General features: G+C 51.2%; 48 protein-coding genes, 1 tRNA gene and 1 other RNA gene (1 of these 50 running past the window's edge). 32 read left to right on the top strand and 18 right to left on the bottom strand.

Going from position 1 to position 57,671, the window contains the following annotated elements; genetic code table 11:
- Nucleotides 1–301: the 3' portion of a membrane protein insertion efficiency factor YidD gene (gene yidD / locus FEK47_RS04710; protein ID WP_135486843.1), read on the top strand. It extends 80 nt beyond the left edge of the window; only the last 301 of its 381 coding nucleotides appear in the window; its start codon lies beyond the left edge, outside the window; the stop codon is at nucleotides 299–301.
- A gap of 53 nt (nucleotides 302–354) precedes the next feature.
- On the opposite strand, the gene cspA is transcribed toward yidD, so the two are convergent.
- Both cspA and FEK47_RS04700 read right to left on the bottom strand, forming a co-directional pair.
- On the bottom strand, nucleotides 355–567 hold the full coding sequence (gene cspA, locus FEK47_RS04705; protein ID WP_000014594.1) for an RNA chaperone/antiterminator CspA: 213 nt from the start codon (nucleotides 565–567) through the stop codon (nucleotides 355–357).
- A gap of 281 nt (nucleotides 568–848) precedes the next feature.
- Nucleotides 849–1,139 carry an HTH-type transcriptional regulator gene (locus FEK47_RS04700; protein ID WP_130216258.1) on the bottom strand — a complete coding sequence of 97 codons (291 nt, stop codon included), beginning with the start codon at nucleotides 1,137–1,139 and terminating at the stop codon, nucleotides 849–851.
- 419 nt (nucleotides 1,140–1,558) lie between these two features.
- On the opposite strand from FEK47_RS04700, the gene FEK47_RS04695 reads away from it, so the two are divergent.
- Nucleotides 1,559–2,269, top strand: coding sequence for a DUF3053 domain-containing protein (locus tag FEK47_RS04695; RefSeq protein WP_130216260.1), 711 nt, complete (start codon nucleotides 1,559–1,561; stop codon nucleotides 2,267–2,269).
- 48 nt (nucleotides 2,270–2,317) lie between these two features.
- Here the strand turns inward: FEK47_RS04695 and ghrB are convergent, their stop codons facing one another.
- Together ghrB and FEK47_RS04685 are read right to left on the bottom strand one after the other, a co-directional pair.
- Nucleotides 2,318–3,292, bottom strand: a complete 975-nt coding sequence (gene ghrB / locus FEK47_RS04690) for a glyoxylate/hydroxypyruvate reductase GhrB (RefSeq protein WP_138183124.1) — start codon at nucleotides 3,290–3,292, stop codon at nucleotides 2,318–2,320.
- 103 nt (nucleotides 3,293–3,395) lie between these two features.
- Nucleotides 3,396–4,055, bottom strand: a complete 660-nt coding sequence (locus FEK47_RS04685) for an OmpA family lipoprotein (RefSeq protein WP_000747625.1) — start codon at nucleotides 4,053–4,055, stop codon at nucleotides 3,396–3,398.
- 152 nt (nucleotides 4,056–4,207) lie between these two features.
- Here FEK47_RS04685 and bisC point away from each other — a divergent pair, with 152 nt between their 5' ends.
- Complete coding sequence (gene bisC / locus FEK47_RS04680; RefSeq protein ID WP_138183123.1) at nucleotides 4,208–6,541, top strand: biotin sulfoxide reductase; 2,334 nt, start codon at nucleotides 4,208–4,210, stop codon at nucleotides 6,539–6,541.
- Here the strand turns inward: bisC and FEK47_RS04675 are convergent.
- Nucleotides 6,510–6,950, bottom strand: a complete 441-nt coding sequence (locus tag FEK47_RS04675; RefSeq protein WP_135486842.1) for an N-acetyltransferase — start codon at nucleotides 6,948–6,950, stop codon at nucleotides 6,510–6,512. The genes bisC and FEK47_RS04675 overlap by 32 nt on opposite strands.
- Nucleotides 6,950–7,510, bottom strand: coding sequence for a DNA-3-methyladenine glycosylase I (gene tag, locus FEK47_RS04670; RefSeq protein WP_135486841.1), 561 nt, complete (start codon nucleotides 7,508–7,510; stop codon nucleotides 6,950–6,952). Before tag ends, FEK47_RS04675 begins: the two co-directional genes overlap by 1 nt.
- A gap of 157 nt (nucleotides 7,511–7,667) precedes the next feature.
- On the opposite strand from tag, the gene FEK47_RS04665 reads away from it, so the two are divergent.
- From FEK47_RS04665 to FEK47_RS04600, 13 genes are all read left to right on the top strand, one after another.
- Nucleotides 7,668–8,366: an autotransporter outer membrane beta-barrel domain-containing protein gene (locus FEK47_RS04665; RefSeq protein ID WP_135486840.1), complete on the top strand. Its 699-nt coding sequence runs from the start codon at nucleotides 7,668–7,670 to the stop codon at nucleotides 8,364–8,366.
- A gap of 229 nt (nucleotides 8,367–8,595) precedes the next feature.
- Nucleotides 8,596–9,798, top strand: a complete 1,203-nt coding sequence (locus tag FEK47_RS04660) for an MFS transporter (protein WP_130216272.1) — start codon at nucleotides 8,596–8,598, stop codon at nucleotides 9,796–9,798.
- A 276-nt stretch (nucleotides 9,799–10,074) separates the two neighbouring features.
- Complete coding sequence (gene eptB / locus FEK47_RS04655) at nucleotides 10,075–11,766, top strand: kdo(2)-lipid A phosphoethanolamine 7''-transferase (protein ID WP_138183122.1); 1,692 nt, start codon at nucleotides 10,075–10,077, stop codon at nucleotides 11,764–11,766.
- A 91-nt stretch (nucleotides 11,767–11,857) separates the two neighbouring features.
- Nucleotides 11,858–11,934 (top strand) — tRNA-Pro (locus tag FEK47_RS04650).
- Between the two features lie 32 nt (nucleotides 11,935–11,966).
- Nucleotides 11,967–12,102, top strand: a non-coding RNA gene (locus tag FEK47_RS04645) — RtT sRNA.
- Nucleotides 12,103–12,810: 708 nt separating this feature from the next.
- Nucleotides 12,811–14,418, top strand: a complete 1,608-nt coding sequence (gene dppA / locus FEK47_RS04640; protein ID WP_016262652.1) for a dipeptide ABC transporter substrate-binding protein DppA — start codon at nucleotides 12,811–12,813, stop codon at nucleotides 14,416–14,418.
- A 307-nt stretch (nucleotides 14,419–14,725) separates the two neighbouring features.
- The gene (gene dppB, locus FEK47_RS04630; RefSeq protein WP_021550012.1) at nucleotides 14,726–15,745 is read left to right on the top strand and encodes a dipeptide ABC transporter permease DppB; all 1,020 of its coding nucleotides are present in this window, start codon (nucleotides 14,726–14,728) and stop codon (nucleotides 15,743–15,745) included.
- 9 nt (nucleotides 15,746–15,754) lie between these two features.
- Nucleotides 15,755–16,657, top strand: coding sequence for a dipeptide ABC transporter permease DppC (dppC, locus tag FEK47_RS04625; protein ID WP_130258811.1), 903 nt, complete (start codon nucleotides 15,755–15,757; stop codon nucleotides 16,655–16,657).
- 10 nt (nucleotides 16,658–16,667) lie between these two features.
- Nucleotides 16,668–17,651 (top strand): dipeptide ABC transporter ATP-binding protein, encoded by a 984-nt coding sequence (gene dppD, locus FEK47_RS04620; RefSeq protein ID WP_135405349.1) that lies wholly within the window; start codon nucleotides 16,668–16,670, stop codon nucleotides 17,649–17,651.
- The gene (gene dppF, locus FEK47_RS04615) at nucleotides 17,648–18,661 is read left to right on the top strand and encodes a dipeptide ABC transporter ATP-binding subunit DppF (protein WP_135486838.1); all 1,014 of its coding nucleotides are present in this window, start codon (nucleotides 17,648–17,650) and stop codon (nucleotides 18,659–18,661) included. Before dppD ends, dppF begins: the two co-directional genes overlap by 4 nt.
- Before the next feature lie 223 nt (nucleotides 18,662–18,884).
- A complete protein-coding gene (locus FEK47_RS04610; RefSeq protein ID WP_130260126.1) occupies nucleotides 18,885–19,208 on the top strand; it encodes a helix-turn-helix transcriptional regulator in 324 nt (107 codons plus the stop codon).
- Entirely contained in the window at nucleotides 19,193–19,504 is a 312-nt protein-coding gene (locus FEK47_RS04605) for a HipA N-terminal domain-containing protein (protein ID WP_130210092.1), read from the top strand. The genes FEK47_RS04610 and FEK47_RS04605 overlap by 16 nt, the downstream gene beginning before the upstream one ends.
- On the top strand, nucleotides 19,504–20,511 hold the full coding sequence (locus tag FEK47_RS04600) for a HipA domain-containing protein (RefSeq protein ID WP_135486837.1): 1,008 nt from the start codon (nucleotides 19,504–19,506) through the stop codon (nucleotides 20,509–20,511). Before FEK47_RS04605 ends, FEK47_RS04600 begins: the two co-directional genes overlap by 1 nt.
- 15 nt (nucleotides 20,512–20,526) lie before the next feature.
- Here FEK47_RS04600 and FEK47_RS04595 read toward each other — a convergent pair whose 3' ends face one another.
- Together FEK47_RS04595 and FEK47_RS04590 are read right to left on the bottom strand one after the other, a co-directional pair.
- Nucleotides 20,527–21,798 (bottom strand): amino acid permease, encoded by a 1,272-nt coding sequence (locus tag FEK47_RS04595; RefSeq protein ID WP_135486836.1) that lies wholly within the window; start codon nucleotides 21,796–21,798, stop codon nucleotides 20,527–20,529.
- Nucleotides 21,799–22,028: 230 nt separating this feature from the next.
- The gene (locus FEK47_RS04590) at nucleotides 22,029–22,199 is read right to left on the bottom strand and encodes a hypothetical protein (protein ID WP_167854650.1); all 171 of its coding nucleotides are present in this window, start codon (nucleotides 22,197–22,199) and stop codon (nucleotides 22,029–22,031) included.
- Nucleotides 22,200–22,273: 74 nt separating this feature from the next.
- Here FEK47_RS04590 and FEK47_RS04585 point away from each other — a divergent pair, with 74 nt between their 5' ends.
- From FEK47_RS04585 to FEK47_RS04565, 3 genes are all read left to right on the top strand, one after another.
- Nucleotides 22,274–22,381, top strand: coding sequence for a type I toxin-antitoxin system toxin Ldr family protein (locus tag FEK47_RS04585; protein ID WP_074399497.1), 108 nt, complete (start codon nucleotides 22,274–22,276; stop codon nucleotides 22,379–22,381).
- Between the two features lie 374 nt (nucleotides 22,382–22,755).
- Nucleotides 22,756–22,863 (top strand): type I toxin-antitoxin system toxin Ldr family protein, encoded by a 108-nt coding sequence (locus FEK47_RS04575; RefSeq protein WP_002431793.1) that lies wholly within the window; start codon nucleotides 22,756–22,758, stop codon nucleotides 22,861–22,863.
- A 374-nt stretch (nucleotides 22,864–23,237) separates the two neighbouring features.
- Nucleotides 23,238–23,345, top strand: a complete 108-nt coding sequence (locus tag FEK47_RS04565) for a type I toxin-antitoxin system toxin Ldr family protein (RefSeq protein ID WP_074399497.1) — start codon at nucleotides 23,238–23,240, stop codon at nucleotides 23,343–23,345.
- Between the two features lie 86 nt (nucleotides 23,346–23,431).
- On the opposite strand, the gene bcsG is transcribed toward FEK47_RS04565, so the two are convergent.
- Genes bcsG through bcsE form a run of 3 tightly spaced genes read right to left on the bottom strand, consistent with a single transcriptional unit; the run spans nucleotide 23,432 to nucleotide 26,867 of the window.
- Nucleotides 23,432–25,111, bottom strand: a complete 1,680-nt coding sequence (bcsG, locus tag FEK47_RS04560) for a cellulose biosynthesis protein BcsG (RefSeq protein ID WP_135405362.1) — start codon at nucleotides 25,109–25,111, stop codon at nucleotides 23,432–23,434.
- Nucleotides 25,108–25,299 (bottom strand): cellulose biosynthesis protein BcsF, encoded by a 192-nt coding sequence (gene bcsF / locus FEK47_RS04555; protein WP_130216286.1) that lies wholly within the window; start codon nucleotides 25,297–25,299, stop codon nucleotides 25,108–25,110. The genes bcsG and bcsF overlap by 4 nt, the downstream gene beginning before the upstream one ends.
- Nucleotides 25,296–26,867 (bottom strand): cellulose biosynthesis c-di-GMP-binding protein BcsE, encoded by a 1,572-nt coding sequence (gene bcsE / locus FEK47_RS04550; protein WP_135385357.1) that lies wholly within the window; start codon nucleotides 26,865–26,867, stop codon nucleotides 25,296–25,298. Before bcsE ends, bcsF begins: the two co-directional genes overlap by 4 nt.
- 273 nt (nucleotides 26,868–27,140) lie before the next feature.
- On the opposite strand from bcsE, the gene bcsR reads away from it, so the two are divergent.
- From bcsR to FEK47_RS04505, 9 genes are all read left to right on the top strand, one after another.
- Nucleotides 27,141–27,329, top strand: a complete 189-nt coding sequence (gene bcsR, locus FEK47_RS04545; protein WP_064527810.1) for a cellulose biosynthesis protein BcsR — start codon at nucleotides 27,141–27,143, stop codon at nucleotides 27,327–27,329.
- Nucleotides 27,330–27,340: 11 nt separating this feature from the next.
- On the top strand, nucleotides 27,341–28,093 hold the full coding sequence (gene bcsQ / locus FEK47_RS04540) for a cellulose biosynthesis protein BcsQ (protein ID WP_138183121.1): 753 nt from the start codon (nucleotides 27,341–27,343) through the stop codon (nucleotides 28,091–28,093).
- A complete protein-coding gene (gene bcsA, locus FEK47_RS04535; RefSeq protein WP_130210108.1) occupies nucleotides 28,090–30,708 on the top strand; it encodes a UDP-forming cellulose synthase catalytic subunit in 2,619 nt (872 codons plus the stop codon). The genes bcsQ and bcsA overlap by 4 nt, the downstream gene beginning before the upstream one ends.
- Before the next feature lie 10 nt (nucleotides 30,709–30,718).
- The gene (bcsB, locus tag FEK47_RS04530; protein ID WP_135487075.1) at nucleotides 30,719–33,058 is read left to right on the top strand and encodes a cellulose biosynthesis cyclic di-GMP-binding regulatory protein BcsB; all 2,340 of its coding nucleotides are present in this window, start codon (nucleotides 30,719–30,721) and stop codon (nucleotides 33,056–33,058) included.
- A 6-nt stretch (nucleotides 33,059–33,064) separates the two neighbouring features.
- Complete coding sequence (bcsZ, locus tag FEK47_RS04525; protein ID WP_131161492.1) at nucleotides 33,065–34,171, top strand: cellulose synthase complex periplasmic endoglucanase BcsZ; 1,107 nt, start codon at nucleotides 33,065–33,067, stop codon at nucleotides 34,169–34,171.
- Complete coding sequence (gene bcsC / locus FEK47_RS04520) at nucleotides 34,153–37,626, top strand: cellulose synthase complex outer membrane protein BcsC (RefSeq protein ID WP_138183120.1); 3,474 nt, start codon at nucleotides 34,153–34,155, stop codon at nucleotides 37,624–37,626. The genes bcsZ and bcsC overlap by 19 nt, the downstream gene beginning before the upstream one ends.
- An 82-nt stretch (nucleotides 37,627–37,708) precedes the next feature.
- Nucleotides 37,709–39,697, top strand: coding sequence for a biofilm formation regulator HmsP (gene hmsP, locus FEK47_RS04515; RefSeq protein ID WP_135487076.1), 1,989 nt, complete (start codon nucleotides 37,709–37,711; stop codon nucleotides 39,695–39,697).
- Between the two features lie 182 nt (nucleotides 39,698–39,879).
- A complete protein-coding gene (gene dctA, locus FEK47_RS04510; RefSeq protein ID WP_130216296.1) occupies nucleotides 39,880–41,166 on the top strand; it encodes a C4-dicarboxylate transporter DctC in 1,287 nt (428 codons plus the stop codon).
- A gap of 219 nt (nucleotides 41,167–41,385) precedes the next feature.
- The gene (locus tag FEK47_RS04505; protein ID WP_135487077.1) at nucleotides 41,386–42,882 is read left to right on the top strand and encodes a pitrilysin family protein; all 1,497 of its coding nucleotides are present in this window, start codon (nucleotides 41,386–41,388) and stop codon (nucleotides 42,880–42,882) included.
- 124 nt (nucleotides 42,883–43,006) lie between these two features.
- On the opposite strand, the gene FEK47_RS04500 is transcribed toward FEK47_RS04505, so the two are convergent.
- The 3 genes from FEK47_RS04500 to kdgK form a co-directional block, all read right to left on the bottom strand.
- A complete protein-coding gene (locus FEK47_RS04500; RefSeq protein WP_135487078.1) occupies nucleotides 43,007–45,049 on the bottom strand; it encodes a hypothetical protein in 2,043 nt (680 codons plus the stop codon).
- A complete protein-coding gene (locus FEK47_RS04495; RefSeq protein WP_135487079.1) occupies nucleotides 45,036–46,241 on the bottom strand; it encodes a DUF3142 domain-containing protein in 1,206 nt (401 codons plus the stop codon). The genes FEK47_RS04500 and FEK47_RS04495 overlap by 14 nt, the downstream gene beginning before the upstream one ends.
- 94 nt (nucleotides 46,242–46,335) lie before the next feature.
- Entirely contained in the window at nucleotides 46,336–47,265 is a 930-nt protein-coding gene (gene kdgK, locus FEK47_RS04490; protein ID WP_135487080.1) for a 2-dehydro-3-deoxygluconokinase, read from the bottom strand.
- A 232-nt stretch (nucleotides 47,266–47,497) separates the two neighbouring features.
- Here kdgK and pdeH point away from each other — a divergent pair, with 232 nt between their 5' ends.
- Nucleotides 47,498–48,265, top strand: a complete 768-nt coding sequence (gene pdeH, locus FEK47_RS04485; protein ID WP_130210126.1) for a cyclic-guanylate-specific phosphodiesterase — start codon at nucleotides 47,498–47,500, stop codon at nucleotides 48,263–48,265.
- 68 nt (nucleotides 48,266–48,333) lie between these two features.
- On the top strand, nucleotides 48,334–50,394 hold the full coding sequence (locus tag FEK47_RS04480; protein WP_138183119.1) for an AsmA family protein: 2,061 nt from the start codon (nucleotides 48,334–48,336) through the stop codon (nucleotides 50,392–50,394).
- 181 nt (nucleotides 50,395–50,575) lie between these two features.
- Here the strand turns inward: FEK47_RS04480 and FEK47_RS04475 are convergent, their stop codons facing one another.
- The 3 genes from FEK47_RS04475 to FEK47_RS04465 all read right to left on the bottom strand — a co-directional run bounded on the left by FEK47_RS04475 (nucleotide 50,576) and on the right by FEK47_RS04465 (nucleotide 54,253).
- A complete protein-coding gene (locus tag FEK47_RS04475) occupies nucleotides 50,576–51,898 on the bottom strand; it encodes an MFS transporter (protein WP_130216306.1) in 1,323 nt (440 codons plus the stop codon).
- 393 nt (nucleotides 51,899–52,291) lie between these two features.
- Nucleotides 52,292–53,305 (bottom strand): inner membrane protein YhjD, encoded by a 1,014-nt coding sequence (gene yhjD / locus FEK47_RS04470; protein ID WP_138183118.1) that lies wholly within the window; start codon nucleotides 53,303–53,305, stop codon nucleotides 52,292–52,294.
- Nucleotides 53,306–53,353: 48 nt separating this feature from the next.
- Nucleotides 53,354–54,253, bottom strand: coding sequence for a LysR family transcriptional regulator (locus FEK47_RS04465; RefSeq protein ID WP_205713529.1), 900 nt, complete (start codon nucleotides 54,251–54,253; stop codon nucleotides 53,354–53,356).
- A gap of 515 nt (nucleotides 54,254–54,768) precedes the next feature.
- Between FEK47_RS04465 and FEK47_RS04460 the strand changes: the two genes are divergently transcribed.
- Nucleotides 54,769–55,371 (top strand): response regulator transcription factor, encoded by a 603-nt coding sequence (locus FEK47_RS04460; protein WP_064527789.1) that lies wholly within the window; start codon nucleotides 54,769–54,771, stop codon nucleotides 55,369–55,371.
- Between the two features lie 50 nt (nucleotides 55,372–55,421).
- Here FEK47_RS04460 and FEK47_RS04455 read toward each other — a convergent pair whose 3' ends face one another.
- On the bottom strand, nucleotides 55,422–57,071 hold the full coding sequence (locus tag FEK47_RS04455; protein WP_135487082.1) for an alpha,alpha-trehalase: 1,650 nt from the start codon (nucleotides 57,069–57,071) through the stop codon (nucleotides 55,422–55,424).
- A gap of 498 nt (nucleotides 57,072–57,569) precedes the next feature.
- Here FEK47_RS04455 and FEK47_RS25340 point away from each other — a divergent pair.
- The coding region (locus FEK47_RS25340; protein WP_240730969.1) for a hypothetical protein at nucleotides 57,570–57,671 on the top strand (102 nt) is incomplete at its 3' end.

Genomic DNA, 57,671 nt, shown 5'->3' with positions numbered 1-57,671 from the left:
TGTGTTGTACCAAACGCAGGGATGTTCGGGGGCAGTCAAAGAGATTATTCAACAGAAAGGTGTTATTGCAGGCTGGGGCGAGATACGTCAGCGTTTTGCAGATTGCCGACTTGCGGCACAGACAATCAGGCAGAAGCAACACCTGAACGAGGTTATACGTAAAAAGAAGAATAATGAGTGTAATGATTGTGATTGTTCCGGGTGTGATGGTGTGGTCTGTCGTGATTGCCACATCCCGATGCCGGATCTGGATTGTTCCTGGGACTGTTCTTCTCTACATATAAAACGGTTTTTCCAATAAAAAAATCCCCGCCAAATGGCAGGGATCTTAGATTCTGTGCTTTTAAGCAGAGATTACAGGCTGGTTACGTTACCAGCTGCTGGGCCTTTAGCGCCGCTTTCGATGGTGAAGGACACTTTCTGACCTTCGTCCAGAGATTTGTAACCATCGTTCTGGATAGCAGAGAAGTGTACGAACACGTCTTTAGAGCCATCGTCAGGAGTGATGAAGCCGAAGCCTTTGTCAGCGTTGAACCATTTTACGATACCAGTCATTTTACCGGACATAGTGTATTACCTTTAATAATTAAGTGTGCCTTTCGGCGATATGGCGTGCTTTACAGATTTTGAAGCGTTAAAGGAAATGTGCACTACGAGGGGTATCAACGATAACTCTTGAAGGGACTTGCCTTACTACACTGCTTTAATGGTCTGTACGTCAAACCGTTGATGTGCATTAAGCCACGCATTGGAGGTGGATGCAACAATTATTTTTCAAATTTATGATTAATCGGTCGGAAAACGGCCCTGTCATCAGGACCGTAAACATCAAAAAAGTTAATAAAACTCTATTCCATCAACTGCTTACTTAATGCTGGATTGGCCTGAATCAGACGCATTAATTTTAGTTCAGCACTGGAAGGCTTCACTCGTCTGGATTCCCATTCCTTTACCATCGCAACGGATACGCCCAAAACACGGGCGAAATCATCAATTTTTAACCCCGTTCCTTTGCGTAATTGCTCAATCTCGGTACAGGGCGTAGGTCTGTGCGTCAGGGTAATCTTCTGTGTTTCATCTTTAAAAACAATTTGTTCCAGGCTGCTCAACAGCTCAAGCATTGGATCTTTATATTCCATTGAAAACTCCTCAAATCACACTGCGGGATCGTGAATTGCATTGAAGCTCATTAAGAATAGTCGGGAAAAACTGACTCAGCGGGAAGCTGCCGGAGTGTGATTCGATTCAGCTTATCAATAACTGTGACTTATAGTTGCCTAACGATATGATTAATGCCGATATATTTCGCAGAATCCCGAATTGTAAAGATTCCGAAAATTTCACTTACCGAAGAGAAGTAAAGTCCTGGCTAAAAAACGCAATAGCAATGCCTGTTTTTAACAATGAAACAACAAATTAACCTTCCTTCATTTTCTACATCATTTTCCCAGGAAGATTATGCATAAAGGGTATCTTGCAAGCTTGTCCTGGACTATCCTTGTCACGTCAGACACGCGTGTGTCGTTGTGCGCTTTTTTTGGGTGAAAGGAGTAAGAAAATGGCGACAGGAAAGTCCTGCTCTCGCTGGTTTGCGCCTCTTGCGGCGTTATTAATGGTAGTTAGCCTGAGTGGGTGTTTTGATAAAGAAGGCGATCAGCGTAAAGCGTTTATCGACTTCCTGCAGAATACAGTGATGCGTAGCGGTGAACGTCTACCAACCCTGACTGCCGATCAGAAAAAACAATTTGGTCCTTTTGTCTCTGATTACGCGATTCTGTATGGCTATTCCCAACAGGTGAATCAGGCGATGGATTCCGGTCTGCGTCCGGTTGTAGACAGCGTTAACGCAATTCGTGTACCACAGGATTATGTCACGCAAAGTGGTCCGCTGCGTGAAATGAACGGTTCGCTGGGTGTACTGGCGCAACAGCTACAAAATGCGAAGTTGCAGGCCGATGCTGCGCACTCTGCGCTGAAACAGACTGATGACCTGAAACCGGTCTTTGATCAGGCATTCACCAAAGTGGTGACGACACCGGCTGATGCGTTACAACCGTTGATTCCGGCGGCACAAACCTTTACACAACAACTGGTAATGGTTGGGGACTATATTTCTCAGCAGGGTACTCAGGTAAGCTTTGTGGCGAATGGCATTCAGTTCCCGACTTCGCAGCAGGCGAGTGAATATAACAAACTGATTGCGCCATTACCGGCACAGCATCAGGCGTTTAATCAGGCCTGGACCGCAGCAGTAACTGCAACCCAATAAAGAGTAAAAGCCCGAGAAATTTTCGGGCTTTTCTTCACGCAGTCGCGGTTATTCCGCGACTTGCGGATTCACACAGTTCTTCTCGACATTCCCTTGTAACGCATTAATCAAATTATCCACCGCACAGGCGGCCATGCCATAACGCGTCTCATGAGTAGCAGAACCAATATGTGGGACTGCGACGACATTTGCCATTGAGAGCAGCGGTGAATCTACTGACAGTGGCTCTTGTTCGAAGACATCCAGTCCGGCGGCGTGAATTTCCCCTTTCTGCAATGCCGCAATCAGTGCATTTTCGTCAACCACCGGTCCACGTCCTGCATTAATGAAGATGGCGGAGGATTTCATTTTGGCGAATTGTTCAGCGCCAAACAGGTGATGCGTTTCTTCAGTTAGCGGCAGGATCAGGCAAACGAAATCCGATTCTTGTAACAGCGTATCCAGATCGCAATAACGGGCGTTAAAGCGTTCTTCGGCTTCTTTATGGTGGCGGCGAGCGTTATAGAGGATAGGCATGTTGAAGCCAAAGTGTGCCCGTTGTGCCAGTGCCATGCCGATCCGTCCCATCCCGACAATGCCAAGTGTTTTATGATGCACGTCGCTGCCGTACCAGTCCGGGCCAATGCTCGCGGTCCATTCGCCTGCTTTTACGCGTTCTGCTACCTCGACAACCCGACGCGCGGTACACAGCACCAATGCCATCAGCGTATCGGCCACTGTTTCCGTTAATACGGTTGGCGTATGCATTAGCAGGATTTTTCGGGTGGTAAGCGCATCGACATCGAAATTGTCGTAGCCTACAGAGATAGTTGATGTGGCACGCAGTTTCGGCATTTTTTCCAGCAACACGGCATCAACATTTTCATTTGAACCTAACAAGCCCTCGGCTTCGGCAAAAATATCCGCGTTTTGCGCGACGGTCTGTGGAGTGAGGTCTGTCACCTGGTGAACGGTGAAATGTGCTTGCAGGCGTTGCAGTAAATCATCAGGTAAGGCTTTGTAGAGGATAACGGGCGGCTTCATGCTTCTCTCCATTCACTGATAAGGCGATCACCTTAGCCTGAAAAAAGAAGCAGGAAAACCTAAGAATACCAGGTGATTGAATCACCACCTGGCATGAAAGTGATTACAGCGGGCTTAAGGTAATTTCTACGCGACGGTTTTGGGCTTTGCCTTCTGCGGTGCTGTTGCTGGCGATCGGGTTAGCCGGGCCAAGACCCTGGGTACGAATACGGCTGGCGTCAACGCCCTGGGTAATCAACGCACTGGCAACGGAATCTGCACGCTGCTGCGACAGACGCATGTTCAGGTCATGACCACCAGTGCTGTCGGTGTAGCCAATCACGTTAACCGCCGTTTTCGGGTACTCTTTCAGTACCATTGCAACACCGGTCAGAGTGTTAGCACCTGCTGGTTTCAGAGTGGCGCTGCTGCTGTCGAAGGTCACATTGTTCGGCATGTTGAGGATAATGTTGTCCCCACTGCGCGTTACGCTAACGCCTGTGCCGCGCATTTTGTCGCGCAGTTTCGCTTCCTGCACATCCATGTAATAGCCAACGCCGCCGCCCAGTGCCGCGCCTGCTGCTGCGCCAATCAGTGCGCCTTTACCACGATCTTTCTTCGAAGAAGAGAGTGCGCCAATGCCCGCGCCAACGAGAGAGCCCAGACCCGCGCCAATAGCAGATTTACCCGCTTCGCGTTCGCCGGTGTAAGGGTTAGTTGTACAGCCAGATACCGCCAGAGCGCCACTCACAACGGCGGCAATAAGATAAACACGTTTCTTCATTGTTAATCCTTAATAACCTTTTTATTCTTTGCCACGGGTTTCGTGGCGGAAGATTATGCCGTGTGAACATGAAGATTATTCCTGGGAATACTCGGAAATTTGTAAGTAATATTTAACTGCTCAATACATCTAACTTTTCAGGAGCCTTCGGTTTGGCCAACTCATCCTCACGTTATTCTGTTCTTACTGCCGCCCACTGGGGACCAATGCTGGTTGAAACCGACGGTGAAACAGTTTTCAGCTCGCGTGGTGCGTTAACCACAGGAATAAAAAACTCCTTGCAGAGTGCGGTTCGCGACCAGGTTCATAGCAATACGCGGGTGCGATTTCCGATGGTGCGTAAAGGCTTTCTTGCGTCACCAGAAAATCCGCAAGGGATTCGCGGGCAGGATGAATTTGTTCGCGTGAGTTGGGATGAGGCACTGGATCTTATTCACCAACAACACAAACGCATTCGCGGAGCTTATGGTCCGGCGTCGATTTTTGCCGGTTCCTACGGCTGGCGTTCAAATGGCGTGCTGCATAAAGCGTCAACCTTGTTACAACGCTATATGGCGCTGGCAGGCGGCTATACCGGCCATCTGGGGGATTATTCGACTGGCGCAGCACAGGCGATCATGCCGTATGTTGTGGGTGGCAGCGAAGTTTATCAGCAGCAGACCAGTTGGCCGCTGGTGCTTGAACATAGCGATGTGGTGGTGCTGTGGAGTGCTAACCCTCTAAATACACTGAAAATTGCGTGGAATGCATCCGATGAGCAGGGGCTTTCTTACTTTTCCGCACTGCGTGGCAGCGGGAAAAAGCTGATCTGCATTGATCCTATGCGATCGGAAACCGTTGATTTCTTCGGCGATAAAATGGAATGGGTAGCACCGCATATGGGAACAGATGTGGCGCTGATGCTGGGGATCGCCCATACGCTGGTGGAAAACTGCTGGCACGACGAAGAGTTTCTGGCACGTTGTACTATCGGCTATGACGCCTTCGCTTCTTATTTACAGGGCGAGAGTGATGGCATAGCGAAAACTGCCGAATGGGCGGCGGAGATTTGTGGTGTTCCGGCAGATAAAATCCGCGAACTGGCGGCTATTTTCCATCAAAATACCACCATGCTGATGGCTGGATGGGGAATGCAGCGTCAGCAGTTTGGCGAGCAAAAGCACTGGATGCTCGTCACGCTGGCGGCAATGTTGGGGCAAATCGGTACACCAGGTGGCGGTTTTGGGCTTTCTTATCATTTTGCCAACGGTGGTAATCCCACGCGCCGTGCTGCGGTGCTTTCATCCATGCAGGGCAGTTTGCCGGGTGGTACGGATGCGGTAGATAAAATCCCCGTTGCCCGTATTGTCGAGGCGCTGGAAAATCCTGGTGGCGCATACCAACACAACGGCATGAATCGTCACTTTCCGGATATACGCTTTATCTGGTGGGCGGGCGGCGCCAATTTTACACATCATCAGGACACTAATCGTCTGATTCGAGCCTGGCAAAAACCGGAACTGGTGGTCATTTCAGAATGCTTCTGGACGGCGGCGGCGAAACATGCCGATATCGTCCTGCCTGCAACCACGTCTTTTGAGCGTAACGATCTCACCATGACCGGAGATTACAGCAATCAGCATCTTGTTCCGATGAAACAAGTCGTGCCGCCGCGTGACGAAGCGCGTAATGATTTCGATGTTTTTGCTGAATTAAGCGAACGTTGGCAAAAGGGCGGTTACGCACGGTTCACGGAAGGGAAAAATGAACTGCAATGGCTGGAAACTTTTTATAACGTCGCCCGACAACGAGGGGCAAGTCAGCAGGTTGAATTACCATCGTTTGACGCGTTTTGGGAAGCAAACCAATTCATTGAGATGCCGGAAAACCCAATCAGCGAACAGTTTATCCGGTTTGCTGATTTTCGCCGCGACCCACAGACGCATCCGTTAAAAACGGCCAGTGGTAAGATTGAAATCTTCTCGCAGCGTATCGCGGATTACGGTTACCCGGATTGTCCGGGGCATCCCATGTGGCTGGAGCCGGATGAGTGGCAGGGCAATGCCGAACCGGAACAGTTGCAGGTACTTTCTGCCCATCCCGCACATCGTTTGCACAGCCAGCTAAATTACAGTTCTCTGCGTGAATTATATGCGGTGGCAAACCGAGAACCTGTCACCATTCACCCTGATGATGCACGAGCGCGAGGCATAAAAGAGGGCGACACGGTACGAGTGTGGAACTCGCGCGGGCAAATTCTTGCCGGCGCGGTCATTAGCGAAGGTATTAAACCTGGCGTGATTTGCATTCACGAAGGGGCATGGCCCGATCTGGATTTAACCGCTGGCGGCATTTGTAAAAACGGCGCTGTGAACGTGTTGACGAAAGATCTCCCCAGCTCGCGGCTGGGGAATGGATGCGCGGGTAACACGGCGTTAGCGTGGCTGGAGAAATACACTGGCCCGGAACTGCCACTTACGGCATTTGATCCGCCTGCCAATCCATAATCCAGGTGGGAAGTTGGGTTTCTTCCTGCCAGGCGCAGTCGACAATATGGAATCCTTGCGCATGGTAGAAATTTATCGCGGGCTGGTTTTTCTGGTAAACCTCCAACAATAAATGGGGATGGCGTTGTTGCACATGTTGCATCAGCGCCTTACCAATACCGCGCCTGACGGCCTTTGGTGCGACAAACATCGCAGCTAAAAATCGTCCTTCCATCACGCTGACAAAACCGAGAAGCTTGCCATCTTCTTCCCACACCCAGTTTTGCGCGTTGGCAAGATAAGCATCACGCACCAGCGGAATGCAGTCACGCCAGTAGCTTTCTTCTATGAAAGGATGTCCCCAGGTTGTACTTTCCAGCCATAATTCAAGGATCGCAGGTAATTCCAAACGTTGCGCTTCTCGAATCATTATTTCCTCCCCGGATGGCAACAGCAGCCAACGACATGATTGTTCACCAGTCCGCATGCCTGCATAAAGGAGTAACAAATCGTCGTACCAACAAATTTGAAGCCGCGTTTTTTCAGTGCTTTGGAAAGCGCATCAGAGGCGGGTGTTGAGGTGGGGATTTCGCTCAACGTTTTGGCTTGTGTCACCTGTGGTTGATGGTTTACGAACGACCAGACAAAGTCGGCAAACGGTTCGCCGTTCTGCTCCATTTGCAGGTATGCCCGTGCGTTACCAATTATCGCCTGAATTTTCCCACGATGGCGGATAATCCCGGCATCAAGCACCAGTCTTTCAACGTCCTCTTCCTGCATAGCCGCGACTTTTACCGGATCGAACTGATGAAAACAGGCGCGATAGTTTTCACGTTTTTTGAGAACGGTAATCCAGGATAACCCTGCCTGTTGTCCTTCAAGGCAGATCATTTCGAATAGTTTATTACTGTTGGTTTCAGGCACGCCCCACTCATTATCGTGGTAGGCAATATAAAGCGGGTCCTGACTCACCCAGCCGCAACGTTCCATACTTTCCCTCGCTATGTACCAGATCGTAAATATTTCACCCTCTTGTCTTGACGCATCGGTGAAAAAGTCAATATTTAATACAGGGCTAAGATGCCCGACATCCTACATACAATGACAATAATATTGCCGAATTCGGCTCTTCCATGGAGTCGTGTTAATGATCATAAAAAAATGCGGTGGTCGCTGGCACTTAAGTCTGCTGGCGAGCGTGGTAATCAGTTCTTTTTTTCTCAACACAGCTTACGCCTGGCAACAAGAATATATCGTTGATACGCAACCAGGACATACCACTGAGCGTTATACCTGGGATAGCGATCACCAACCGGACTACAACGATATTTTGTCGCAACGTATTCAAAGTAGCCAAAGAGCGCTGGGACTGGAAGTTAATCTGGCGGAAGAAACCCCTGCGGATGTGACCAGCAGTATGAGTATGGGCTGGAATTTTCCTTTATATGAGCAGGTTACAACGGGTCCAGTCGCCGCATTACATTACGATGGCACAACTACCTCCATGTATAACGAGTTTGGCGACAGTACTGCAACGCTGACCGATCCGTTATGGCATGCCAGCATCAGTACGTTAGGCTGGCGTGTTGACTCCCGGCTTGGCAATTTCCGTCCCTGGGCGCAAATCAGCTACAACCAGCAATTGGGTGAAAATATCTGGAAGGCTCAATCAGGCCTAAGTCGCATGACGGCGACAAATCAGAATGGTAATTGGCTTGATGTGACCGTAGGAGCCGATATGTTGCTTAACCAACATATTGCCGCCTATGCCGCGTTATCTCAGGCGGAGAATAGCGCCAATGATAGTGATTATTTGTATACCATGGGCGTTAGCGCCAGATTTTAACGTATTTGTTACAACTATGGGCTACTAATAACAACCATTGCAATGATAGTGTGTGCTAACTGACCAAATAATTATTGCGGTGAATATTTGTCACGTCATTCATTCCTGAACTAAGGCATTTCATTCCGTTTTGATGGCATTTCATGCCGTTTTTTCCCCTGCATAAAATGCACTTCGTTATGTTTGTCGGCAGAGAATTTTCCTTTTTACTACCGCAGGAATTACTGCCATGACACCTTCAAACTATCAGCGTACGCGCTGGCTTACCCTTATCGGTACCATTATCACCCAGTTTGCGCTGGGGTCAGTTTATACCTGGAGCCTGTTTAATGGCGCGCTCTCAGCCAAACTGGATGCGCCGGTCAGTCAGGTTGCTTTCTCCTTTGGCCTGTTGAGTCTGGGACTGGCAATTTCTTCTTCTGTTGCTGGCAAGTTACAGGAACGTTTTGGTGTCAAGCGCGTCACAATGGCTTCCGGTATTCTGCTGGGGGTAGGTTTCTTCCTTACCGCGCATTCCAACAGCCTAATGATGCTGTGGTTGAGCGCTGGTGTGCTGGTTGGTCTGGCAGATGGTGCGGGTTATCTGCTGACCCTTTCTAACTGCGTGAAGTGGTTCCCGGAGCGTAAGGGTCTGATCTCCGCATTCGCCATTGGTTCTTACGGCCTGGGAAGCCTGGGTTTCAAATTTATCGACACACAATTGCTGGAAACGGTCGGTCTGGAAAAAACCTTTGTAATTTGGGGCGCGATTGCGCTGGTGATGATTGTCTTTGGCGCGACGTTAATGAAAGATGCGCCGAAACAGGAAGTGAAAACCAGTAATGGCGTAGTAGAGAAGGACTACACCCTGGCAGAGTCTATGCGTAAACCGCAATACTGGATGCTGGCGGTGATGTTCCTTACTGCCTGCATGAGCGGTCTGTATGTGATTGGTGTGGCGAAAGATATTGCTCAGAGCCTGGCGCATCTTGATGCAATTTCCGCGGCCAACGCAGTAACGGTTATTTCTATTGCTAACCTTTCTGGTCGTCTGGTGCTGGGCATTCTGTCTGACAAAATCGCCCGTATCCGTGTTATCACCATTGGTCAGGTGATTTCGCTGGTGGGTATGGCGGCCCTGCTGTTTGCACCATTGAATGCAGTGACGTTCTTCGCGGCGATTGCCTGTGTGGCGTTTAACTTCGGTGGCACAATTACCGTTTTCCCGTCACTGGTCAGTGAGTTCTTCGGCCTCAATAACCTGGCGAAAAACTACGGCGTGATTTATCTTGGCTTCGGTATCGGTAGTATCTGCGGTTCGATTATCGCCTCACTGTTTGGCGGCTTCTATGTGACCTTCTACGTGATTTTCGCCCTGCTGATTCTGTCATTGGCGCTTTCTACGACCATTCGTCAGCCAGAGATCAGGGTGTTGCGCGAAGTACATGGTTAAGTTTAGCGACAGGTTTTAGACTTGTCCTGAGATTAAAAGGGCCATAAAGCTGGCCCTTTTAAGCGTTCAATTACCGCATAAGTCTCCTTTCATACTTGTATTTTTGTAAATTTGTGCTTCAAGTACACTCTTTCCCCACACTTTTTCCCTTTGCTGTGGTCTACTTATCAGCGTGTGCAGATTTTCCTTATCTGACGACCTTCGCACTTTTCCCTTGCCTGGCTTGAAAGGCCATAATGCAGGGTGTTATCACCTGTTTTTCCAGGGTTTGTTTGCATGAGATATATCAAAACGATAACGCAGCAAAAGCTAAGCTTTTTGCTCGCTGTCTATATCGGTCTGTTTATGAATTGCGCAGTCTATTTCCGTCGGTTTGACGGTTACGCGCATAACTTCACTTTTCTTAATGGCGTCTCGGCGGTTATCGAACTGGCGGGGACGGTTCTGGCAACCTTCTTCTTTTTACGTTTAATTTCACTCTTTGGCAGAACGGCCTGGAAAGTGCTGGCTTCATTGCTGGTGCTGATTTCTGCCGGAGCCAGCTACTACATGACATTTATGAATGTCATGATTGGCTACGGGATTGTCGCTTCGGTGATGACCACCGACATCGACCTGTCGAAAGAAGTGGTTGGCTGGACGCTTATCGCATGGGTTGTACTGGTGAGTATTATCCCGTTGCTATTTATCTGGATGAACCGTTCACAAGACACCTTCTTGCGTCAACTTTGTACCCCGAAAACTCGCTGGCGTAGTGCGTTTACCGTGCTTTTGGCGGGCTTGTTGGTATGGGGTCCAATTCGTCTGATGGATGTAGTGCAAAAGCGTGCAGACCGTATGGCCGGAGTGGATATGCCAAGCTACGGCGGCGTGCTGGCGAACTCTTATTTGCCTTCGAACTGGCTTTCTGCGTTGGGGCTGTATGCCTGGGCGCAAGTGGATGAATCGTCAGACAATCGGTCGCTGATGAATCCGGCAAAAAAATTCACCTATACCCCGACGCAAAATCTCGACGACACCTATGTGGTTTTCATTATTGGCGAAACTACGCGTTGGGATCATATGGGGATGCTGGGCTACGAGCGGGATACCACGCCGAAGCTGGCCAAAGAGAAAAACCTGGTGATGTACCGTGGTTATTCTTGTGATACCGCGACTAAATTATCACTACGTTGTATGTTTGTGCGTGAAGGTGGAACGGAAGATAACCCACAACGTACGCTTAAAGAGCAGAACGTATTTGCGGTTCTCAAACAGCTGGGCTTTAGCTCTGATTTGTACGCCATGCAGAGTGAGATGTGGTTCTACAGCAACACCATGGCTGACAACATTGCCTATCGCGAGCAAATTGCAGCTGAGCCACGTAACCGTGGGAAAGCGGTGGACGATATGTTGCTGGTCAATGAGATCGAGCGTTCTCTGGAGAAAAAACCAGAAGGTAAACATCTGATTGTGCTGCATACCAAAGGGTCACACTATAACTATACTCAACGTTACCCTCGTGAGTTTGCCCAGTGGAAGCCAGAGTGCTATGCCATTGACCGCAAATGCCCACGAGCGCCGATGATTAACTCATATGATAACTCCATCACCTATGTTGATCATTTTATCGACACGGTTATCGACAAATTCCGCGATAAGAAGGCCATTATTTTCTATGCAGCGGACCACGGTGAGTCAATTAACGAGCGTGAGCACTTGCATGGCACACCACGCGAATATGCGCCACCGGAGCAGTTCCGCGTACCGATGATGGTCTGGATGTCGGATAAATATCTGGAGAATCCGGCCAACGCGCAGGCATTCGCGCAATTGAAGAAAGAAGCGGATATCAAAGTGCCACGCCGTCATGTAGAACTGTACGACACCATTTTAGGTTGCCTTGGTTATACTTCACCGGACGGTGGTATCAACGAAAACAACAACTGGTGTCGAATCCCTCAGGCGAAGAAGGCAGAAGCTAACTAAATGCACTGCTGAGTTTCTCGCCGATCAAAAGGCATTTTGCTATTAAGGGATTGACGAGGGCGTATCTGCGCAGTAAGATGCGCCCCGCATTCGGTGATTGGCGCAGCCTGGTAGCGCACTTCGTTCGGGACGAAGGGGTCGGAGGTTCGAATCCTCTATCACCGACCAAATTCGAAAAGCCTGCTCAGCGAGCAGGCTTTTTTGCATTTGTAGCCCGTGAGGATGAGAACCTCCGGGGGCAGGGAGGTTCGACTCGAGCGAAGCGAGAGAACGTTGCGCCAGCAACGGCCCGCAGGGCGAGCCACGAAGTGGCGAGTAATCCTCTGGCACCGACCAAATTAGAAAAACCAGCCTGCGGGCTGGTTTTTTGCTTTCTGTAACCCGCTCGAACGTAGGCCTGATAAGACGCGGTAGCGTCGCATCAGGCAACGGCACCGCACTTATTGTCGGATGCGGCGCGACCGCCGTATCGACCTACACACCACACATTTCCCTGCCAAATTTGCGCCTCACATCTCACTATCCATTAACGGATTTGTGACAGAAACCATTGTCTTTTTTTATATTTGCTTAAATCTTTTTTTGCGTTACTTATGGCTGGCGCTGGCATTTTCCGCTGTGCGTTTTAGCGTTCATGGTATTAATCGCTCAGATATCCACCTTTTCCTCAGATTTTTTTCATTAAATGCATAAAACTTAATCACCAATTGTTGCTAAATATTAAGCTGATTGTTCTGGTTATGTTGGCGTAGCACAAATTTCTCTGCTGCAAATAGTTGTTTGAAGTTTTTTTAATCTTTGTTTGTGGATTCTCACCGTTGGTGTAAATCCCGGTGGGCTGTATTGACGTTTTCACATTCTGTTGACAGATTGTAGGTCACGAGGGGCATTTTATGGAGGATCCGCACTGTAACACTGATGTTAATTAGTACGGCATCCCCACCTCATAACGTTGACCCGACCGGGCAAAAAACAAAAAAGGTCAGGCAGCGACAACCCACTGCAAAGGGTTAAAACAACAAACATCACAATTGGAGCAGAATAATGCGTATTTCCTTGAAAAAGTCAGGGATGCTGAAGCTTGGTCTCAGCCTGGTGGCTATGACCGTCGCAGCAAGTGTTCAGGCTAAAACTCTGGTTTATTGCTCAGAAGGATCTCCGGAAGGGTTTAACCCGCAGCTGTTTACTTCCGGCACCACCTATGACGCCTCTTCCGTACCGCTTTATAACCGTCTGGTTGAATTTAAAATCGGCACCACCGAAGTGATTCCGGGCCTCGCTGAAAAGTGGGAAGTCAGCGATGACGGTAAAACCTATACCTTCCACTTGCGTAAAGGTGTGAAGTGGCACGACAACAAAGAATTCAAACCGACGCGCGAACTGAACGCCGATGACGTGGTGTTCTCGTTCGATCGTCAGAAAAACGCGCAAAACCCGTACCATAAAGTTTCTGGCGGCAGCTACGAATACTTCGAAGGCATGGGCTTGCCGGAGCTGATCAGCGAAGTGAAAAAGGTGGACGACAACACCGTTCAATTCGTGCTGACTCGCCCGGAAGCGCCGTTCCTCGCTGACCTGGCAATGGACTTCGCCTCTATTCTGTCAAAAGAATATGCTGATGCGATGATGAAAGCTGGTACACCGGAAAAACTGGACCTCAACCCAATCGGCACCGGCCCGTTCCAGTTACAGCAGTATCAAAAAGATTCCCGTATTCGCTACAAAGCGTTTGATGGCTACTGGGGTACCAAACCGCAGATCGATACGCTGGTCTTCTCTATTACCCCTGACGCTTCCGTGCGTTACGCTAAATTGCAGAAAAATGAATGCCAGGTAATGCCGTACCCGAACCCGGCAGATATCGCTCGCATGAAGCAGGATAAATCCATCAACCTGATGGAAATGCCGGGGCTGAACGTCGGTTATCTCTCGTATAACGTGCAGAAAAAACCACTGGATGACGTGAAAGTTCGCCAGGCTCTGACCTACGCAGTGAACAAAGATGCGATCATCAAAGCGGTTTATCAGGGCGCGGGCGTGGCAGCGAAAAACCTGATCCCACCAACCATGTGGGGCTATAACGACGACGTTCAGGACTACACCTACGATCCTGAAAAAGCGAAAGCCTTGCTGAAAGAAGCGGGTCTGGAAAAAGGTTTCTCCATCGACCTGTGGGCGATGCCGGTACAACGTCCGTATAACCCGAACGCTCGCCGCATGGCGGAGATGATTCAGGCGGACTGGGCGAAAGTGGGCGTGCAGGCCAAAATCGTCACCTACGAATGGGGTGAGTATCTCAAGCGTGCGAAAGATGGCGAGCACCAGACGGTAATGATGGGCTGGACTGGCGATAACGGGGATCCGGATAACTTCTTCGCCACCCTGTTCAGCTGCGCCGCCTCTGAACAAGGCTCCAACTACTCAAAATGGTGCTACAAACCGTTTGAAGATCTGATTCAACCGGCGCGTGCTACTGACGACCACAACAAGCGTGTTGAACTGTACAAACAAGCACAGGTGGTGATGCACGATCAGGCTCCGGCACTGATCATCGCTCACTCCACCGTGTTTGAACCGGTACGCAAAGAAGTTAAAGGCTATGTGGTTGATCCATTAGGCAAACATCACTTCGAAAACGTCTCTATCGAATAATTAAAAGCCATACAAGACTGATGGCAAAGGCAAAACTGCCTGATGCGCTCCGCTTATCAGGCCTACGATAATTCTGCAATGTATTGAGTTTGCACGATTTTGTAGGCCGGATACGGCGTTAACGCCGCATCCGGCATAAACAAAGCGCACTTTGTCAACAATCTGTATACCCGGTGGCGCTGTGCCTCTGCGTGCAGCGCCACCCGGCAGCAATACTTCATTCTCTGTCCGGCACGGGCGGGAATTGATTTGTGAGCAATACAGACACGCAGTTCCAGGCTGCGGGTCACTATAGAGAATCCGGGTTATGTTGCAGTTTATTCTCCGACGTTTGGGACTCGTCATCCCCACGTTTATCGGTATTACCCTTCTCACATTTGCCTTTGTCCACATGATCCCGGGCGATCCGGTGATGATCATGGCGGGCGAACGTGGGATCTCCCCAGAGCGTCACGCGCAGCTGCTGGCTGAACTCGGCTTGGATAAACCGATGTGGCAGCAGTATCTCCATTACATTTGGGGCGTAATGCACGGCGATTTAGGCATTTCGATGAAAAGCCGCATCCCGGTTTGGGAAGAGTTCGTGCCGCGCTTCCAGGCCACGCTGGAACTTGGTGTCTGCGCGATGATTTTTGCTACGGCAGTCGGTATTCCGGTTGGTGTGCTGGCTGCGGTTAAACGCGGTTCCATTTTCGATCACACTGCGGTTGGCCTGGCGCTGACCGGCTACTCGATGCCAATTTTCTGGTGGGGCATGATGCTGATCATGCTGGTTTCGGTGCACTGGAACCTGACGCCCGTCTCCGGTCGCGTGAGCGACATGGTGTTCCTTGACGACTCCAATCCGTTAACCGGTTTTATGCTGATCGACACCGCTATCTGGGGTGAAGACGGTAACTTTATCGATGCCGTCGCCCATATGATCTTACCTGCGATGGTGCTGGGCACAATTCCGCTGGCGGTTATCGTGCGTATGACGCGCTCTTCGATGCTGGAAGTGCTGGGTGAAGATTACATCCGCACCGCGCGCGCCAAAGGGTTGACCCGCCTTAGGGTGATTATCGTCCATGCGCTGCGTAACGCGATGCTGCCGGTGGTGACCGTTATCGGCCTCCAGGTGGGAACATTGCTGGCGGGGGCGATTCTGACCGAAACCATCTTCTCGTGGCCTGGTCTTGGGCGCTGGTTGATTGACGCACTGCAACGTCGAGACTATCCGGTAGTGCAGGGCGGCGTATTGCTGGTGGCGACGATGATTATCCTCGTCAACCTGCTGGTCGATCTGCTGTACGGCGTGGTGAACCCGCGTATTCGTCATAAGAAGTAAGGGGACATCATGTCACAGGTTACTGAAAATAAAGTGATTAGCGCACCGGTGCCGATGACCCCTTTACAGGAGTTCTGGCACTATTTTAAACGCAACAAAGGCGCGGTCGTCGGGCTGGTTTACGTCGTCATCGTGCTGTTTATCGCGATCTTTGCCAACTGGATTGCGCCGTATAACCCGGCGGAACAGTTCCGCGATGCACTGCTCGCCCCGCCAGCCTGGCAGGAAGGCGGCAGTATGGCGCACTTGCTCGGTACAGATGACGTCGGTCGTGACGTTATGTCGCGCCTGATGTACGGCGCGCGCTTGTCGCTGCTGGTTGGCTGTCTGGTGGTGGTGTTATCGCTGATTATGGGCGTTATTCTCGGCCTGATCGCCGGTTACTTCGGCGGCCTGGTCGATAACATCATCATGCGTGTGGTCGATATCATGCTGGCGCTGCCAAGTCTGCTGCTGGCGCTGGTGCTGGTGGCGATTTTCGGCCCGTCGATTGGTAACGCCGCGCTGGCGCTAACCTTCGTTGCCTTGCCGCACTATGTGCGCTTAACCCGCGCCGCCGTGCTGGTGGAGGTGAATCGCGATTACGTCACCGCGTCTCGCGTGGCAGGTGCCGGGGCGCTGCGCCAGATGTTTATCAATATTCTTCCCAACTGCCTTGCACCGCTGATTGTTCAGGCGTCTCTCGGTTTCTCTAACGCCATTCTCGATATGGCTGCTCTTGGTTTCCTCGGCATGGGGGCGCAGCCGCCAACACCGGAGTGGGGCACCATGCTCTCCGATGTGTTGCAGTTCGCGCAAAGCGCCTGGTGGGTCGTGACCTTCCCGGGTCTGGCGATCCTGCTGACGGTGCTGGCATTTAACCTGATGGGTGACGGTCTGCGTGACGCGCTCGATCCCAAACTGAAGCAGTAAGAGGTTCGAGATGGCGTTATTAAATATAGATAAATTATCGGTGCATTTCGGCGACGAAAGCGCACCGTTCCGCGCCGTAGACCGCATCAGCTACAGCGTAAAACAGGGCGAAGTGGTCGGGATTGTGGGTGAGTCTGGCTCTGGTAAGTCGGTCAGTTCACTGGCGATTATGGGGCTGATTGATTATCCGGGCCGCGTGATGGCAGAAAAGCTGGAGTTTAACGGCCAGGATTTGCAGCGTATCTCAGAAAAAGAGCGCCGCAATCTGGTGGGTGCCGAAGTGGCAATGATCTTCCAGGACCCGATGACCAGCCTTAACCCGTGCTACACCGTGGGGTTCCAGATTATGGAAGCGATTAAGGTGCATCAGGGCGGCAACAAAAGTACCCGCCGTCAGCGGGCGATTGACCTGCTGAATCTGGTCGGTATTCCCGATCCGGCATCGCGTCTGGATGTTTACCCGCATCAGCTTTCCGGCGGCATGAGCCAGCGTGTGATGATCGCCATGGCGATTGCCTGTCGGCCAAAATTGCTGATTGCCGATGAACCGACCACCGCGCTGGACGTGACCATTCAGGCGCAAATCATCGAACTGTTGCTGGAGCTACAGCAGAAAGAGAACATGGCGCTGGTGTTGATTACCCATGACCTGGCGCTGGTGGCGGAAGCGGCACATAAAATCATCGTGATGTATGCAGGCCAGGTGGTGGAAACCGGTGATGCGCACGCCATCTTCCATGCGCCGCGTCACCCGTATACTCAGGCATTGCTGCGTGCGCTGCCGGAATTTGCTCAGGACAAAGAACGTCTGGCATCGTTGCCTGGCGTCGTTCCCGGCAAGTACGACCGCCCGAACGGCTGCCTGCTTAACCCGCGCTGCCCCTATGCCACTGACAGATGTCGCGCTGAAGAACCGGCGCTGAATATGCTCGCTGACGGGCGTCAGTCCAAATGCCATTACCCACTTGATGATGCCGGGAGGCCGACACTATGAGTACGCAAGAGGCCACCTCGCAACAACCGCTGTTGCAGGCTATCGACCTGAAAAAACATTACCCGGTGAAGAAAGGCATGTTCGCGCCGGAACGTCTGGTGAAGGCGCTGGATGGCGTTTCGTTTAACCTTGAACGTGGCAAAACGCTGGCGGTAGTAGGTGAATCTGGCTGCGGTAAATCGACCCTCGGTCGGTTGCTGACGATGATTGAAACACCTACCGGCGGTGAACTGTATTACCAGGGGCAGGATCTGCTCAAGCACGATCCGCAGGCGCAGAAGCTGCGTCGGCAGAAAATCCAGATCGTCTTCCAGAACCCCTACGGTTCACTGAATCCGCGTAAAAAAGTCGGGCAAATTCTCGAAGAGCCGCTGCTGATCAACACCGGCTTAAGCAAAGAACAGCGTCGGGAAAAAGCCTTGTCGATGATGGCAAAAGTTGGCCTGAAAACCGAGCATTACGACCGCTATCCGCATATGTTCTCCGGCGGTCAGCGTCAGCGTATCGCCATTGCCCGTGGTCTGATGCTCGACCCGGATGTGGTGATTGCCGACGAACCGGTTTCCGCGCTGGACGTCTCGGTGCGTGCGCAGGTGCTCAACCTGATGATGGATTTGCAGCAGGAGTTAGGGCTGTCTTATGTCTTCATCTCGCATGACCTGTCGGTGGTGGAGCACATTGCTGATGAAGTGATGGTAATGTACCTGGGCCGCTGCGTGGAGAAGGGAACGAAGGACCAAATCTTCAATAACCCACGTCATCCGTACACCCAGGCACTGCTCTCTGCGACGCCGCGCCTGAACCCGGACGATCGCCGCGAGCGTATCAAGCTCACCGGTGAACTGCCAAGCCCGCTGAATCCACCGCCGGGCTGCGCCTTCAACGCCCGCTGTCGTCGACGCTTCGGCCCCTGCACCCAGTTGCAGCCACAGCTAAAAGACTACGGCGGTCAACTGGTTGCCTGCTTTGCTGTTGATCAGGATGAAAATCCGCAGAAGCCAGCTGTATAACCCACCCGATGAGACCGGTTTTCATGCTGGTCTCATGTCAAATATGACCCTCTTGTGCTTTAACTATCACTTATAGATCTTTTTTGACCATTTTTATTGCAAATGGATTATATATGAGCTAAATTATAATCATTAATAAAAAATGGTTCATTTATGACGCTTAACGAATTCATTTAACCATAAATGATCTTTTTTTGTCTTTTATAAATTGAAAGGTTCTTTAATGATCTACACGGGGTCACAGAATCTGGCTCAAGAGTTGAAAGCGATCGGCGACCAGCTCCAGGAGTTGCAGAAGAAACTTATCCAGGGGCCGAATATTAGTCAACCACGCCCCCTCCGGACCATTGAGACTCCCCGTCATTTGGGGGAACAACTGAACGCACGTCGCAAAGAATTGGGCATTGATTTATACACACTTGAACTACAAACGGGGATCTCAACGTCCACGTTAAAGCGACTTTTTAAGGATCCTGAACAGGTTAAATTCGGCAGTGTGTTTGCGGTGGCGAACGTTCTTGGAGTGAAACTATGCATCGACGAGTGAAAGTGTTGCTCTATGGTCAGGTAGTGGGTGAACTCTCTCAGAACGACAGTGGTTTTTTGTTCCAGTACGCCCCGGATTACCACGGACCGGCAATCTCAATCAGTCTGCCCGTCGCACAGCGTCAGTTTCCCAGTGAGACGTTGCATCCTTATTTTGCCTCACTGGCGCCAGAAGGATGGCTGCGTCAACGCTACAGCCAGATACAGCATCGTGACGAAAACGATCCGCTGGGAATGCTTATTGATAACGGCAAGAATCTGCTGGGGGCAATCCAGATTTTACCTTGGGAGGAATAATGGCGAATTGTCGCATTCTGTTAACGCCGCTGAATGAACGTGACGAACAGCGCGGATATTCGACACAGGGGTTGAAGCGCCTGAGCGGCACTGCAAAATTGAATCCTCGGCTGGGGTTTACGCGAACTCAGTTTGTGCAGGAACTTCCGCGTCAACAAAAAGGGATGAGTATTTCCGGTTACCAGCCCAAATTGCAATTAGTGCTGGATGAAGGAGAGTTCCGCGTCGTAGATCATCAGGGAAATTTTATCCTTAAGCCCTCTCCAGCCGACTTTCCCGGTTTGGCCGAAAATGAACACGCAACAATGACATTGATGTCTCGTTTGGGATTTGACGTACCTGTGCATGGCCTGCTGAGTTTTGCACCACAATCAGAGGAGGAGCTTGAATACGCGTTTGTTATCCGGCGCTATGACCGGGATGACAAGGGGCAGCCAGTGCATCAGGAGCAACTTGATGGCGCGATGCAGATTACAGATAAATATGGCAAAACGGGAAATGATAACGAGCAATACGTCAGCTATGAAACGCTGGCCCGATTTTTAATTGCCCATGTTAACGACAACATCGCATTTAAAATCGATCTCTTTCGTCGCATTGTTTACGCCTGGTTGCTGGGTAATAACGACATGCATTTACGAAACTTTGGCTTAGTGTACTCCGATGGTTTGATGCCAGCGTTAGCGCCGGTGTATGACTTTGTTTCTGTCGCTCCCTATCCGGAATATTTTCACTCAAACTATCTGGCGCTGCCGTTATTGATGCGAGAAGAAGGCGGTCGGGAACTGGCTCCTGGATTTGACAGTGGTTATGGCGAGTATATCGGGCAGGACTTTTTGCTGTTGGGTGAATCGATGGGATTAGCGCCCAGATTGCTGGAAAAAATCTTTCAGGATATACGTAAAGAAAATACCATTGTTATGGAAACGTATGAACAGTCCTTTATGATTCAGGAGCATATCCAGGCTGTACTGAAATGCTATCGACATCGTCTGGGGCTGCTGTGAGCAGCCCCGTTACTTTTACTCAATCAGCTTCAACAGCGGCGAAAAGCACAGCAAAATGCCATAAAACAGGATAAGCCATGTTTTTAGCCCGCGTAGTTTTTTCAGTTGTGAAACTTTAGAGATCAGGAAAAACGGAATCAGGCACGACACAATGCCATATAACGGGCTTCCTAACTGAAAGAACACCAGCACCGATACACGAAACGAAACCCAAATCGTCAACGTAATGACGATAAAAGCGCAAATTGCCAGAGTCAGCATACGCGAGTTAATTTTCTGGGTATCAATAATTCGGCTTAACAGATTGAGAATAATGCCTTTAATGGCCTCGTGGAAACCGAGGTAAATGCCAAAGAATGCGGTCAGTACGGCAAAGATATTCAGCACCGTAGAGGTGATATGAATGATATGCCCGGGGATCACCTGCGCGGCTAGTGCCAGTGCCGAGATATTTTGTTCAAAGGCAGAAACGGCTTCTTCGTGGCTAATTGAGAAGGTAAACGAAAAGGCAAAAAACAGGATCACCGCGATGAGCGTGATATAGCTAATCCGGTGGGTACGCAGCGCGAGCCGAGTTGCCAGTACTTTATCTGTTTCCCGTTTACGATAGGCAATATTCATCGGGTTAAGCACCTGAATAAATACCGCAGAGAAGAAACAAAATGGAATGGTGAGCAGGACGTCGCGGAAAAATACGGAGGCTTGTGGGAAGGCGGTTATATTGGCGAAATTCCAGTGCGGGATCATCGCAAAACCGAACACGACAATAATGCCGACTTTGACCACCACCATTGGCCCGGAGATCTTAAATAGCAACCTTTCACCACCAGACGCAATCGCCACCAGTACGGTGAAAATAGCGACTTTATAAAGTAGAGATTGTGAAAGATCGGCATCGGTTAAACCGAAGGTTTTCAGGTATGAGGCACTGTCGAAAACCACGGAGAGAGAGTAGATAAAAATCCCGTGGATAATCATCAAAAAGTAGATAACCCCGAGGAAAATTCCCCAGTTTTTGCCCAGGTAATGACTGATAATATCTGTATAGTCATTACAGGAATCACTTTCTGAAAGTGTCTTTAAATAAATGTCCTGCACTATCCAGGTTGCCGGATAAGCAATGATTGCAGCGGTAATAAATACCCAAATCCCCTTCAGGCCAATTTGTACCGGCATCAGCACGGTTCCGGCACCAATCGCCATTCCTATACATAATAAAACCCAGCCGAAGTCGTAGCGCGTAAACGGCAATTTGTGATCGTGTAATGGTTGTGTGTTGTGCTGCATAAAGTCCTGTCCAGAAAGAAGTCAGCCTCGTAAAAATGAATAACCCCAGCTTCTCTTGCGCAACTGGTAGAGAAGTTGAATACGCAGTGTGTAACGAATGAGACAACAGATTCACTGGGGAGATTGCGAGGAGGCGCAATTCTACAAAATTGCGCATTTCACTACCAGTCTGGAGTCAGCTCGGATATGAACTGCAACTATTGTAAACAAAGAAATTAAGCTGGAAGGCATCACGCAGTGAGGAAAATTGCCAGATGCTGACGGTAAAACGCAATCGTAGAATCAGCGGCAAGCCGGAAGGATTCCGGTGAGGCGCAATGTTGCGGGGGCTTTATCCCCGGCGGCATTGGTTGCTGGAAAGAGAAAACCCCCGCACGTTGCAGGTCTGCACCTGGCAACATCACGGGGGCCATTCTTGATAGTAGACAACTCAAGGATAGCCGCGAAACGTTGTCATTACAACAGAGGCGGCTATATGACGCTCGCAGAGTTGAGCATGGCCTTCTGGCACGATTTAGCGGCTCCGGTCATTGCTGGCATTCTCGCCAGCCTGATCGTTAGCTGGCTGAATAAGCGGAAGTAATATGCGACGCGGGCGTCAGGCTGCCGTAATGGCAATTTGCGCCCGGACCAGGCCGCAGGGGGAAACTCTGCGGCCTTTTTCGTAAGAAAAATGCAACGGTTGCAAGCGGATAATATTCTGCGGAATGCGTAGCTCAGAGTGAAGAAGTGACGGATTCCGGAACAGAAAAACAATCGTAGAATCAGCGGCAAGCCGGAAGGATTCCGGTGAGGCGCAATGTTGCGGGGGCTTTATCCCCGGTGGCATTGGTTGCTGGAGAGAGAAAACCCCCGCACGTTGCAGGTGTGCACCTGACAACATCACGGGGGCTAATCTTGAACCTAGACCACTCAAGGATAGCCGCGAAACGTTGTCATTACAACAGAGGCGGCTATATGACGCTCGCAGAGTTGGGCATGGCCTTCTGGCACGATTTAGCGGCTCCGGTCATTGCTGGCATTCTCGCCAGCCTGATCGTGAGCTGGCTGAATAAGCGGAAGTAATATGTCATGCGGGCGTCAGGCTGCCGTAATGGCAATTTGCGCCCGGACCAGGTCGCAGGGGGGAACTCTGCGGCCTTTTTCGTAAGAAAAATGTAACGGTTGCAAGCGGATAATATTCTGCGGAATGCGCAGCACAGAGTGAAGAAGTGACGGATTCCGGAACAGAAAAACAATCGTAGAATCAGCGGCAAGCCGGAAGGATTCCGGTGAGGCGCAATGTTGCGGGGGCTTTATCCCCGGCGGCATTGGTTGCTGGAAAGAGAAAACCCCCGCACGTTGCAGGTGTACACCTGACAATATGACGGGGGCCATTCTTGAACATCAACAACTCAAGGATAGCCGCGAAATGTTGTCATTACAACAGAGGCGGCTATATGACGCTCGCAGAGTTGAGCATGGCCTTCTGGCACGATTTAGCGGCTCCGGTCATTGCTGGCATTCTTGCCAGCCTGATCGTGAGCTGGCTGAATAAGCGGAAGTAACGTGTCATGCGGGCGTCAGGCTGCCGTAATGGCAATTTGCGCCCGGACCAGGCCGCAGGGGTAAAACTCTGCGGCCTTTTTTGTAATTACTGCGGATAAGGCACCCAGTCGCCACCGTTCAGGCGAACATACGGTTTATTTTGATATTGAATGACCACCGCATTCGAGTTCTCGGAAACAGGCGCAGTCTGTGGTAATCCACTAGTGAGTTTTTTCCAGTCAACATTGTCTTCGGTGAAAATCTTGCCATCGAGAACGCGAACCACCAGATCAGAGATTGCCAGGAAGCTGCTTGGTTGGTCGATGACAATTGGCGCGCCCTGATGTGGTGTTTTCATGCCGAAGAATTTCACGCCAACCGGTACATTAGTGATTGCCGGGCTGGGGATATCACGCAAACCAGAAACTTGCATTCTGTCACCTTTCAACGCGCCACCGTGTTCCGGTACTACGACGACCATCACTTTACGACCCGATTTCTCCAGCTCAGTAAAGAAGGCGTCCAGTTCATCAAAGAACTTCTGCGCTCGCGCTTTGTAATCCGCTGTTTTGCTGACGCCCGGATAATGGTTGCCATCATGCAGTGGAAGCGTGTTGTAGAACGTGGCGCTACGGCTGTTTTTATCTTTTTCGGTAACGTCCAGCCAGCGGTTAAGCACGGCAGTATCGTCATAAACCGGCGAACCATCAAAGCCCAGTAAAATAACCGGCAGATTTGTTTGATCCATCAATTCGGTTTGCATACCGCCGTTTTCGCGAACTTCTTTCAGAAAGCCGCCAAACTGGCCGTTATGTCCCATCATCAGGTGCTGGGTAAAGCCCAGTTTTGACAAGTTATCGAACAGATAGCAGTCATTATTTGCTGGTTGATACAGATTGGTGTGCGATGGCTGACCGCAACTGGCGCGCAGCAAACGAATCGCCGCCGGACCGCTGTATGAGGTTGCAGAGTTGAAATTCTTGAACTCAATATCAAAATGCGACCACAACGGATGTGACATTAATCCGGCAGCTTCAATATCCGACCATGAAAGCGAACAGATATTAATCACCAGAAGCTCAAATGGCTGCGCATCCGCTGGCAGCGCGGATGGGAAGGTCGATTTACGTTTCGCCTCGGCGTTATAGAAATTATTCAGCCAGGCATTGAGGTTTGCGGTTGTCGGTGGCGCAGTTTGCGCTGGCATATCTCCAACTACTGGCGTGCCGCCGGTTGCCGCGACTGTTGCCGCAGCGTTACCGCCCGTCGTTGTTACCGTGGTGGTCGGTTGACCGGCTGGCCACAGGGAGAAACTTGGACCAGCCAGCGTAAGTACGTTCAGCCATACCAGAATGGCGACCACAAAAACGGTGATGCGAATCCATTGCGACAAGAATAACCAGGCCACTAACAAAACAAAGACAGCACCAATCATCTGCCAGTTAATAAAGCGCGTGACCAGATCGATTAAATAATCGGTACTAAAGCCTGCCACTTGTGACCCCTGGCTCATAATACTTTCCGGGCCAGGTAGCCAGGTATCATGCCAGAAGAGGGCAAAGCCGATCGGCAGGGCGATCCAGTGGCGCAGGCGATGCAGGCTGTAGCGCGGAATCGGCATTAGCAAGAATGCGGCAAATACCAGATTGAGTAGTGGGTGGAAGTTGAGATAACCCGCCCACAACAGGCCGAACTTAACCAGAAAATAAAAGTTCCAGCCAGAAAGGCCGCGCCAGTATTGCCAGAGGGAAGAAGGCATAGCGGTATTTTGGGTAAATTGAGTCATTTTTTGGTAGCCCTGGCTTTTTCTGCACGGCGTAACGTACCGGCCGGTTTTACATAACGAGGTTTCGCAAATAACAAACGCAGGGTGTCACGAATGCGCCGTAGGGAATGGCGCGCCAGATAGCCCAGCGGGAAAAAAACAAGCGCACAAACGACAATGATTTCAATGATATCGCTGATGGTCATCATGATGAATGCTCCACAGGATCACTCAACAGTCGCAGCGGTTCCGGTATTCGTCGCCAGTTACGCCCATCATGCTCGGCATTGATTACCGGCATGGAGGCCTGAGTTAAAGGCAGTGGCACCCCCCATTGTTCCGGGGCCAGCAGACGCATTTGCACCAGCTCGGCGCTGATTTGGTCATCTTCAAACCAGACCATACGGTTAGAGAAAATATCGCCGGTAGGTAACGGGAAAATGTGATTCAACGCAGTATCCAGATCGTTGATCCTGCAGAATGAGAGGAACAGGACCAGTCGATTTCCACCAACGGTCATAATGTCGCCAGTGCGATTTGGACGGCATAGTGTCAGGGCTTGCTCAACACGAATGCCAGGAACCGGGCGCAGTGCTACCAGCACCCCTTTACCATGCGCAGGCAGCAACGTGTTGTTCATCATATTATTTACTGCGTTACAGAACACATCCCACTTTTGAAAACCGCGCAGCTTCAGCGGTTGGGTCATTGACAGCAAGGTCGAGATATCTTCCGGAACATAGCGGCTGAACTTCTGCCCTTGCACGCTTTCAATCATCGTCAGACAGCGGGAGAGCGGGGCGTTCCAGGGAATAACCATGTTAGCGCCACAGGCCAGTAGCAGGCGTTCATCCGTGGCGCGCAGGCTGGCGGTATTTTCCCGCACGAGGATCTTCATCGCACTACCACGCTGGCGACGCAGGGTATGAATGCTGCGGGCCAGTGGTTCAATTTGCCCATTTTGCTGTAAAGAGAAAACGACGGTTGCAGCCTGTGCAGTCCGGGCTTCATTGAACAGAGTTTCGTTGTTGTCGAACAGTTGCCAGTGTTCTGATAACGGGGGGGCGCCTTCCAGCACAGCAATATTGCTAAGAATGCGTTTTTCATCGCTGCGTGGTTGGATCTCCGCTTCTTCACGCTGAACTAACGTCCAGATACCCTCTTGCTGCTGAACGATGAGTTGCTGACGGGCGCTAACCCCTTTTTCGTTGCACCAGAAGGCGATATCCAGCAGATGTTGATCGCCCTGAAAACGCAAACTGGCGAGGCCAAAAAGAGAACGGTACTCTTCCAGCAACAATGAAAATTGTTTATCGTTATTATTTCCTGGATTAATTACCAGCAGTGAGCAATGGTATAATCTGCTCCACTTGTTCATTTTATCCAGCCATGAACGAAGCCGCTCAGTTGGAATGTTTTGCCATGCGTTATTGGCACAAACAAGAATGAAAAGATAATTTTCGGGATCAATAGAACATTGTAAATCACGGGGCAAATAGTATAGCCCTTTTTCATGATTTAGCATTGAAAATAATTTTATTTTTTCCGGTCCGTGAGAATCATCTAATTTAAAGGTTTTTTCGGGATCGTTATCCATGCTAATGACCGCGACTTTCGCGGTTTCAGCTTGAGAAGCCATCGTTTGATTCACAAGGCTGATAGCATCTTCTTGACGATCGACGTTAAACCACCAGACGCCGCCTGCTGGCATATGCCGCAACTCATCCCACAAAGATGAGATACCGATAGAGAATACAGGGTCCACAACGTCCCTCAAGTCACCATTTTGTCTGATTATCAGTTTACTAGCGAAAGCTAAGAAATAAACCTACCATTGAAATTAAAACTTATCAGATTTAGCATGTGAATCAATTTAGCAGGCTGGAAGCCTTATGATATCAGTCTTTTCGTTTTTTACTTTCGTTAGTTGCGTACATGAAAGTTAAAAAATGAACGGATTACGTATTGCCGTCTGGCATTATACGGGCAAAATTCTGTCGATTAGAATTGACTGATGCGTGGCGGGTATATTTTATCGAGATTAAGCATAATGAATAACAACGAACAGGATACTCTGCCTGATCCCGCGATAGGCTATATCTTTCAGAATGATATTTTGGCGTTAAAGCAGGCGTTTTCACTGCCTGATATCGATTATGCCGATATTTCTCAGCGTGAGCAGTTGGCTGCAGCGTTAAAACGCTGGCCATTGTTGGCTGAGTTTGCGCAACAGAAGTAGGGGAGTAGTGAATGGCCGTACTGGGATTACAGGGGGTGCGGGGAGGTGTGGGTACAACAACCATCACCGCCGCGTTGGCCTGGTCATTGCAAATGTTGGGAGAAAATGTCCTGGTGGTTGATGCCTGCCCGGACAATTTGTTGCGCTTGTCGTTCAACGTTGATTTTACCCATCGTCAGGGCTGGGCCAGAGCCATACTGGATGGTCAGGACTGGCGAGATGCCGGGATGCGCTATACCTCGCAGCTCGATCTGCTGCCTTTTGGTCAGTTAACCATTGAAGAGCAAGAGAATCCCCAGCACTGGCAAACTCAGTTGAGTGCAATTTGCGAAGGCTTGCAGCAGCTGCAGGCCAGTGGGCGTTATCAATGGATTTTGATCGACTTACCGCGCGACGCCTCGCAGATAACGCATCAAATCCTAAGCCTGTGCGATCACTCGCTGGCAATCGTTAAAGTGGATGCTAACTGCCATATTCGGCTGCATCAGCAAGCACTGCCTGCTGGCGCGCATATATTGATTAATGATTTCCGCATTGGCAGCCAGGTTCAGGAAGATATTTACCAGTTGTGGTTGCAAAGCCAGCGCCGGTTACTGCCAATGTTGATTCATCGCGATGAAGCAATGGCTGAATGCCTGGCGGCGAAACAGCCGTTAGGTGAATACCGCAGTGATGCGCTGGCGGCGGAGGAAGTTCTGACGCTGGCAAACTGGTGCCTGTTGAACTATTCCGGGCTGAAAAAGCCAGTCGGGAGCGCGTCATGAGTATCTTGACCCGGTGGTTGCTTATCCCGCCGGTCAACGCGCGTCTTATCGGGCGTTATCGGGATTATCGTCGTCACGGCGCATCGGCTTTCAGCGCGACGCTTGGCTGTTTTTGGCTGATCCTGGCCTGGGTGTTCATACCGCTTGAACACCCGCGCTGGCAGCGTATTCGCGCAGAACATAAAAATCTTTACCCACATATCAACGCTTCGCGTCCGCGCCCGTTGGATCCGGTCCGCTATGTCATTCAGACTTGCTGGTTGTTGATCGGCGCTTCACGCAGAGAGACGCCAAAACCACGCTGGCGGGCATTTTCTGGCTTGCAGAATATCCGTGGGCGTTACCATCAATGGATGGACAAACTGCCAGAGCGTGTCAGCCAGAACACGCAACATCTTGATGAGAAAAAAGAACTGGGCCATCTGAGCGCCGGAGCACGGCGTTTTATTCTTGGCGTCATTGTGACTTTCTCGCTGATTCTGGCGCTAATTTGCGTCACTCAGCCTTTTAACCCGTTGTCGCAATTTATCTTCCTGATGTTGCTGTGGGGCGTGGCGCTAATGGTGCGGCGTATGCCAGGGCGCTTCTCGGCGCTGATGCTGATTGTGCTGTCGCTGACTGTCTCGTGTCGCTATATCTGGTGGCGATATACCTCGACGTTGAACTGGGATGATCCGGTCAGCCTGGTATGTGGCTTAATCCTGCTATTTGCGGAAACTTATGCGTGGATTGTGCTGGTGCTCGGCTACTTCCAGGTGGTATGGCCACTGAATCGTCAGCCAGTACCGCTGCCGAAAGACATGTCGCAATGGCCGTCGGTGGATATCTTTGTACCGACCTACAACGAAGATCTCAGCGTGGTGAAAAACACCATTTATGCTTCGCTGGGTATCGACTGGCCGAAAGACAAACTCAACATCTGGATCCTTGATGACGGCGGCAGGGAAGAGTTTCGCCAGTTTGCGCAAAACGTTGGGGTGAAATATATCGCCCGAACGACGCATGAACATGCGAAAGCAGGCAACATCAACAATGCACTGAAATATGCCAAAGGCGAGTTCGTGTCGATTTTCGACTGCGACCACGTTCCCACACGTTCGTTCCTGCAAATGACCATGGGCTGGTTCCTGAAAGAAAAGCAGTTGGCGATGATGCAGACGCCTCACCACTTCTTCTCACCAGATCCATTCGAACGCAACCTGGGGCGTTTTCGTAAAACGCCGAACGAAGGCACGCTGTTCTACGGTCTGGTGCAGGACGGTAATGACATGTGGGATGCCACTTTCTTCTGCGGTTCCTGTGCGGTGATTCGTCGTAAGCCGTTGGACGAGATTGGCGGCATCGCGGTCGAAACCGTTACTGAAGATGCGCATACTTCTCTGCGTTTACACCGTCGTGGCTACACTTCCGCTTATATGCGTATTCCCCAGGCGGCGGGGCTGGCGACTGAAAGCCTTTCGGCGCACATTGGGCAGCGTATCCGTTGGGCGCGCGGGATGGTGCAAATCTTTCGTCTTGATAACCCGCTTACCGGTAAAGGGCTGAAATTCGCCCAACGGCTGTGCTACGTCAACGCTATGTTCCACTTCTTGTCGGGGATTCCACGGCTGATCTTCCTGACCGCACCGCTGGCGTTCCTGCTGCTGCACGCCTACATCATTTACGCGCCTGCGTTGATGATCGCCCTGTTTGTGCTGCCGCATATGATTCACGCCAGCCTGACCAACTCGAAGATTCAGGGTAAATATCGCCACTCCTTCTGGAGCGAAATCTACGAGACGGTGCTCGCCTGGTATATCGCCCCGCCGACGCTGGTGGCGCTGATTAACCCGCACAAAGGCAAATTTAACGTCACCGCCAAAGGTGGTCTGGTGGAGGAAGAGTACGTCGACTGGGTGATCTCGCGACCGTACATCTTCCTCGTATTACTCAACCTGGTCGGTGTTGCTGTCGGCATCTGGCGTTACTTCTATGGCCCGCCGACCGAAATGCTCACCGTGGTCGTTAGTATGGTTTGGGTGTTCTACAACCTGATTATTCTCGGCGGCGCAGTAGCGGTATCGGTAGAAAGCAAGCAGGTACGTCGTTCACACCGTGTTGAGATGACCATGCCAGCGGCGATTGCCCGGGAAGATGGGCATCTTTTCTCCTGCACCGTTCAGGACTTCTCTGACGGCGGCCTGGGGATCAAGATCAACGGTCAGGCGCAGATTCTGGAAGGACAGAAAGTGAATCTGCTGCTCAAACGCGGTCAGCAAGAGTATGCCTTCCCGACTCAGGTTGCGCGCGTGATGGGTAACGAAGTGGGGCTGCAATTGATGCCGCTCACTACCCAGCAACATATCGATTTTGTGCAGTGTACGTTTGCCCGTGCGGATACATGGGCGCTCTGGCAGGACAGCTACCCGGAAGATAAGCCGCTGGAAAGTCTGCTGGATATTTTGAAGCTCGGCTTCCGTGGCTACCGCCACCTGGCGGAGTTTGCGCCTTCTTCGGTGAAGGGCATTTTCCGTGTGCTGACTTCTCTGGTTTCCTGGGTTGTTTCGTTCATTCCGCGTCGCCCGGAGCGGAGCGAAACGGTACAACCATCGGATCAGGCTTTGGCTCAACAATGATGATAACGCGATGAAAAGAAAACTATTCTGGATTTGTGCAGTGGCTATGGGGATGAGTGCGTTCCCCTCTTTCATGACGCAGGCGACACCGACGACGCAACCACTGATCAATGCTGAGCCAGCTGTACCCGCCCAGGCGGAGCAAAATCCGCGGGTCGGACAGGTGATGCCAGGCGTGCAGGGCGCGGACGCGCCCATCGTGGCGCAGAATGGCCCTTCGCGCGATGTGAAGCTGACCTTTGCGCAAATCGCGCCGCCGCCGGGCAGCATGGTACTGCGTGGCATTAACCCGAACGGCAGCATAGAGTTTGGTATGCGCAGTGATGAAGTGGTGACGAAGGCGATGCTTAACCTTGAATATACGCCGTCGCCATCACTGCTGCCGATACAGTCACAGTTGAAAGTCTATCTGAACGATGAGTTGATGGGCGTGCTGCCAGTGACCAAAGAGCAGTTGGGTAAAAAGACGTTGGCGCAAATGCCGATTAATCCGCTGTTTATCACCGACTTCAACCGCGTGCGGCTGGAGTTTGTTGGTCATTATCAGGATGTCTGTGAAAACCCGGCCAGCACAACGCTCTGGCTGGATGTCGGACGCAGTAGCGGACTGGATCTGACATATCAATCACTGAATGTGAAAAATGATCTGTCGCACTTCCCGATTCCGTTTTTCGACCCGAGGGATAACCGAGCCAATACGTTGCCGATAGTTTTTGCTGGTGCGCCGGATGTTGGTCTGCAACAGGCTTCGGCGATTGTTGCGTCGTGGTTTGGTTCCCGTTCTGGCTGGCGCGGACAGAACTTCCCGGTACTCTATAATCAGCTTCCGGACCGCAATGCGATTGTCTTTGCGACCAATGACAAGCGACCGGACTTCCTGCGCGATCATCCGGCAGTAAAAGCCCCGGTGATTGAGATGATCAACCATCCGGAGAATCCTTACGTCAAATTGCTGGTGGTCTTTGGACGTGATGACAAAGACCTATTGCAGGCGGCGAAAGGCATTGCTCAGGGCAATATTTTGTTCCGTGGCGACAGCGTAGTGGTGAACGATGTTAAACCGCTATTGCCGCGTAAACCGTACGATGCGCCAAACTGGGTGCGAACCGATCGTCCGGTCACCTTTGGTGAGCTGAAAACCTATGAAGAACAGTTACAGTCCAGCGGGCTGGAGCCGGCAGCGATTAACATCTCGCTGAACTTGCCGCCAGATCTCTACCTGATGCGCAGCACCGGTATCGATATGGATATCAACTATCGCTACACCATGCCGCCGGTGAAAGACAGCTCGCGGATGGATATCAGCCTGAACAACCAGTTCCTGCAATCTTTCAACCTGAGCAGTAAACAGGAGGCGAACCGCCTGCTGCTGCGGATCCCGGTGTTGCAAGGTTTGCTGGATGGTAAAACCGATGTCTCCATTCCGGCGCTGAAACTGGGGGCGACCAACCAGTTGCGTTTCGATTTTGAGTATATGAACCCAATGCCGGGCGGTTCGGTGGATAACTGCATTACCTTCCAGCCGGTGCAGAATCACGTCGTGATCGGCGATGACTCAACTATTGATTTCTCAAAGTATTACCACTTCATCCCGATGCCGGATCTGCGCGCGTTTGCTAATGCGGGCTTCCCGTTCAGCCGGATGGCGGATTTGTCGCAAACCATTACCGTGATGCCAAAAACACCAAACGAAGCACAGATGGAAACCTTGCTGAATACTGTTGGTTTTATCGGCGCACAGACGGGCTTCCCGGCGATTAATCTGACGGTGACCGATGATGGCAGCGCCATTCAGGGCAAAGATGCCGACATCATGATCATCGGTGGTATCCCGGACAAATTAAAAGACGATAAGCAGATCGATATGCTGGTGCAGGCTACCGAAAGTTGGGTGAAAACGCCGATGCGCCAGACTCCGTTCCCCGGCATTGTGCCAGACGAAAACGACCGCGCAGCAGAAACTCAGTCCACACTGACCTCTTCTGGTGCGATGGCGGCGGTGATTGGCTTCCAGTCACCGTATAACGACCAGCGCAGCGTGATTGCGTTACTGGCGGATAGTCCACGCGGTTACGAGATGCTTAACGATGCGGTGAACGACAGCGGTAAACGCGCCACTATGTTTGGTTCCGTAGCGGTGATTCGCGAGTCCGGTGTTAACAGCCTGCGCGTTGGCGACGTCTATTACGTCGGTCATCTGCCGTGGTTTGAACGTTTATGGTACGCACTGGCGAACCATCCGATTCTGCTGGCGATACTGGCGGCAATCAGCGTGGTGCTGCTGGCCTGGGTACTGTGGCGTCTGCTGCGCATCATCAGCCGTCGTCGTCTTAATCCGGATAATGAGTAATCGATGATGAAAGTTTTGCGTAGTGGGATCGTGACGATGCTGCTGTTGGCTGCCTTCAGTGTTCAGGCAGCTTGCAACTGGCCTGCCTGGGAGCAGTTCAAAAAGGATTACATCAGTCAGGAAGGGCGCGTCATTGACCCCAGTGACGCACGCAAAATTACCACCTCTGAAGGGCAAAGCTACGGCATGTTCTTTGCCCTGGCGGCTAATGATCGTGCGACATTTGACAACCTACTTGACTGGACCCAGAACAATCTTGCTCAGGGGGCCTTAAACGAACATTTGCCTGCCTGGCTGTGGGGCAAAAAAGAGAACAGTAAGTGGGAAGTGCTGGACAGCAATTCGGCCTCTGATGGTGATATCTGGATGGCCTGGTCGTTGCTTGAGGCGGGGCGATTGTGGAAAGAGCAACGTTATACCGACATCGGCAGCGCATTGTTAAAACGCATTGCGCAAGAGGAAGTGGTGACGGTGCCGGGGCTGGGTTCGATGCTGTTACCGGGAAAAGTCGGCTTTGCCGAGAATAACTCCTGGCGTCTGAACCCGAGTTATCTACCACCGACGCTGGCACAGTATTTCACCCGCTTTGGCGCGCCCTGGACTACGTTGCGCGAAACGAATCAACGTTTGCTGCTGGAAACTGCACCGAAAGGTTTTTCGCCTGACTGGGTACGTTATGAAAAAGATAAAGGCTGGCAGCTGAAAGCTGAAAAAACGCTGATCAGCAGCTATGACGCCATTCGCGTTTATATGTGGGTCGGCATGATGCCAGATACTGATCCGCAAAAAGCACGGCTGTTAGCGCGTTTTAAACCGATGGCGACATTTACTGAGAAGAACGGCTATCCGCCGGAGAAAGTTGATGTCGCTACGGGTAAAGCGCAGGGGCAAGGGCCGGTAGGTTTTTCTGCGGCTATGTTGCCGTTTCTTCAGGACCGTGACGCGCAGGCTGTACAGCGCCAGCGTGTGGCAGATAACTTTCCTGGCAGCGATGCCTATTACAATTATGTGCTGACCCTGTTCGGACAAGGCTGGGATCAACACCGTTTCCGCTTCTCGACAAAAGGTGAGTTATTGCCTGACTGGGGCCAGGAATGCGCAAATTCACACTAAACATCCTCACACTTTCCCTCGGTCTGGCTGTGATGCCGATGGTCGAGGCGGCGCCAACCGCCCAGCAACAGTTACTGGAGCAGGTACGAGTTGGCGAAGCGACTCACCGCGAAGACCTGGTGCAGCAGTCGCTGTATCGTCTGGAGCTTATTGATCCGAATAACCCGGACGTCGTTGCTGCCCGTTTTCGCTCTCTGTTACGGCAGGGTGATGTTGATGGGGCGCAAAAACAACTCGACCGATTGTCGCAATTAGCGCCGAGTTCAAACGCTTACAAATCGTCGCGGACGACGATGTTACTTTCCACGCCGGATGGTCGCCAGGCACTGCAACAGGCACGATTGCAGGCCACCACCGGGCATGCGGAAGAAGCCGTGGCGGGTTACAACAAACTGTTCAATGGGGCGCCGCCGGAAGGTGATATTGCCGTCGAGTACTGGAGTACTGTGGCGAAAATTCCGGCTCGCCGTGGCGAAGCGATTAATCAGCTAAAACGCATCAATGCGGATACGCCGGGCAACACGGGCCTGCAAAACAATCTGGCGCTATTGCTGTTTAGCAGCGATCGCCGTGACGAAGGTTTTGCGGTGCTGGAGCAGATGGCGAAATCTAACGCCGGTCGTGATGGTGCTTCTAAAATCTGGTACGGGCAGATTAAAGACATGCCTGTCAGCGATGCCAGCGTGCAGGCGCTGAAAAAATATCTCTCAATATTTAGCGATGGCGACAACGTGGCTGCTGCACAATCGCAACTGGCAGAACAACAAAAACAACTGGCCGATCCTGCTTTCCGCGCTCGTGCGCAAGGTTTAGCGGCGGTGGATTCAGGCATGGCGGGTAAAGCTATCCCTGAGTTGCAACTGGCGGTGCGTGCTAACCCGAAAGACAGTGAAGCGCTGGGGGCGCTGGGCCAGGCGTATTCTCAGAAAGGCGATCGCGCCAATGCGGTGGTGAATCTGGAGAAAGCCCTCGCGCTGGACCCGCACAGTAGCAACAACGACAAATGGAACAGCCTGCTGAAAGTAAACCGCTACTGGCTGGCGATCCAGCAGGGCGATGCCGCGCTTAAAGCAAACAATCCTGATCAGGCGGAACGGTTATTCCAGCAGGCGCGCAATGTAGATAATACTGACAGCTATGCGGTGCTGGGGCTGGGTGATGTGGCGATGGCGCGCAAAGATTACCCCGCAGCTGAACGTTATTATCAGCAGACGCTGCGGATGGACAGCGGCAACACCAACGCCGTGCGCGGTCTGGCGAATCTTTATCGCCAGCAATCGCCAGAAAAGGCTGAAGCATTTATTGCCTCGCTCTCTGCCAGCCAGCGGCGCAGCGTTGACGATATTGAACGTAGTCTGCAAAACGACCGTTTGTCACAGCAGGCCGAAGCGCTGGAAAAACAGGGCAAATGGGCGCAGGCAGCAGCACTTCAGCGCCAGCGACTGGCGCTGGACCCCGGCAGTGTGTGGATTACTTACCGACTTTCGCAGGATCTCTGGCAGGCCGGACAACGCAGCCAGGCTGATACTCTGATGCGCAATCTGGCGCAGCAGAAGCCGAACGACCCGGAGCAGGTTTACGCCTACGGGCTGTATCTCTCCGGTCATGATCAGGACCGGGCGGCACTGGCGCATATCAACAGCCTGCCGCGCGCGCAGTGGAACAGCAATATTCATGAACTGGTGAACCGGCTGCAAAGCGATCAGGTGCTGGAAACAGCCAATCGCCTGCGTGAAAGCGGCAAAGAAGCCGAAGCGGAAGCGATGCTGCGTCAGCAACCACCTTCCACACGCATTGATCTCACCCTGGCCGACTGGGCGCAGCAACGGCGCGATTACACCGCCGCCCGCGCAGCTTATCAGAACGTCCTGACGCGCGAGCCAACTAACGCCGACGCCATTCTTGGTCTGACGGAAGTGGATATCGCTGCCGGTGACAACGCGGCGGCACGTAGCCAGCTGGCGAAACTGCCCGCCACCGATAACGCCTCTCTGAACACTCAGCGGCGCGTGGCGCTGGCGCAGGCGCAGCTTGGCGATACCGCAGCGGCGCAGCAGACATTTAACAAGCTGATCCCGCAGGCAAAATCTCAGCCGCCGTCGATGGAAAGCGCGATGGTACTGCGCGATGGTGCGAAGTTTGAAGCACAGGCGGGCGATCCAAAGCAGGCGCTGGAAACCTACAAAGACGCGATGGTCGCATCCGGTGTGACCACGACGCGTCCGCAGGATAACGACACCTTTACCCGACTGACCCGCAACGACGAGAAAGATGACTGGCTGAAACGCGGCGTACGTAGCGATGCGGCGGACCTCTATCGTCAGCAGGATCTTAACGTCACCCTGGAGCACGACTACTGGGGATCGAGCGGCACTGGCGGATACTCCGATCTGAAAGCGCACACCACCATGTTGCAGGTAGATGCGCCATATGCGGACGGACGAATGTTCTTCCGCAGCGATTTCGTCAATATGAATGTCGGCAGTTTCTCCGCCGATGCTGAGGGCAAATGGGATAACAACTGGGGTACCTGTACGTTGCAGGACTGTAGTGGTAATCGCAGCCAGTCGGATTCTGGCGCAAGCGTGGCAGTCGGCTGGCGAAATGACGTCTGGAGTTGGGATATCGGCACCACGCCGATGGGCTTCAATGTCGTGGACGTGGTCGGCGGCGTCAGTTACAGCGACGATATCGGTCCTCTTGGCTACACCGTTAACGCCCATCGCCGACCTATTTCCAGTTCATTACTTGCCTTCGGCGGACAGAAAGACTCTCCGAGCAATACCGGGAAAAAATGGGGCGGCGTACGTGCCGATGGTGTGGGGTTAAGTCTGAGCTATGATAAAGGCGAGGCAAACGGCGTCTGGGCATCACTTAGCGGTGACCAGTTAACCGGCAAAAATGTCGAAGATAACTGGCGCGTGCGCTGGATGACGGGCTATTACTATAAAGTCATCAACCAGAATAATCGTCGCGTCACTATCGGCCTGAACAACATGATCTGGCATTACGACAAAGACCTGAGTGGGTACTCACTTGGGCAGGGCGGCTACTACAGCCCGCAGGAGTATCTGTCGTTTGCCGTACCGGTGATGTGGCGTGAGCGCACGGAAAACTGGTCATGGGAGCTGGGCGCGTCTGGCTCATGGTCGCACTCGCGCACTAAAACCATGCCGCGTTATCCGCTGATGAACCTGATTCCGAATGACTGGAAAGACGACGCCGCTGACCAGACCAATGGTGGCGGTAGCAGCCAGGGCTTTGGCTATACGGCGCGAGCGTTACTTGAACGACGCGTCACATCCAACTGGTTTGTCGGCACGGCGATTGATATCCAACAGGCGAAAGATTATGCGCCAAGCCATTTCCTGCTCTACGTACGGTATTCTGCCGCCGGATGGCAGGGCGATATGGATTTACCGCCACAGCCGCTGATACCTTACGCCGACTGGTAAGTTTTCAGATAGCGCCTCTCTTAATGCCGCTGCGATCGGGTATACTCGGGCGGCAGTCTGGGATTTCCGGGGGAGAGATAATTTGCGCGTTAGTCGTTCGTTAACAATCAAGCAGATGGCAATGGTGGCGGCCGTTGTCCTGGTGTTTGTCTTTGTTTTTTGCACCGTTTTGTTGTTCCACCTGGTACAGCAGAATCGCTATAACACGGCTACGCAACTGGAAAGCATTGCTCGTTCTGTCCGCGAACCCTTGTCCTCAGCCATCCTCAAAGGGGATATTCCCCAGGCGGAGGCCATTCTCTCCAGCATCAAACCTGCGGGCGTGGTCAGCCGCGCAGATGTGGTGCTGCCTAACCAGTTCCAGGCGCTGCGTAAAAGTTTTATTCCCGAACGCCCGGTGCCGGTAATGGTTACCCGACTGCTCGAACTACCGGTGCAAATCTCGCTGGGCGTCTACTCGCTGGAGCGCCCGGCAAACCCACAACCGATTGCCTATCTGGTGTTACAGGCGGATTCCTTCCGCATGTATAAGTTCGTGATGAGTACGCTCTCCACGTTAGTGACCATTTACTTACTTTTATCGCTCATCCTGACAGTGGCGATTAGCTGGTGTATTAACCGACTGATATTACATCCTTTACGCAATATTGCTCGTGAGCTGAACGCCATTCCACCGCAAGAGATTATCGGCCATCAGCTGGCGCTGCCGCGTCTGCATCAGGACGATGAAATAGGCATGCTGGTGCGCAGTTATAACCTTAACCAGCAACTGTTGCAGCGCCATTATGAAGAGCAGATCGAAAACGCGATGCGCTTCCCGGTGTCGGACTTGCCAAACAAAGCCCTGCTGATGGAGATGCTGGAACAGGTGGTGACGCGTAAACAGACGACTGCGCTGATGATTATCACCTGCGAAACCCTGCGCGACACCGCCGGTGTGCTGAAAGAGGCGCAGCGGGAAATCCTGCTGCTGACGCTGGTGGAAAAACTCAAGTCGGTGCTGTCGCCGCGCATGGTTCTCGCGCAGGTCAGTGGCTATGACTTCGCTGTTATCGCCAACGGTGTGCAGGAGCCGTGGCACGCTATTACGTTAGGTCAGCAAGTACTCACTATCATGCGCGAGCCTTTGCCGATTGATCGCATTCAACTGCGCCCACACTGTAACATCGGCGTGGCGATGTTCTATGGCGATATCACCGCCGAACAACTTTATGGTCGTGCTATTTCTGCGGCGTTTACTGCTCGTCATAAAGGGAAGAATCAGATTCAGTTCTATGATCCGCAGCAGATGGAAGCCGCTCAACAGCGGCTGACGGAAGAGAGCGATATCCTTAATGCTCTTGAAAATCATCAGTTTGCGATTTGGTTACAACCACAAGTTGAGATGACCAGCGGTAAATTAGTCAGCGCGGAAGTGTTATTGCGTATCCAGCAACCGGATGGGAGTTGGGACCTACCGGATGGGTTAATTGATCGTATTGAGTCTTGTGGACTGATGGTTACCGTCGGTCACTGGGTGCTGGAAGAGTCATGCCGACTGCTTGCCGCCTGGCAGGAGCGCGGCATTATGCTGCCATTATCGGTGAACATCTCAGCTCTGCAACTGATGCACCCGAATATGGTGGCGGATATGCTGGAACTGCTAACACGCTATCGTGTTCAGCCAGGAACGCTGATTCTGGAAGTGACAGAAAGCCGACGTATTGATGACCCTCACGCGGCGGTGGCAATCCTTCGTCCGCTGCGCAGCGCCGGAGTACAGGTGGCGCTGGATGATTTCGGTATGGGCTATTCAGGGTTGCGTCAGTTGCAGCATATGAAATCTCTCCCGGTGGACGTTTTGAAAATCGACAAAATGTTCATTGATGGTTTGCCGGAAGATAGCAGCATGATTGCCGCGATTATCATGTTGGCGAAAAGCCTGAATCTGCAAATCATTGCTGAAGGCGTAGAGACAGAAGCACAACGTGACTGGTTGGCAAAGGCGGGCGTTGGAATTGCCCAGGGCTTCCTTTTTGCACGTCCACTTCCCATTGAAATCTTCGAAGAAAGTTACCTGGAAGAAAAATAGCTACCCCAAACTGATTACAAAACTTTAAAAAGTGCTGGTTTGTGCGAGCCAGCTCAAACTTTTTAACCTTTTTGTTTCAATTATGATCCAGGTACATTTCTGTGATGTTGTCTGGGTGTTATTTTAAGGCCGCAGGTACCCCATAACCTTACAAGACCTGTGGTTTTACTAAAGGACACCCTATGAAAACCTCTCTGTTTAAAAGCCTTTACTTTCAGGTCCTGACAGCGATAGCCATTGGTATTCTCCTTGGCCATTTCTACCCTGAAATAGGCGAGCAAATGAAACCGCTTGGCGACGGATTCGTTAAGCTCATTAAGATGATCATCGCTCCCGTCATCTTTTGTACCGTCGTCACTGGCATTGCGGGCATGGAAAGCATGAAGGCGGTCGGTCGTACCGGCGCAGTCGCACTGCTTTACTTTGAGATAGTCAGTACCATCGCGCTGATTATTGGTCTTATTATCGTTAACGTTGTCCAGCCAGGTGCTGGAATGAACGTCGATCCGGCGAGTCTGGATGCGAAAGCGGTAGCCGTTTACGCCGCGCAGGCGAAAGACCAGGGCATTGTCGCCTTCATTATGGATGTCATCCCGGCGAGCGTCATTGGCGCGTTTGCCAGCGGTAACATCCTGCAGGTGCTGCTGTTTGCCGTACTGTTTGGTTTTGCGCTGCATCGTCTGGGCAGCAAAGGCCAGCTGATTTTTAACGTTATCGAAAGTTTCTCGCAGGTCATCTTCGGCATCATCAATATGATCATGCGCCTGGCACCGATTGGGGCGTTCGGGGCGATGGCATTTACCATCGGTAAATACGGCGTCGGAACACTGGTGCAGCTGGGACAGCTGATTATCTGCTTCTACATCACCTGTATCCTGTTTGTGGTGCTGGTACTGGGTTCAATCGCTAAAGCGACCGGTTTCAGTATCTTCAAATTTATCCGCTACATTCGTGAAGAACTGCTGATTGTGTTGGGAACATCGTCTTCCGAATCGGCGCTGCCACGTATGCTCGACAAGATGGAAAAACTCGGCTGCCGGAAATCGGTGGTGGGGTTGGTCATCCCGACAGGCTACTCGTTTAACCTTGATGGCACATCGATATACCTGACGATGGCGGCGGTATTTATCGCCCAGGCCACTAACAGTCAGATGGATATCGTCCACCAAATCACGCTGTTAATCGTGTTGCTGCTTTCTTCTAAAGGGGCGGCAGGGGTAACGGGCAGTGGCTTTATCGTGCTGGCGGCGACGCTTTCAGCCGTAGGCCATTTGCCGGTGGCGGGGCTAGCGCTGATCCTCGGTATTGACCGCTTCATGTCGGAAGCTCGTGCGCTGACTAACCTGGTCGGTAACGGTGTAGCAACCATCGTGGTCGCTAAGTGGGTTAAAGAACTGGACCACAAAAAACTGGACGATGTGCTGAATAATCGTGCGCCGGAAGGCAAAACGCACGAATTATCCTCTTAATCTCACCACTTATGCCCGCACTCCCTTCCCCGAGTGCGGGTGTTTGCGCATAATTGCCCCCTGTGCCTGAACTTACCACCTGGGTGAGTTCAGGTTTATTTCACTTCTTCCGTGACATTTTCATATTCTTGCGGTCTAACACGAAGTGTTTTTAATGTCATTTAGACTGACCGACAACGGGCAGTTTTTTATTACCAGGATAGTTGATCAGGGGTTCACATGCAGGGCACAAAAATTCGACTTTTAGCGGGCGGTTTGCTGATGATGGCCACTGCTGGCTATGTGCAGGCAGATGCGCTCCAGCCTGATCCAGCATGGCAACAGGGGACGCTCTCCAACGGTTTACAGTGGCAAGTGCTGACCACGCCCCAGCGTCCCAGCGATCGTGTTGAAATTCGCCTGCTGGTTAATACCGGTTCGCTCGCCGAAAGTACCCAACAGAGCGGTTATAGTCATGCCATTCCCCGCATCGCGCTGACGCAAAGCGGTGGCCTTGAAGCGGCACAGGCACGTTCACTGTGGCAACAGGGGATCGACCCTAAGCGCCCGATGCCGCCGGTGATCGTCTCTTACGACACCACGCTGTTTAATCTTAGTCTGCCAAATAACCGCAACGACTTGCTGAAAGAGGCGCTCTCTTATCTGGCAAATGCCAGTGGCAAACTGACTATCACGCCAGAAACCATCAACCATGCGCTGCAAAGTCAGGACATGGTGGCAACCTGGCCTGCCGACACCAAAGAAGGCTGGTGGCGCTATCGTCTGAAAGGATCAACCTTGTTAGGTCACGATCCTGCCGATCCGCTGAAACAACCCGTTGAAGCAGAAAAGATTAAAGACTTCTACCAGAAATGGTACACCCCGGATGCAATGACGCTGCTGGTGGTGGGGAACGTTGATGCGCGCTCGGTTGTAGACCAAATCAACAAAACGTTTGGCGAACTGAAAGGCAAACGTGAAACACCGGCTCCGGTGCCGACGCTTTCTCCTCTGCGTGCGGAAGCGGTGAGTATTATGACCGATGCGGTACGTCAGGACCGGTTATCCATCATGTGGGATACGCCGTGGCAGCCGATTCGTGAATCAGCCGCACTGCTGCGCTACTGGCGTGCGGACCTGGCCCGTGAGGCGCTGTTCTGGCACGTTCAGCAAGCATTAAGCGCCAGTAACAGCAAAGACATCGGTCTTGGATTTGATTGCCGTGTGCTGTATCTGCGTGCGCAGTGTGCCATCAACATCGAGTCACCAAACGACAAGCTGAACAGCAACCTTAATCTGGTGGCGCGTGAGCTGGCGAAAGTTCGTGACAAAGGTCTGCCGGAAGAAGAGTTCAACGCTCTGGTTGCGCAAAAGAAACTGGAGCTGCAGAAATTGTTTGCCGCCTATGCACGAGCTGATACCGATATTCTGATGGGCCAGCGGATGCGTTCGTTGCAAAATCAGGTTGTCGATATCGCACCGGAGCAATATCAGAAACTGCGCCAGGATTTCCTTAACAGCCTGACGGTGGAGATGTTAAATCAGGATCTGCGTCAGCAGTTGTCGAACGATATGGCGTTAATTCTGTTGCAGCCGAAAGGCGAGCCGGAATTTAACATGAAAGCGTTGCAGGCGGCCTGGGATCAAATCATGGCCCCATCGACTGCGGCTGCGACCACATCTGTTGCCACGGATGACGTCCATCCTGAAGTGACGGATATTCCACCCGCACAGTAATAAATAACCCGGCAGCGTTTCTTCTGCGCTGCCGGGATTAACGGTAATGAATAACGTAGTCTGAATGATATGCGTCAGCAGTTTTCGCCAGTCCGTAAGGAGGGCCTTTCTCATCCCTGTAAGGTTATTTCTTCAGATCCTTCTTAAACACTGGTTCTGGACAATCACGACCAAAATGCGCAGCCCAGTCAAAAGCTTTACCGTTTTTCACGTAGCGTTGATAAATTAATGCACCGGTTTCTGGATCAAGATATCTGACCCAACTTGCAGCATGGCATAACACGGCGGCCCATGTCTGGGTTTTGGGGTGAAGTAAATCGGCAGATTGTCCGGCCCATTCCGCAGCCTGCCAGCGGTAATGCAAAAAGTGATCATCAGCTGTGGGGATTGCGTGGCGAATACGTTTTTTTTCTTTACGACTTATCCACTGATCGTTATTGCTGTATTCATAGGGGGACGAATACTGCCCACTGGTAATGGCATAATCGGGATACATTTCATAAGCCACCAATTCGATACCACTGAAACGCAAAAGCCGCGCAGCTTCATATTGCGCTTGAGCGCGTTGCTTATCAGGGATGTTTTTATTTTTCGCTATCGCCATTAAATCAGCCAGTTTTTGTGCGGCCTGGCGATACTCGGGAATATCAAACCAATTGATGGCCTGCTGATATTGACCATGACGTATTAATCGTCTCCCTAATAGTGTACGTAATTTAACATCCGTTGGAATGATATCAGGCGAAATATAATAACCATAACTGCTATTGTTTAAATCTACAGGTTTTAAAGGGCGCTGAGGTGCCGGTACGTTATTTTCAACAAACGCCTGTAACTCCGGCAAGGTTAAAACATTTTCTGCAACCCAGGCTAAATCGGCCCAATAGAGATCTTTAGCCTGGTAAAACAATACGGTGGCCTGAAGATAATCATCGCGTTTTAATGCCAAAATCGCCTGTTCACTGGCAATACGACAAGATGGGATAGTAACTTTATCTCCATGATAATAAGGACTTTCCGGGTCCATACTTCCCCAGACTTCATCGGTAGGGAACTGCGGGGCTGCGCGAGCATAGTGACGCGTTGCCAGTGGAATATCTCCGGCTCGTAATGCCAGTTTTGCTTTTAACCATTCGCTTAAGCCACTTTCTGGTGCATCCTGCAACAGCATTTGTGCTAACGAATAATTTCCTGCCCGATACGCCAGCGCTGCCAATCGATCGCTATAACTAAATCCTTTCATTCTGTGTTGACTTAGCAACTTAATTAAACGGTCGCGATGTGTCGGACAGGTATAATCTACAAGGTCTTTAGTACAGGCTTCGCTGTCATATCCCCAGTCTTGACGAATAAAGAGCTCTGCGATTACCAGTTGCTGTACCAGCGGATCATCAATAACCGACTCCAGCAGTGGTAAATTTTTCTCCCTGGTAATATACAGCGAAATCATCCGCAGCGAAGTTTTCCCGGTGGGCGACCCCTGGGCCGCTTGTCGGGCATAAATTTTTACTGCTGCAGCTACATCACCTTTGCTCAGATAATAATGCCCAATCTGACCGAGACTGGCGAGAGAGAGCTGCTCAGGATCGGCTGCGCCATTACGGACTTCTTCAATGATTTGCTGATAACGCTGTATGGCCTGCTCAGCAAGTACCTGATTAAATCCGCCTTTATTGATTATAAGATCGAGATCGTCGTCAGTGGCATCAAATCCCCCCCTTGCCAGACTATATAGCGCAGCAAGACGCCATTCCCCTTGTTCTGTTTTCGGCAAGGCTAATAATTGCCGAAAGTAAGGGCTATCGTATTTTCCCTGATGAAAATCCTTAGCTCCTGAATAATAAAGCCTCTGCGCATCAGATAATGGTTTCTGCAATTTTTGCGCGATTTCCAGTGACCGATTTTGTACAGGAGGCTCAACATCATCATCTGTATTTGTCTGCGGTGCTTCATCGGGCGTATTTTCATGCCATATTGGTAAATCAGGATCGCGTTTAGCCAACTGTTGTACTTCAAAGACAAAACTGCCATTTGGCATTTCCAGCAGTGCGCTATTACGGTCGGTTAACAGATGGTTAGGAATAAATGGTCCACAGGCATTAACGTTGGCGCTAATTAGTGAGAGAAATATAACAACGGAAAGCCGCGATATTTTAGGGGATAACATTGAACTCTCCTTGTAGTTTTTGATTGCAGCGCGCCCATCCCAGCGGACTGCTTTCTCCGGCTCGCAGCTGCCTGGCGCTTACTCGTGCAAAATTCAGGCTGGATGAGCCAGGTTGCACCTGATAGTGGCTGGCTCCATCAGCGAATAGACAATCTGCATTGGGTAGAATTATTTTTTTCGGCAACGGCGCATCAATTTCGCCGCTGTTTTTAATAGCCAGATCAAAAAGCTGTTCGTCTGCATGTTGAGCAATAATTAACGACCAGCGTGGGGTTAGCGGGTGATGTTGAATCACGGCTTCCAGCGTTGTCAGTGACCAGGCGCGGCGATCGCCTGCTAGCGGCAGCCGAAACCATACCAACCCCTGTAATCCACGCGGTGGGTGCTGTTCTAAATATTGAATGAAATCGGCAATGGTTTGCGGCGACACACTTAATTCACGCATCCCTTCGGCAACGTATAACGGAGCTTCACTCTCGACGCGATTATCACTGGTGAGCGCGGAGCCGTAAGCGGGTAATGCGATGAAAAAAGGATGCGTGGTTTGTCTGGCATATTGCTTTACCCAACGCTGCGCCAGACTGGCATCTAACAGGCCTTTTTCGGGCGATAGCACGTTATGTACCTGCAAAACCGAAGTGTCTGCAATGCGCAATAATCGGGCGAGATGTGGTGAATCAAGCCAGGTGGGCAGGGCGGTAACGCTAAGTTTTATATTTGTAGGAAGTACCTGATGTAACGCACTAAGTAGTGTCAGATATTCCGGCAATTTTGCTGTTGGCGCGTCATAATCAATTTCCACCCCTGCCAGCGTAATACCTGCCTTTTGCCACTCACGTAGGGTCTGTTGAATATGCTGGATAACTTGCTGGTTATTAAACCGTGTAAGCTGGCCATCGAGTCGCGCGACCAGCCAGACCGGGCGACCATCTTGCTTAATAAGTGAAGTATTAACCGTAAAGTGTCGGGTGCCTTCTTGCGGGTGAAATTGCATCCCGAGTATGCGTAGTGTAGAGAAAAGCGGGCGACTTCGTTTGAGTGCCTCGGGATGTTCTGCCGTCCAGACGCGTTGCCAGATATAGACTTGCTGATCAAAGCGGAGCGATTGTGAAGGGGTAAATAAAATATGCAGCCCGTAGCCCAGGCAGAGCAGAAGAAGTGAAGCTGCAAAAATCCTTTTGCAAGATGTCATATTGTTACGGCATTACGATTATCAATAGGCTGATAGTGTACCGTTGTAACTATTAACGGAGAACGAATATCTACCCGTTCTCCGTCAAAAACCATTATTCTGGCATCGCCTCACGCGGGATAATCGCGCCGCGATACTGAATAACGGTACTTGCAGTTAAATGCCCACGTTTCGCGGCATCTTCCGCACTACCGCCTGTCAGACGTACCGCCAGATAACCGGCGCTGAAAGAGTCGCCAGCTGCGGTGGTATCGATCACTTTTTCTTTCGGCAATTTCACCGCCGGAACATCCACTAACCCTTCACCAGCAATGGACACCAGGCAAGAATCCGCCCCGCGTTTCACCACCACTTCTTTCACGCCTGCTTTATGGGTGCGCGCAATGACGTCTTCCACCGGTTGTTGACCCCACAGCGCGTCTTCGTCGTCCAGCGTCAGGAAGGCGATATCCGTGCATTCCAGCATTTGCTGATACACCTGCTGCGTTTCTTCTTTACTGGCCCACAGGCGCGGACGGTAGTTATTGTCGAAAATCACTTTTCCGCCGTTGGCGCGGCATTCGCGCAGCAGAGCAAGCAGCTTCTCGCGGCTGGTTGGGCTTAAAATCGCCAGGCTAATCCCGCTAAGGTAGAGATAATCGAATTTCGCCAGCTCTGCGCAAATCGCCGCTGACTGCTCGCTCTCCAGCCAGAATTTTGCCGCGGCTTCGTTACGCCAGTAGTAGAACGTACGTTCGCCAGTGTCATCGGTTTCAATGTAGTAAAGTCCCGGCAGGCGGTTTTCCATCCGTTGGGTCAGGGAAGTATCAACGTTCTCGCCGTGCCAGGCGTCCAACATCTGCTGACTAAAACTGTCCGTTCCCAGCGCCGTCACGTAATGAACGGTTAATGCCGCAGGATCGACCTGACGGGCGATGTAGACGGAGGTGTTCAGGGTATCGCCGCCGAAACCGCGCTTAACGTCTGCGCCTTTCTCGGAAAGCTCAATCATGCATTCGCCAATCACGGCAATCTTTTTGGACATAGTCGTGAACCTGATCTGTAAAAAAATTAGCGTTAGTTTGCGCTGTGGTGGTTTGTTGGTCAACTATATTAAAACACTGTTCCATTATTTTTTTGAGCCAGAACGTATTCCTGGAAGATTTCGCCGCAGGACGGGCAAATTTAGCCGCTTCGGGCGGTAAAGTTCTGACGTTGCGCGCCGATAACATTTGTCGAGTCCGGGCAGCATCACTTTTAAACACAGGACATCTTCGATGATAAGGCAGGTTATTCAGCGAATAAGCCATCCTGAAGCAAGTATCGAAAGCTTGCAGGAACGACGCTTTTGGTTGCAGTGTGAACGTGCTTACACCTGGCAACCGATTTACCAGACATCCGGTCGGTTGATGGCCGTAGAGCTATTAACGGTCGTTACTCATCCCGAGGATCCTTCGCAACGACTGCCGCCGGATCGTTATTTTGCTGAAATCACCATCAGACATCGTATGGATGTGGTGAAAGAACAGATTGATTTACTGGCGCAAAAAGCCGTGTTCTTTGTTGAGCATGGGCTGCTGGCATCGGTTAATATCGATGGTCCGACACTTCTCGCCCTACGTCAGCAGCCGGAAATTTTGCGTCAGATTGACCGCCTTCCCTGGCTGCGTTTTGAACTGGTAGAACATATCCGCCTGCCAAAAGATTCAACCTTTGCCTCGATGTGTGAATTTGGCCCGCTATGGCTTGATGATTTTGGCACCGGGATGGCAAATTTCTCCGCGCTAAGTGAAGTCCGTTATGACTACATTAAAATCGCTCGCGAACTGTTTGTGATGCTGCGCCAGTCGCCGGAAGGCCGCACGCTCTTTTCGCAGCTTTTACATCTAATGAATCGCTATTGTCGCGGGGTGATTGTCGAGGGCGTGGAAACGCCGGAAGAGTGGCGCGATGTACAGAACTCGCCCGCATTCGCCGCACAAGGCTGGTTTCTTTCGCGTCCGGCACCGATAGAAACGCTGGATACGGTGGCTCTGGTGGTGTAGCCGCCTCATTTTCCGCCTGGCTGGACTATCTTTAGGACTGGCCCAGGAAGAATATGAGGAAGCGAACTATGAGCAAGGCAGGCAAAATAACCGCTTCGATTTCAGGGGCTTTCTTGTTGTTGCTCGTCGTGGCGATCATTTTGATTGCGACTTTTGACTGGAATCGACTCAAACCGACCATCAACCAGAAAGTCTCTGCGGAGTTGAATCGCCCGTTCGCTATTCGTGGCGATCTGGGCGTGGTATGGGAGCGGCAAAAACAGGAAACCGGCTGGCGCAGCTGGGTGCCGTGGCCCCATGTACACGCGGAAGACATCATTCTCGGCAACCCGCCAGACATTCCCGAAGTCACAATGGTGCATCTGCCACGGGTAGAAGCAACGCTGGCCCCTCTGGCGCTGCTGACCAAAACGGTCTGGTTACCGTGGATCAAACTGGAAAAGCCCGACGCACGCCTGATTCGCCTCTCAGAAAAGAACAACAACTGGACGTTTAATCTCGCCAGCGATGACAACAAAGACGCGGATGCAAAGCCGTCGGCGTGGTCGTTTCGGCTGGATAATATTCTGTTCGATCAAGGGCGGATCGCCATTGATGACAAAGTCAGCAAAGCGGATCTGGAAATTTTTGTCGATCCATTAGGCAAGCCGTTGCCGTTCAGTGAAGTCAGCGGATCGAAAGGTAAGAACGAGAAAGAAAAGGTGGGCGATTACGTTTTTGGCCTGAAGGCGCAGGGACGTTATAACGGCGAACCGCTCACTGGCACGGGAAAAATCGGCGGTATGCTGGCGCTGCGTGGCGAAGGGACGCCGTTTCCGGTACAGGCTGATTTCCGCTCTGGTAACACCCGTGTTGCTTTTGATGGTGTAGTGAATGACCCAATGAAAATGGGCGGCGTCGATTTACGGCTTAAATTTTCCGGCGATTCGCTGGGCGATCTCTATGAACTGACGGGCGTTCTGCTGCCTGATACCCCACCGTTTGAAACCGATGGTCGGTTGGTAGCGAAAATCGACACGGAAAAATCGTCGGTCTTTGATTATCGAGGCTTTAACGGGCGTATTGGCGATAGCGATATTCACGGTTCTCTGGTCTACACCACCGGTAAGCCACGGCCAAAACTGGAAGGTGACGTCGAGTCGCGGCAATTGCGGCTGGCAGATTTAGGGCCGTTAATTGGCGTTGATTCCGGTAAAGGAGCGGAAAAGTCAAAACGGTCTGAACAGAAGAAGGGCGAAAAAAGCGTTCAGCCTGCGGGCAAAGTGCTGCCGTATGACCGCTTCGAAACCGATAAATGGGATGTCATGGATGCCGATGTTCGCTTCAAAGGCCGTCGTATTGAGCATGGCAGCAGCCTGCCGATTAGCGATCTTTCTACCCATATCATCCTCAAAAACGCTGACCTACGCCTGCAACCGCTGAAATTTGGCATGGCGGGCGGCAGCATTGCGGCGAATATTCATCTGGAAGGCGATAAAAAGCCGATGCAAGGGCGGGCAGATATTCAGGCTCGTCGACTGAAACTGAAAGAACTGATGCCAGATGTGGAACTGATGCAAAAAACGCTGGGGGAAATGAACGGTGATGCGGAACTACGCGGTAGCGGTAACTCAGTGGCGGCGCTTTTGGGGAACAGTAACGGTAACCTGAAACTGTTGATGAATGACGGGCTGGTGAGCCGCAACCTGATGGAGATTGTCGGGCTGAATGTCGGTAACTACATTGTCGGTGCGATTTTCGGTGATGATGAGGTGCGGGTGAACTGCGCGGCAGCAAATCTGAATATTGCCAACGGCGTGGCGCGTCCGCAGATTTTTGCTTTTGATACTGAGAACGCGTTGATTAATGTTACCGGCACGGCAAGTTTTGCTTCGGAACAGCTGGATTTGACTATTGATCCGGAGAGTAAAGGGATTCGGATTATCACGCTGCGTTCGCCACTGTATGTGCGTGGGACGTTTAAAAATCCGCAGGCTGGGGTGAAAGCCGGGCCGTTGATTGCCCGAGGTGCCGTTGCGGCGGCACTGGCAACGCTGGTGACGCCAGCTGCGGCCTTGCTGGCGCTGATCTCACCTTCCGAAGGGGAGGCTAATCAGTGTCGGACGATTTTGTCGCAGATGAAGAAGTGATGATAATTGCCGGATGTCTGACATCCGGCAATTAAACAGATTTAGATTGTTGGCAAAGTGCGCTTTGTTCATGCCGGATGCGGCGTGAACGCCTTATCCGTCCTACAAATCCACGCGAATTCAATATATTGTATGGAAATTCAGGCCAGATAAGCGTAGCGCATCAGGCTTTTCACTCTTATTACAACGACTGATGTCGCGTCTCATGCGTCAGCAGCAGGGCGATTAACGTCAAGCCAGCCATTGCCGCCAGATATAACCCCACCGCACCTAACCCATAGTTAGTTTGTAACCAGGCCGCGATATACGGCGCAACGGAAGCCCCGAGAATCGACGATACGTTGTAAGAGAATGATGCTCCGGTGTAACGCACTTCTGTCGGGAACAGCTCTGGTAACAGCGCGCCCATCGGCCCGAAGGTCAGCCCCATCAGGCTTAACCCCAGCAGCAGGAAAGCAAAAACCAGAATCGGATTGCCAGAACCGAGCAGTGGATTAAAGGCGAACAGCGCGAACAGGATGATAAGCGTCGTGATGATCACCATGCTTTTACGCCGCCCAAAGGCATCGGCCAGCAATCCGGCTACTGGTACCATCACGCCAAAACCAATAACTGCCATCATCAGCATCCACAGCACTTCATTACGCGGCAGGCCAAGCCCAATTGGCGCGGCGGCGGTACTGAAGGTCATTGAGTAGACGGTCATGATGTAAAACAGCGTATAGGTTGCCAGCATGATGAAGGTACCGAGCACCGTGACGCGTACGTGTTTGGTCAGCAGAGTACCCAGCGGGATCTTCACCTGCTTTTTCGCTTTAGCGACTTTCTCAAACACCGGTGACTCATGCAGCGACACGCGAACATACAGGCCGATAATGACCAGCACCGCCGAGAAGATAAACGGCACGCGCCAGCCCCAGCTCATAAACTGCTCATCAGTCAGCAGCCAGGAAAGCAGCAGAAAAGTGCCGTTAGCAAAGAAGAAGCCAATCGGTGCGCCCAGCTGTGGGAAAGAGCCGTACAACGCACGTTTACGTGGTGGTGCGTTCTCGGTTGCCAGCAGCGCTGCGCCACCCCATTCACCGCCTAATCCCAGACCCTGCCCAAATCGAGCCAGTGCCAGCAGCAGCGGGGCGAAAATACCAATCGTGGCGTAGCCCGGCAGCAGACCAATCACCACTGTTGAAATCCCCATCGTTAGCAACGAGGCGACCAGCGTCGCTTTACGCCCAACGCGATCGCCGAAATGACCAAATACGGCAGAACCGATTGGGCGTGCGACGAAAGCGATGGCGAAGGTGGCGAGCGACTGTAGCGTCGCTGCCGCCGGATCGCCCTGCGGGAAGAAGATATGCGGGAATACAATAACGGCCGCAGTGGCGTAAATGTAGAAGTCGAAGAACTCAATGGCCGTGCCAATGAGGGAGGCGACAAGGACTTTATTACGTGAGTTTATCGGCTTGTATTCTTGCTCGTTGTCGAGTGTTGTGGCTGTTGCTTGCATAATCTTTTCTTATTTTTTGGCGAACGAATAGCCATATTACGCACAGCAAAAGTGATATTTCAATGTGTAACAAATCGCGGAAAAGGTTAAAAACCAGGCAAAAAGTGGATAATGTTTAGACGAGTGATTTTTCTTCTATGAAATGCTTCACACAATTTCATAAATGGTGGATAAAACTGGTTTCAGGTTAAATAAAAGTTACCAACTGGATTTATATGCTGGGTTTATGAGTTGGTGTGAAATTGTTGGCTCCCGAAGAGATGGCTGAAGAGGTCCAGGGGAAGAGTTTCAGGTAGTTATGTGCGCATTATAGCCGGATGCGATGCTGGTGCATCTTATCCGGCCTACGGGGAGCCAGGTCGAATAAGACGTTTACGCCGCATCCGACCTATTTTAATGCTGCGTTTTCCCCGGCATTCGCGGGTCGTCTTTGTATTCGGCGGTGGCAATCCACGCCGCGCAAAACAACGTCAGACGGGCAAAGAAGTAAAAAAACGCCATCAGCCCCAGCACGGAACCAAATGCCGCGCCAGAGGGGGATTTCATCAACGACGGCAGGGTATACGTCATCACGATTTTAATTACTTCAAAACCAATAGCCGCGATGAATGTTCCACGAATCAGCGCCTTTTTACGCGGGCGATGACGCGGAAGACGCCAGAAGATCCAGAAGAAAAGCAGATAGTTGGCGAAGATAGAAATCGCCATGCCAATCAACCGCCACGTCGGTTTCAGCCACTCAATACTGTTAAGGTGCAGGGCGCTAATAATCATTTGCTGCGCCGAACCGGCAACCGAGGTTATTGAAAGCGTGACAATCAGCGCAATCAATAAACCAATCAGCGAAATAAAATCACGCAGATACTTAACCCAAAACTTCTCCTGATCTTGCGGTGAACGTTCCCAAACATCACGCGATTGAGCGCGAATTGCTTCACGCAAATTTCCCATCCAGTTAATCCCGGAATAAAGCGCCACCGCCAGGCCGACAAGCCCTACGGTCGTACGCTGCTGAACGGCGGTGTTGATGGTATTTTTCAATGTGGCCGCCAGCGTCGGATCGCTGATGTTTTGCAGAATTTTGTCGAAGATATCCTGCAACAGCATCGGATGGGAGGCCAGCACAAAGCCCCCTGCGGCAAACGACACCATCAAAATCGGGATCATCGATAAAAACGAGAAATAAGTGATTGCCGCGCCAAACTGGTTACCCAGCCGATCATTGAAGCGTTCTGTCGCGCGTATCAGGTGCGCGATGATGGGTTGACGTTGGACTTTCCCGGCAGTGGTGGTGACGGTTTCCAACGCCTGACTGACTTTGCTGCCTTTATCGCTATTATCCAGATGTTTAATCGGCTCGTGCTCCAGATCCTGGGTGGGACGTTTGATCTCGTTTTCCTGCGTCATCCGCTCTTTAGTCCTTCTTTCGTTGTCTGTCTTAAAAAGTATAGTCGGTCAGTCCAGGTGCTCTTTGATTACGCCAGCCAGCCACTGCATAAACAGATTTACACGGCGGGAAAGCTCCCGACGCTGGGGATAAACCAGAGAAATGGATAGCGGCTCGGCGCGGTAGTTGGGCAATACTTCAATAAGCCGCCCGGCGCGTAGGGCTTCGCGCACGGCGACGCGGGGGATTTGAATGATACCCAGACCCGCCAGGCCGGCGGCGAAATAGGTTTCGCTACTGTTTACCGTCAACATGCCGCCGGACTTAAACCACTGGACGCCATTACTGGTGGCAACCTCAAAACCTAATGGATGCGCGCCCAAATGCGGCGTGTAATGCACCACCGCGTGCGAAGTCAGATCGTCCACACTTTGCGGATAACCAAAACGCGTCAGATAGTGCGGGCTGGCACAGTTGACCATCGTCAGTTTGCCGAGGGGGCGGGTAATAATACCCTCGTCGGGCAACGAGCCCGTGCGCATCACGCAATCATAGCCATCCCGAAGAATATCAATCGCCCGGTCACTGCTACTTAATTCCAGTTCAATCCCTGGGTACTGATGAAGAAATTCTGGCAGGCGCGGCAGCAACAGGGTTTTCGCAATTCCGAGCGGGATATCGACGCGTAATTTGCCGCTGATGCTGGTGGTATCCTGCTGAAACAGGCCGTCCAGTTCGTTGAGATTACTCAACACATCTTTCGCTCGTTGGTAATAGGTCATGCCGTCGGGGGTAAGTTTGACTCGCCGCGTAGTGCGATGCAGCAACTGGGTGCCAAGCTGATGTTCCAGTGCCTGTATCTGGCGCGAAACACTTCCCTTTGGCAAAGCAAAGAAATCCGCTGCACGGGAAAAACTTTCCAGCTCTGCGACCTTAATGAACAACTGCATTGCGTGAATTTTATCCATTTCTTTGACCGATTGTTGTTCACAGCGAAACAGTAACGCGCATAGCGCATTATTTATTGTTTTTTCTAGCATCTAATGCAAGGTTTCACAATGTAGTAATGATTAATACCGGTATTTTTTAGAAGGAAATGGCTGATAAGCTTCACTGGAAAGGAAAAATAACGCTTGAAAGACTGTCTTTTCAGCAATTTCCTGCAAAATAGTAAATGCAGTATTGGCTTTTCGTGCGCAATTTAATCGTTTTGCGGTCAGGTATTTAGCCAGCTCTCGCGAAAATCACAGTTTATTTGAATGCCTGTCAGACGAAGATATAAGGATTTCCTCAAAAATGTTTTAAATAATGCCCTCGACATGTAATTTCAGGCTGTCAGCTGTAACTATTTATATCGGTAACTATTTTCCACATTGCATATCTGTAGAATGGCTACCGCCAAATGGCGAATTCTTATTTTGCCTCTCGGGTAATACCCTTCCCCTACTTAAGAGTTTTAACGTATCCAGGTGGAGATTCAGTAATGCATATAATCATGTTTGACAGGCAGTCAATATTTATTCACGGAATGAAAATCAGCTTACAGCAGCGTATTCCAGGAGTGAGTATTCAGGGCGTCGATCAGGCAGATGAACTGTGGCAAAAACTGGAAAGCTCCCCTGAAGCCTTAGTCATGCTTGATGGCGATCAGGATGGTGAGTTTTGCTACTGGTTACTGCAAAAAACCGTAGTGCAATTTCCTGATGTTAAAGTGTTGATAACGGCGACGGATTGCAGCAAACGATGGTTACAGGAAGTTATCCATTTTAACGTGATGGCAATTGTACCGCGTGATTCAGCCGTCGAGACGTTTGCATTGGCGGTAAATAGCGCGGCAATGGGAATGATGTTTCTGCCCGGAGACTGGCGAACTACACCGGAAAAAGACACAAAAGATCTCAAATCGCTAAGTGCCCGCCAGCGGGAAATTTTAACTATGCTGGCAGCAGGTGAATCAAATAAAGAGATCGGCAGGGCGCTAAATATCAGTACCGGAACGGTTAAAGCGCATCTGGAGTCGCTTTACCGCCGCCTGGAAGTGAAAAACCGCACTCAGGCGGCGATGATGTTAAATATCGCCTCCTGAAGAGGGTAATTTTATAGCCAGCAGGTTGTTCGTGGCTGGCTGTAAAACTATTACGGTTCGCCGTACAAACCTATCAGGCGCCGTACCACACCGTTGGTCCAGCCAAATCCATCCTGCAACGGATATTCGCCCCCGCCGCCCTCACGGGGAATGCCATCGGCAATATGGTATTTCTCGATCAGTTTGTGGTGTTCCAGGTAAAACTGGTTCACTGTCTTCAGCCAGCTACGCGCGATTTCATCACCCAGATAGTCATCGCCGTACATTTTAAATCCCTGAATCGCCATCCACTGCAATGGCGCCCAGCCGTTGGGTTTATCCCACTGTTCTCCGGTTTCATACTCGCTCGCCAGAATCCCTCCCGGCGTCAGTAAACGGCTACGTACGGCGTTTGCCAGGCGGTCTGCCTGTTCGTGATTCGCCATGCCCACGTATAACGGCACAATAGCGGCAGCGGAAAAGAGGGCTAACTGCTCGCGCCGCCAGTCGTAATCGCGGTAGATGCCGTTTTCATCATCCCAGAGATAACGGTTAACTGCATCGCGGCGGGCGCTGGCTTTCTGGCGGAACAGCGTTTCTGTCTCTTTCTCACCTTTCAGCGCCGAGATGTTGGCAATGGCGCTCTCCAGTTTAAACAGGAAAGCATTAAGGTCGATGGGGATGAATTGGGTAGTGCGAATGCTTGCCAGACGACCCGCGTCACGTAGCCAGCGTGATGAGTAATCCCAGCCAGAAGCGGCCCCTGCGCGTAAATCGCGATACACCTCGTTAGGCGGGCGACCGGAGTGTTTCGCGGTTTCCACATCTTCCAGCCAGGATTCATCGCGCGGCGTGTCGCGGTCATCCCAATAACGGTTGAGCAGGGCGCCGTCCGGCATCCGCACCACATGGCGATAGGCCTGATTCGGAATCAGTGATTCTGCGCCGTCCATCCAGAAGGCATATTCCATTTTTAGATGATCAAGGTAACGGCGTGCACCGCGCACACCATCTTCTTCAAATAGCTCCACCATCAACGCAAAAACCGGTGGTTGCGAGCGGCTCAAATAATAGGTGCGGTTGCCGTTGGGGATATGGCCATAGTTTTCTATCATCCAGGCGAAGTTGTCGGCCATGCATTTCAGTAGATCCTCACGCCCGCTCTCTGCCAGCCCCAGCATGGTGAAATAGGAATCCCAATAGTAGGTTTCGCTAAAACGGCCCCCCGGGACAATGTACGATTGCGGTAGCGCCAGCAGGGAGGACCAGGGAATATGATCCTGGGGTTCGCGGGTTAGCACCGGCCATAGTTGGTCGATATGCTCTTTCAGAGAATTTTGCGGGTCTGATACATACTCGCTGGAGTAGACTTCCGGCAGCCAGAAGTGCTTTTCAACAAACTGGCGTAAGTCGAAATCGCGATGACGGCGCACTTTACGATAGCGGATTAAGATATCCAGCGGGTCCATTTTGGGGGCGCAGTCAGGGAAGGTTTTGCTGTCAGGGAAAATTTTCGCCGACTGGACATGCTCGAACAGTTCGAGATAACGATCGGCAGGGGTCAGTGCATCAGAGGCGGGTAGCCCCTCAATCATCTCGGGTTCTGGCTCTGCCTCAATCATCTCATCCAGTTTTAATTCATACGGATCCAGCTCATAGCAGAGATCGACTTCGATCATCCGTTCATCTGGATTAAGGTTTTGAATTTTCTGATTGAGCATAAGGATCCGACCTCCGAAATTCGTCTCTAATTATCGGGCTTTCCTTTAAGAGTAGTCATTCGCTACGGTCGATGGGGGATGAAGTGTGCGGAAGATCACGTTTATTAATGTGTCAAAAAATATAACTCCTTAATATACAAAGAAAATGGGTGATAAACGTTTTTTTGCAAAATTTCATTTTCGGAACATTCACGCACTCTATGATAAAAGCAAGTACATCGTTGTTGTTACAAATAAGAGTAGCGGTTATCTGTGTAAGAATGTCGAAGGAAGTAAAATCTATTTGGTAATTAAAGAAATAACAGGAATTCTTCAATTATATATTTGAAATTAATTTTGTAATTTCTGGTGTCAATATTAATAGTGTTCTCTTATTATATAGATAAATCAATTTTATGCTTAGGATTTTGTTATTTAAATTATACCCGTAACCCCTTGCGCCCATTCCAGATAAATCCTACTTTTTTATTGCCTTCAAATAAATTTAAGGAGTTCGAAATGGACCAGAAGCTGTTAACGGATTTCCGCTCAGAACTACTCGACTCGCGTTTTGGCGCGAAGGCAATTTCTACTATCGCGGAATCTAAACATTTTCCGCTG

This window comes from Escherichia sp. E3659 (assembly GCF_005781135.1).
In the GTDB taxonomy this organism is placed as follows: Bacteria; Pseudomonadota; Gammaproteobacteria; order Enterobacterales; family Enterobacteriaceae; genus Escherichia.
Note: the sequence above shows the minus strand (reverse complement) of the source record. Positions and strands in the feature narration are given on the sequence as shown.

Excerpts from the sequence above, each read along its gene's own strand:
- FEK47_RS04685 (WP_000747625.1), bottom strand. The coding sequence starts at position 4,055 with ATGAAGAAACGTGTTTATCTTATTGCCGCCGTTGTGAGTGGCGCTCTG.
- bcsF (WP_130216286.1), bottom strand. The coding sequence starts at position 25,299 with ATGATGACCATCAGCGATATCATTGAAATCATTGTCGTTTGTGCGCTT.
- dctA (WP_130216296.1), top strand. The coding sequence starts at position 39,880 with ATGAAAACCTCTCTGTTTAAAAGCCTTTACTTTCAGGTCCTGACAGCG.
- FEK47_RS04660 (WP_130216272.1), top strand. The coding sequence starts at position 8,596 with ATGACACCTTCAAACTATCAGCGTACGCGCTGGCTTACCCTTATCGGT.
- FEK47_RS04465 (WP_205713529.1), bottom strand. The coding sequence starts at position 54,253 with ATGGATAAAATTCACGCAATGCAGTTGTTCATTAAGGTCGCAGAGCTG.
- FEK47_RS04675 (WP_135486842.1), bottom strand. The coding sequence starts at position 6,950 with ATGATTCGAGAAGCGCAACGTTTGGAATTACCTGCGATCCTTGAATTA.
- dppB (WP_021550012.1), top strand. The coding sequence starts at position 14,726 with ATGTTGCAGTTTATTCTCCGACGTTTGGGACTCGTCATCCCCACGTTT.
- tag (WP_135486841.1), bottom strand. The coding sequence starts at position 7,510 with ATGGAACGTTGCGGCTGGGTGAGTCAGGACCCGCTTTATATTGCCTAC.
- FEK47_RS04665 (WP_135486840.1), top strand. The coding sequence starts at position 7,668 with ATGATCATAAAAAAATGCGGTGGTCGCTGGCACTTAAGTCTGCTGGCG.
- bcsB (WP_135487075.1), top strand. The coding sequence starts at position 30,719 with ATGAAAAGAAAACTATTCTGGATTTGTGCAGTGGCTATGGGGATGAGT.
- FEK47_RS04610 (WP_130260126.1), top strand. The coding sequence starts at position 18,885 with ATGATCTACACGGGGTCACAGAATCTGGCTCAAGAGTTGAAAGCGATC.
- dppD (WP_135405349.1), top strand. The coding sequence starts at position 16,668 with ATGGCGTTATTAAATATAGATAAATTATCGGTGCATTTCGGCGACGAA.
- bcsA (WP_130210108.1), top strand. The coding sequence starts at position 28,090 with ATGAGTATCTTGACCCGGTGGTTGCTTATCCCGCCGGTCAACGCGCGT.
- yhjD (WP_138183118.1), bottom strand. The coding sequence starts at position 53,305 with ATGACGCAGGAAAACGAGATCAAACGTCCCACCCAGGATCTGGAGCAC.
- bcsG (WP_135405362.1), bottom strand. The coding sequence starts at position 25,111 with ATGACTCAATTTACCCAAAATACCGCTATGCCTTCTTCCCTCTGGCAA.
- FEK47_RS04475 (WP_130216306.1), bottom strand. The coding sequence starts at position 51,898 with ATGCAAGCAACAGCCACAACACTCGACAACGAGCAAGAATACAAGCCG.
- bcsQ (WP_138183121.1), top strand. The coding sequence starts at position 27,341 with ATGGCCGTACTGGGATTACAGGGGGTGCGGGGAGGTGTGGGTACAACA.
- FEK47_RS04455 (WP_135487082.1), bottom strand. The coding sequence starts at position 57,071 with ATGCTCAATCAGAAAATTCAAAACCTTAATCCAGATGAACGGATGATC.
- dppF (WP_135486838.1), top strand. The coding sequence starts at position 17,648 with ATGAGTACGCAAGAGGCCACCTCGCAACAACCGCTGTTGCAGGCTATC.
- bcsZ (WP_131161492.1), top strand. The coding sequence starts at position 33,065 with ATGAAAGTTTTGCGTAGTGGGATCGTGACGATGCTGCTGTTGGCTGCC.
- FEK47_RS04565 (WP_074399497.1), top strand. The coding sequence starts at position 23,238 with ATGACGCTCGCAGAGTTGAGCATGGCCTTCTGGCACGATTTAGCGGCT.
- pdeH (WP_130210126.1), top strand. The coding sequence starts at position 47,498 with ATGATAAGGCAGGTTATTCAGCGAATAAGCCATCCTGAAGCAAGTATC.
- FEK47_RS04500 (WP_135487078.1), bottom strand. The coding sequence starts at position 45,049 with ATGTTATCCCCTAAAATATCGCGGCTTTCCGTTGTTATATTTCTCTCA.
- bcsC (WP_138183120.1), top strand. The coding sequence starts at position 34,153 with ATGCGCAAATTCACACTAAACATCCTCACACTTTCCCTCGGTCTGGCT.
- dppA (WP_016262652.1), top strand. The coding sequence starts at position 12,811 with ATGCGTATTTCCTTGAAAAAGTCAGGGATGCTGAAGCTTGGTCTCAGC.
- FEK47_RS04460 (WP_064527789.1), top strand. The coding sequence starts at position 54,769 with ATGCATATAATCATGTTTGACAGGCAGTCAATATTTATTCACGGAATG.
- dppC (WP_130258811.1), top strand. The coding sequence starts at position 15,755 with ATGTCACAGGTTACTGAAAATAAAGTGATTAGCGCACCGGTGCCGATG.
- FEK47_RS04600 (WP_135486837.1), top strand. The coding sequence starts at position 19,504 with ATGGCGAATTGTCGCATTCTGTTAACGCCGCTGAATGAACGTGACGAA.
- FEK47_RS04585 (WP_074399497.1), top strand. The coding sequence starts at position 22,274 with ATGACGCTCGCAGAGTTGAGCATGGCCTTCTGGCACGATTTAGCGGCT.
- FEK47_RS04505 (WP_135487077.1), top strand. The coding sequence starts at position 41,386 with ATGCAGGGCACAAAAATTCGACTTTTAGCGGGCGGTTTGCTGATGATG.
- bcsR (WP_064527810.1), top strand. The coding sequence starts at position 27,141 with ATGAATAACAACGAACAGGATACTCTGCCTGATCCCGCGATAGGCTAT.
- ghrB (WP_138183124.1), bottom strand. The coding sequence starts at position 3,292 with ATGAAGCCGCCCGTTATCCTCTACAAAGCCTTACCTGATGATTTACTG.
- FEK47_RS04480 (WP_138183119.1), top strand. The coding sequence starts at position 48,334 with ATGAGCAAGGCAGGCAAAATAACCGCTTCGATTTCAGGGGCTTTCTTG.
- FEK47_RS04495 (WP_135487079.1), bottom strand. The coding sequence starts at position 46,241 with ATGACATCTTGCAAAAGGATTTTTGCAGCTTCACTTCTTCTGCTCTGC.
- FEK47_RS04605 (WP_130210092.1), top strand. The coding sequence starts at position 19,193 with ATGCATCGACGAGTGAAAGTGTTGCTCTATGGTCAGGTAGTGGGTGAA.
- FEK47_RS04595 (WP_135486836.1), bottom strand. The coding sequence starts at position 21,798 with ATGCAGCACAACACACAACCATTACACGATCACAAATTGCCGTTTACG.
- cspA (WP_000014594.1), bottom strand. The coding sequence starts at position 567 with ATGTCCGGTAAAATGACTGGTATCGTAAAATGGTTCAACGCTGACAAA.
- eptB (WP_138183122.1), top strand. The coding sequence starts at position 10,075 with ATGAGATATATCAAAACGATAACGCAGCAAAAGCTAAGCTTTTTGCTC.
- kdgK (WP_135487080.1), bottom strand. The coding sequence starts at position 47,265 with ATGTCCAAAAAGATTGCCGTGATTGGCGAATGCATGATTGAGCTTTCC.
- FEK47_RS04700 (WP_130216258.1), bottom strand. The coding sequence starts at position 1,139 with ATGGAATATAAAGATCCAATGCTTGAGCTGTTGAGCAGCCTGGAACAA.
- FEK47_RS04575 (WP_002431793.1), top strand. The coding sequence starts at position 22,756 with ATGACGCTCGCAGAGTTGGGCATGGCCTTCTGGCACGATTTAGCGGCT.
- FEK47_RS04590 (WP_167854650.1), bottom strand. The coding sequence starts at position 22,199 with ATGTTGCCAGGTGCAGACCTGCAACGTGCGGGGGTTTTCTCTTTCCAG.
- FEK47_RS04695 (WP_130216260.1), top strand. The coding sequence starts at position 1,559 with ATGGCGACAGGAAAGTCCTGCTCTCGCTGGTTTGCGCCTCTTGCGGCG.